Raw genomic sequence first — 57,671 nt, forward strand, 5'->3', positions numbered from 1 at the left:
CCCCCCCCCCCCCCCCCCCCCCCCCCCCCCCCCCCCCCCCCCCCCCCCCCCCCCCCCCCCCCCCCCCGCCCCCCCCCCCCCCCCCCCCCCCCCCGCCCCCCCCCCCCCCCCCCCCCCCCCCCCCCCCCCCCCCCCCCCCCCCCCCCCCCCCCCCCCCCCCCCCCCTGGGCCGAAGGCTCGGGAGGGCGCCCGCCTACAGCTCGCCGTCCACCCAGCGGTCGATGATGTGCCGGGCGATGGAGACAGCCGGCGGCAGCGCCCGGGGGCCGGCGCCCGAGCGCAGCTCGTCGCGGGTGAACCAGCGCGCCTCCTCGATCTCGGTCGGGTCCAGCCGCAGCGTCGGGTCGCCCTCGACGCGGGCGGTGTAGCCGAGCATCAGCGACTGCGGGAACGGCCACGGCTGGCTGCCCACGTAGCGGATGTCGGTGACCTGCAGCCCGACCTCCTCGGCGACCTCCCGGGCGACGGCGGCCTCCGCCGACTCCCCCGGCTCGACGAAGCCGGCGAGGATGGAGAACCGTCCCGGCGGCCACACCGCCTGGCGGCCCAGCACGCACCGGTCGCCGCCGTCGTGGACGAGCATGATCACGGCCGGGTCGGTGCGGGGGAACAGCTCGGCGCCGGTCTGCGGGTCCCGCTGCACCCAGCCGCCCCGCTCGATCGTCGTCCGCGCGCCGGACAGGGGGCTGTACCGGTTGCGGTCGTGCCACTCGACCATGGCGATCGCCTCGGCGAGCAGCCCGGCGTCCAGGTCGTCGAGGTCCGCGCCGAGGTCACGCAGGCCGGCCCAGGTGTCGACCGGACGGTCGCCCACCATGAGCCGCCGGTCCCCGCGGACGGCGGCGTAGGGCACGCCGTCGGCCTCGCCGAGGTAGACCGCGCCCTCGGGCAGCCCGGTGCGCTCCTCCCACAGCAGCCGCGGGCCGCCCTCGGCCTCCTCGACCGGCACGGTCCGCCGCTCGTCGACGGTGAGCACCCGCACCGGGCGACCGCCGGTCGGGTCGGGCAGCATGCGCGCCAGGTGGCTGCGGTCGTGCGCGGAGCGGGACAGCACCGGCACCGCGCCGGCCGGCGAGGGGCTGCTCTCCGGCCAGGCGACGCCGTCACCGGACGGCGGCGGGTTGTCCGCCAGGCTGCTGCCGCCGTTCGGCACGCTCATGCCGGCTCCGCCGCGGGGACGACCTCGACCGGTCCGAACGCGTGCAGCTCGTCGGCGACCTGCCCGGCGTCGCCGACGACGACGGCGGTGAGTCCGGCCGGCCGCAGGACGCGGCGGGCCGCCTCCTGCACCTCCTCGACGGTGACCCGGGCCAGCGCCTGCTGGTGCTCGGCCAGCCACTGCGGCGGCAGACCGGAGCCGGCGAGCGCGGACAGCGTGCTGGCCAGCCCCGCGTGCGTCGCCGTCGACAGCGCCATGCTGCCGAGCACGTAGCGGCGGGCGGCGTCCAGCTCCTCCTCGCCGACCGGCGCGAGCGCCATGCGGCCCAGCTCGTACCAGGTCTCGAGGAACGCGGGCCCGGTCACCTCCGTGGCGACGTCGGCCTCGACCAGGAACGAGGACGCGGCGGCGAGGTGGTCGACGGAGCTGCGCGGGCTGTAGCTGTAGCCGCGCCGCTCGCGGATGTTCTCCACCAGCCGGGAGGAGAAATAGCCGCCGTAGACCATGTTGGCCAGCCGGACGGCGGGCAGGTCGGGGTCGGTGCGGCTGGGCGCGGGACCGCCGAGACGCAGGTTGGACTGCACGGCGCCGGGCCGGTCGACCACCTGCAGCGGCCCGGGGGGCAGCTGGGGCACCGGCGGGGCGGCGACCGCCGTCCCCTCGCCGGTCCAGCCGGCCAGCGCGGTGCCGACCGCGTCGACGGCGGCTCCCGGGTCGAGGTCGCCGACCAGGACCAGGGTGCTGCCGGCGGGCAGCACCCGCTCGCGGTGCAGCTTGCGCAGCGCCTGGCTGCGGACCGCGTTGACCAGCTCGGTGGCGGGCAGCTGCTCGGCGTAGGGGTGCGCGCCGTAGCGGCGGGCGGCCAGCGCGGTGCGCGCGATGATGCCCGGCTGGGAGCGGGCGATGGAGATCCGCTCGGCGACCCGGGCCCGCTCGGCCTCCACCCGGTCGGCCGGGTAGGTGGCGTCGGTGAGCACCTCGGCCAGCACGCCGAGCACGGGGGCGAGCCCCTCGGCGAGCAGCGTGGTGGCGAACAGCAGCCGGTCGGGGTCGGTGGAGACCGACAGCTCACCGCCGTGGGCCTGCACGGCCTCGGCGATGCCGGTGGCGTCGTGCGTGCCGGTGCCCAGCAGGACGGCGCCGGAGAGCACCGAGGCGCGGGCGGTGTGCTGCGCGGCGGCGCGCGCGGTCGCCGCGGCGAAGGGCACCCGAAGGCGCAGCTCGACGAGCGGGACCCCGGGCCGCGGGACGACGACCAGCCGGAGACCGTTGGGCAGCGTCTCCTCGGTGACGGCCAGCTCGGGCTGCGGCCGGGGCTCGCCCAGCGGCGGGATCAGCACGGGAGCACTCACGAGTCCTCCTCGTCGGCGATCGTCGGCCGCGTTCGTGACACTGCTCTGTCCATGGATGGGCTCGCGAGCTCGCTCATCGACGTCCTCCCGTGGCGCGCAGCTCGAGGACCGCGACGGTGCCGGGGTCCAGGCCCCCGGCGGCGGTCTGCACCTGGTCGGAGGTGACGGCGGCCAGCCGGGCGGCGAGCTCGCCGGCCAGCTCGGCGCGGCCGTGGACCAGCTCGGCGTTGGCGAAGGCCAGCGTGCGGCCGAGCACCGAGTCGGCCTGGCGCAGCAGCTGGGCCTCGGTGCGCGCCTGCACCCGCGCCAGCTCGTCGGCCCCGACGCCGTCGGAGGCGATCCGGCCGACCTCCTCGTGCACCGCGGTGATGACCTTCTCCACCGGGACCGACGCGGGGTGGTGCACCTGCGTGGTCAGCAGCGTGGCGTCGCGGACGTCAAAAGGGTCGCCGAACAGGCCCACGTAGCTGCTCTGCGCCACGGCGAGCTGGTCGTCGTGCACCAGCCGGCGCTCCAGCCGCGAGGCGTCGCCCTCGCTGAGCAGTTCCGCGAGCAGCACCGTGCCGAGGTAGGTGTCGAGGTCGGCGACCGGGTCCGGGACGCGCCAGCCGAGGGCGACCGCGGGCGCGGGGGCCAGCCGGTCCTCGACCACGCCGGAGCGCACGCTGGTCGGCGACGGCTCGCCGGTCGGCGGCGTCGGCGGGACGTCGCGGGCGGCGATGGGGCCGAACCAGCGGCGCACCAGCTCCTCGGTCTCCGCGACGTCGAGGTCACCGCCCAGGCACAGGACGGCATTGCCCGGCGCGTAGTAGCGGTGGAAGAAGTCCGCGGCGTCGTCGACCGTCGAGGACTCCAGGTCGACGAAGGAGCCGTAGCCGTCGTGGGTGTTGGCGAAGCTCTCGAACGCGATCTGCGGCAGCTGCAGCCAGGGGAAGGCCCCGTACGGGCGGTTGAGCACGTTGACCCGGATCTCCTCCTTGACCACGTCGATCTGGTTGCGGAGGTTCTCCTCGGTGATGGCCGGCGCCGCCATGCGGTCGGCCTCGAGGAACAGGGCGCGCTCGAGGGCCTCGGCGGGCAGGGCCTCGTAGTAGTTGGTGTAGTCCTGGTGGGTGGAGCCGTTGAAGGTGCCGCCCGCGGCCTGGACCAGGCGGGCGTGCTCCATCTTCGGGACGTTGGCCGAGCCCTGGAACATCAGGTGCTCGAAGAGGTGGGCGAATCCGGTGCGGCCCTGCGGCTCGTTGCGCATCCCGACGTCGTAGGAGACGGTCACGGCGACGACCGGGACGCTGCGGTCGGGCGCCAGCACGACGCGCAGCCCGTTCTCGAGTCGGAAGCGCTCCACCGGGTGCCGGAGGGTGAGGTCGGCCCCAGCTGCAGTCACGCGACCGACCCTAACCGCGCCGAGGAGACGCCGCCCCGGGCGGCAGGGGCCCGCGACCGCCGGCACCGGCACCCGGTTCCCCGCCGAGTGGGCAGTTGCGGTCGCCGACATGCGTGGACACGCCGCCCCGACCGACCGCAACTGCCCACTCGACGACGGGGACGGCCCCACGGCAGCCGGGGACGGCAGGCAGCCGCGGTGGACCGGTCGCGGGGCCCGGAGGGTCCCCGACCGGGACACGGGCAGCAGCGGCTCAGCTGGGGTCCGGGACGGCACGTGGACGCGGTGTCGGCCGCTAGGCCGACAGTGTCACAGCACGTCGACGCCCTCGATGACCCGGTCGATCACCCCGTACAGCTCCGCGTGGGTGTTGGGGACGGAGAGGTAGAGCAGCGCGGGGGACGGCGTCCCGACGTCGATGAGCAGCAGCGCCGCCCGCTCCCCCGAGGCCTCGAACCCGTCGACGTCCCAGGACAGGTCGAACTCGAACAGGTGCGCCGGGGCGCCGTCGACGGTGCGGGCCTCGTCTCGCAGCACCTCCCGCTCGTTGGGGCTCGGGTAGTAGTTGCGGCGCACGCTGTCGGCGACCTGGGCGAGGGTCGGCTGCAGGGTGCCGGGGCCGGCGTAGCCGAACAGCGGCGACAGCGGCCCGGAGGTGCACTGGGCGATGAACGGCCCGCCGTCCGGGGTCACCTCCTGGGTGATGAGGTACTGCCCGGCCACGGACGTCGTCTCGCGGACCTCCTGCAGGTCGTACTCCACCCAGCCCGGCCCCAGGTAGGGGTAGGCGATGCCGGCGGCCTCGTCGACGATGCGGACCGTGCCGGGCGGGAAGGTCGGGCCGGTCGGAACGGGCGGTGCGGCGTCGTCCTGGCCAGAGTCGAGGCCGCTCGGCCGGCCGACGAGGAAGCCGATGAGCACGACGAGCACCAGTCCGAGCACCGACAGCCCGACCACCCACGCGGTGCGCCGCGGCGGCCGTCCGGAGCCCGGCGGCGGGGTCTGCTCGGGCGCCGCGGTCGGGGAGGCAGCCGGTGCCTGCACGGCCACACCGGGGCCGGCGGGGGTGGTGACGTCGGACCAGCCGGCGCCGTTCCACCACCGGGCCACCCCGGGAGCGCCGTCCGGGTCGGGGTACCACCCCGGCGGCGCGCTGGACTCCCCACTCACGGCGTCACCCTAGGACCGCCACCCGGGAGTTCCGGTCACCGACGGTCCGCGGCGTCGTCCCACCACGAGACGAGCTCGCGCAGCCCGTCCTCCCCGCCGCCGCGCACCTCGGCGACGGCGAGCGTGCCGGTGTCCGCCCAGGTCCAGCGCAGCTGCGCGTCACCCTGGGCGTCGAGGGAGCAGGCGAGCCGGCCCACCGTCCGGTCGTCGGATTCGCGCAGGAACAGCCAGCCCTCCGGGTCGTCGCCGTTCCCGCACTCGTACTCGCTGTCGAGCTCGCCCAGCCCCTCCGACTCGACGTGCGCGGCGAGGGCGCTGGCCGCGCCGTCCCCGGCGTAGAGCGTGTAGGTCGCCGCCGGGGCCTCGTCGTCGTCGAGGTCCCCGGCCGGGCAGTCCAGCCGTCCGAGCACCGCCCCGTCCCCCGCGGCGGCCGTGCAGTCGGCGGGGTCGACCTCCTCGGGCAGGCTCACGGCGAGCAGTCGCTCGGCGACCCCGGACACGTTCCCCGCGGCCGTGTCCGCCCGTCGGTCGGCCGCGACGAACAGCCCGGCGAGCACCAGCGCCGCGACCGTCGCGGCCGCGGCGAGCAGCCACGGCAGCCAGCCGAGCCGGGGCCGGCCCGCCGGGGCCGGGTCCGGGCCGACCGGGGTCGGTGCCCCCGCGACGGCGACCGGCACCACCCGGGTGGCCGAGCGGGTGCCGCCGGCCGGGAGAGGCCCGACGGCGGTCGCGGCGTCGTCCGGGGACGGCACCGGGACGCCGCTGCCGGTCAGTGCCGCGCGCGCCGCCCCGCCCAGGTCGCCGGCGCGCTGCCAGCGCCGGTCGGGGTCCTTCGCCAGGCCGCGCAGGACGGCGTCGTCGAGCGCGGCGGGCAGTCCGGGGCGCAGGGACGACGGCGCCGGCGGGAGCTCGTGCAGGTGGGCGGCCATCACCCGCGCCGGGTCGCCCCCGGGGAACGGGCGCCGTCCGGTGAGCAGCTCGAACAGCAGGCAGGCCAGCGAGTAGACGTCGGCGCGGGCGTCCGGCGGCGTCGGGCCGAAGCGCTCCGGCGCCATGTACTCGGCGCTGCCGACCGCGCTGCCGACCGCGGTCAGCGCCGGTCCCGGGCCGTCGTCGGCACCGCGGGCCACGCCGAAGTCGGCCAGGTAGGCGAAGTCCTCCCCGGCGGCGGAGGTGGCAAGGTCCCGCCCGTCGGCGCGGGCGACGAGCAGCACGTTCGACGGCTTGACGTCCCGGTGGACCAGGCCGCCGGCGTGGGCGGCGTCCAGCGCCCGGGCGACCTGGCCGGCCAGGTCGACGGCGCGGGCGGGGTCCAGCGGGCCGGTGCGCCGCAGCAGCGAGTCGAGGTCCTCGCCGTCGACCAGGCGCATGTCGAGGAAGAGCTGGCCGTCGATCTCCCCGTACCGGTGGATCGGGATGACGTGCGGCTCGGTGAGCCGGGCGGCGATGCGGGCCTCGCGGCGGAAGCGGTCGCGGTAGCCCTCGTCCTGCGCCCACTGCGGGTGCAGCACCTTGAGCGCGACGTCCCGCTCGTGCTCGGCGTCGTGCGCCCGCAGCACCTGCCCCATGCCGCCGCAGCCGAGCACGCCCAGGATCCGGTAGGGGCCGAAGTGCGCGCCGTCCTGCTGCCCGGTCACCGCGGGCGCAGCGGCACGGTCGCGAGTTCCCGCCAGAGGTGGGCGACGGCCTCGGCGCCGCGGTGGAGCATCGGCAGCAGCACCCGCTCGTCGGGCGAGTGGATGCGGTCGGTGGGCAGCCCGGCGCCGAGGAAGAGCAGCGGTGCGCCGAGGACGTCGACCAGGTCGGCCTCCGGTCCGCTGCCGCCCTCCCGGGTGAACAGGACGTCGGCGGGGTCGCGGTCGAAGGCCTGGCCGATCGCGGCGAGCAGGGCGGCCATCGCGGGGGAGTCCAGGTCGCTGGCGCACGGCGAGACGCCGCCGGCCGGGACGTGCACGTCGGCCTGGATGCCCGCGGGCAGGTTCGCCGCGACCCAGCCGCGGACCTGCTCGGCCAGGTCGGCGGGGCGCTGGTCGGCGACCAGCCGGAAGGTGATCTTGGCGTGCGCCTCGGCCGGGATGATCGTCTTGTGGCCGGGGCCGGTGTAGCCGCCCCACATGCCGTTGACCTCGGCGGTCGGGCGGGCCCCGATCCGCTCCAGGGTGGTGAAGCCCTCCTCCCCCGTCGCCAGGCGGGAGGCGGCGGGCCCGGTCAGCCAGGCCTGCTCGTCGAAGGGCACGCGGGCCATGAGGTCGCGCTCGCGGTCGGTGAGCGGCCGCACCCGGTCGTAGAACCCGGGCAGGGTGACCCGCCCGTGGGCGTCGTGCAGGCTCGCCAGCAGCGTCGCCATCGCGTGCAGCGGGTTGGGGACGCCGCCGCCGAAGGAGCCGGAGTGCAGGTCGACGGCGGGCCCGCGCAGGGTGATCTCGGCGTCGGCCAGCCCGCGCATGGCCACCACGGCGCTGGGGACGTCGGGGGCGGCCATCCCCGTGTCGCTGACCACGACGACGTCGCAGCGCAGCCGGTCGGCCCGCTCGCGCAGCAGCGCGGCGAAGTGGGGGGAGCCGGACTCCTCCTCGCCCTCGACCACGACCTTCACGGTGACCGCGGGGGTGTCGCGACCGGCGGCGGCCAGGTGCGCGCGCATGCCGAGCAGGTGCATGGCGACGTTGCCCTTGTCGTCGATCGCGCCGCGGGCGTGCAGCTCCGGGCCGTCGGGACCCTCGACGCGGGTCGGCTCGAACGGCGGGTGCGTCCACAGCTCCAGCGGGTCGACCGGCTGGACGTCGTGGTGGCCGTAGACGAGGGCCACCGGAGCGCCGTCGTCCGCCGAGGGCCACTCGGCGTAGACGGCGGGGGCGCCGGCGGTCTCCCACACCTCCACGACGGGGAAGCCGGTGCGGCGCAGCGCGGCGGCCAGCCACTCGGCGCTGGCGGCGACGTCCCGCGCGTGGGCCGGATCGGCGGAGATCGACGGGATGCGCAACCACGCGTCGAGATCGGCGTGCAGGTCGCCTGCGTGCGCGCGGACGAAGTCGCGTTCCGGGCTGCTCACGACTCCCGACGGTAGCGTCGCGGCCATGTCGGGACAGCTCCTGCGCGTGGACGTCGGCGACCTCACGTTCGACGTCCGCGGCGACGGGCCGGACGACGGACGGCCGGTCCTGCTGCTGCACGGCTTCCCGGAGACCTCGGCGTCGTGGGCGGCGGTCACCCCGCAGCTGACCGCGGCGGGGCTGCGCACCTACGCCGTCGACCAGCTCGGCTACTCCGCCGGCGCGCGGCCGGCCGAGGTCGAGGCCTACGCGCTGACCAACCTGGCGCAGGTCACCGCCGACCTGATGACGGCGATGGACGTGCCGACGGCCGACGTCGTCGGGCACGACTGGGGCGCCAACGTGGCCTGGGCGCTGGCCGCCTGGCACGAGGACCGGGTGCGCTCGCTGACCGCGGTCTCGGTGCCGCACCCGGCGGCGTTCACCGCCGCGTGGCGCGCGGACCCGGAGCAGCAGGAGCGCTCGGCCTACATCCGGCTGTTCTGGCAGCAGGGCAAGGCCGAGGAGGTCCTGCTGGCCGACGACGCCCGGCGGCTGCGGCGGATGTTCGGGGACGCCGTCCCCGCCGAGTCCGTCGACGAGTACGTGGCCGTGCTGTCGGCGCCGGGCGCGCTGACCGCCGCGCTCAACTGGTACCGGGCGATGAGCTCGGCCACCCCGGTCGACGACGTGACCGTGCCGACCACCTACGTGTGGAGCGACGGCGACGTCGCCATCGGACGGCGGGCCGCGGAGGGCTGCGCCGAGCACGTCGCCGGCGACTACCGGTTCGTCGAGCTGACCGGGGTCTCGCACTGGGTCCCCGAGCAGGCCCCGGAGCCGCTGGCCGTCGCGGTCCTGGACCGCATCGCCTCGACCTGAGGCCCACGGCGGCTCCCGTGGCGGCCCCGGCCCCATCGCCGGCTCGTCCCCCGCTGTGCGGGTGCGATCACGCCGGCAGTCCACGCACCCAGCCGGCAGGGCGCTGTCAGTCCTCCTGCGGCTCGGGCGGCAGGTCGTCGTCGGCGCCCTGGCCCGTGACCAGGGCGAGCAGGCCGGCCTCGTCGAGCAGGTCGACCGGGCGCACCGTGACGCCGGCGGCGACGTGGTGGAACCCGGCGCTGACCCGCTCGACCGGGACGCCGGTCAGCCGCGACCAGCCGAGCCGGTAGGCGGCCAGCTGCACCGCCGCGGCGGCGAGCTCCACGCCCGACGGCGGCGGGCCGGTCTTCCAGTCGAGGACCTCGAAGCCGCCGGTGCCGTCGTCGAAGACCGCGTCGATGCGCCCCCGCAGGGTCAGCGGGCCCAGGGGCGTCTCGAAGGGCACCTCGACCTCGACCGGCTGCCGGTCGGCCCAGGGGCCGGCGAGGAACGCCTCCTGCAGCGCGGCCAGCGCGCCGTCGGGTGCGGCGGACTCGTCGCCGGAGCCGGGCAGCTCGTCCAGGTCGAGCAGCCGGGCGGCGCCGAAGCGCTCCTCGAGCCAGGCGTGGAAGGCGGTGCCGCGGCGGGCCAGCGGTGCGGGCGCGGCGGGCATCGGCCGGCGCAGCCGCCGGGCCAGCTCCGCCGGGTCGCGGCGCAGGGTGACCAGCTCGGACACCGACAGGTGGCTGGGCAGCGGCACCTCGACGGTCGGGCGGGCGGTGCGGCGCCGCTCGCGCAGCAGCAGGTCGGCGTCGCGCACCCACCGCTCCACCTCCGGGTCACCGGTGCCGAGCGCGGCGTCGGCGTCCAGCGGGTGCGGAGCGGCGCCGGCCACCAGCTCGGCGGCGGCGGTGAGCGCCCGGCGGCGCGGCGGGGAGAGCGGGTCGACCGGCCAGACGCCGACCGGCCACTCCTCCAGCGCCGGGTTGGGAGCGCCCTCCTCCGGCCGCTCGGCCCACGCGACCACGACGCCGGCGCCGGCGGTGCACGCGCGGCGCACGGTGTCGAGCAGCAGCGAGGGGCCGTTCGGCTTCACGCCCTCGCGCCACCAGCTGCCCGAGCACACCAGCAGGTGCTTGGCGCGGGTGACCGCGACGTAGCCGAGCCGGATCTCCTCGGCCTCGCCGAAGCGCTTCCACTCCTCGACGTAGTCCTCGAGCGCGGCGCGCACCGCGGCCTGGTCGCCGGAGCCGGGCACCGGCAGGCGCAGCTGCGGCAGCTCCTCGCGGTCGGTGGTGCGCAGGTCGACCGGGACCGCGCCGGGGTCCCTGACCCACGAGTCGCTGGTGTCGGTGCGAGCCGGGAACTGGTCGGCCGTCATGCCGGGCACGGCGACGACGTCCCACTCCAGGCCCTTGGCCGAGTGGCCGGTGAGCAGCTGGATCGACTCGGGGTCGACCGCGACCTCGCCGGGCTCGAGTCCGCGCTCGCGCTCCTCGGCGTCGCGCAGGTAGCCGAGGAAGGCCGGCAGCGAGGGCAGCTCGGCCAGCTCGGTGAACTCCGCGGCGACCGCGTGCAGCGCGTCGAGGTGCGCCCGCGCCGCGCCGGGGCTGACACCGGGCGCGCTGGCCAGCTCGGTCTCCAGCCCCAGCACCCGCGCGACGTCGTCGACCAGGTCGGGCAGCGGCTCCCCCAGCCGGCCGCGCAGGTGCGCCAGCTCCGCGGCCAGCCGGCGCAGCCGCCGGTACGCGGCCGGCGAGTAGGCCGCGGGGTCGCCGAGGTCGTCGAGCGCCTCGACGAGGCTGCCGCGCTCCGACGGGCGGGCGGCGGGGTCGTCGTCGTCCTCGCGGGCCGGACGGCGGGCGTGCACCAGCGCGCGGGCGCGGGCCTCGAGCGCGGCGAGGTCGCGGGGGCCGATCCTCCAGCGGGCGCCGGTGAGCAGCCGGCCCATGGCGTCGCCGGCCGTGGGGTCGACGAGCACGGTCAGCGTGGCGACGACGTCGGAGACCTCGGGCACCTCGAGCAGCCCGCCCAGGCCGACGACCGTGACCGGCAGGCCGCGGGCGCGCAGGGCGGCGGCGATGCCGGGCAGTTGCCTGCGGGTGCGCACCAGCACCGCCGTCGTCGGGGGGCGGCCGTCGGGACGCGGCGGCAGCGCCGGGTCCTCGCCGCGCCAGCAGGCGGCCAGCCGGTCGGCCAGCGCCTCGGTCTCCTCGGCCACGGTGGTGTACAGACCGGCGGTGACCAGCCCGTGCCCGGCGGTGGGCGCCGGCGCGAGGTCGGGCAGCGGCACCTCGGGCGCCGGCAGCAGGCCGGCGACGTCGTTGGCGACGGCGAGCACCGCGCCGTCGTTGCGCCAGCTGGTGGCCAGGGTGAGCCGCTGCGCCTCCTTCCCGCGGACGCCGGGGAAGGTGCGGTCGAAGCGCTCGATCGTGCCCGCGGACGCACCGCGCCAGCCGTAGATCGACTGCCGCGGGTCGCCGACGGCGAGCACCGCGTGCCCGGTGGTGCGGCCGAACAGCGCCTCCAGCATCCGCAGCTGGCCGACGCTGGTGTCCTGGTACTCGTCGAGCAGCACGATCCGCCAGCGGGCCCGCTCGCGGCGGCCGACCTCGGGCGCGGAGACGGCGACCCGCGCGGCCAGCGCCACCTGGTCGGAGTGGTCGATCGCCCCGGCGGCCCGCTTGCGCGCCTCGAACGCCTCCACCAGCGGCAGCAGCGCCACGCGGGCGCGCTGGCGGGCCAGCATCTCCAGCACCGGCTTGTACGGGCCGCGCTTGCCCTTCGCGTCGGGGTAGCCGGTGATCCGCCGCTCCAGGTGCGCGGTCCACGCGCGCAGCCGGTCGGCGGGGATGTCGTGCTCGCCGAGCTCGCCGGCGAGCGCCAGCACGTCCTCGACGGTGGTCAGCGGGCTCAGCTGGACGTCGTCCATGTCGCCGGTCCACCCGGAGACGACGGAGGACGCCTGCCCCCAGCACATGGCCGGACCGAGCACGCCGGCGCCGGGCTCGACGCCGATCCGCAGTCCGTGCTCGCTGACCAGCGACGCGGCGTAGCCGTGGTAGGTCGAGACCGTCGGCATCGCGACGGCCAGCCGCTCCCTCAGCTCCGGGTCGGTCCCCGGGTGCCGGGACAGCGCACCCAGCCGGATCCGGATGCGCTCGTTCAGCTCGCTGGCCGCCTTGCGGGTGAAGGTCAGCCCGAGGACCGCGTCGGGGGCGACCAGCTCGTTGGCCACCAGCCAGCAGACGCGGGCGGCCATGGTCTCGGTCTTGCCCGAGCCGGCCCCGGCGACGACCACCAGCGGCCGGTCGGCCGGCGCTGACACCACCCGCGCCTGCTCGTCGGACGGCGCGTACGCCAGCCCGCAGCGGGCGGCGACCTCGGCCGGGGTGAGCAGCCGCTTCTCCCGAACCGGCTCGGGCGGCGCGCCGAACAGGGCGTCGTCGAACGCGAGTTGTTCAAGGACCCCGTTCCGCCCTCCGCTCGCAGGCTCGCGAGGGGACCCGGAACGGGGCCTCGTACCTCGAGGTGTCACGCGGTGACCTGCCGGCCGCGCTCGTGCAGCGGGCAGCTGCGCCGGGCCGGGCACCGGGAGCAGTGGCTGCCGGTGCGCACCTCGAAGGTGGCCGCCCCCATGCCGTCGCCGACCTGCGCCACGAGCTCCCCGGCCCAGGTCTCCCCCACCGGGACGCCGGCCGGCAGCGGGTCCTGCGCCTGCTCCTTGGCCCGGGCCCCGGAGCCGACCTGCAACAGCGCGGCGCCGCCGGGGGCGTCGCCGTGCTCGCCGAACGCACCGGCGGCGACGGCCACCTGGTAGGCGGCCAGCTGCCCGTGGGTGTCGATGTCGCGCGCGGCGCTGCGGCCGGTCTTGAGGTCGACCACGACCAGCCGGCCGTCCCCGTCGCGCTCGAGCCGGTCGACCTGGCCGCGGATGCGGGCCCGGCCCACGGTGACGTCGAAGTCGGCCTCGGCGGCCAGCAGCTCGCGGCGGTTGGCCGCGTGCCAGCCGAGGAAGCGCTCCAGCATGTCGCGCGCGGCGGTCCGCTGCCGCTGGTCGGCCCAGCCGGGACCGAGGTCGAGCTGGTCGAGCTCCTCGGTCAGCGCCACCCGCGCCTCGGCGGCGGGCAGCCCCTCGGCGACCTTCTGGGCCACGGCGTGCACCGCGGACCCGACGGTGCGGGTGGCGTCCGGCGAGGCCTCGGCCCCGACCGCGCCGAGCACCCACTTCAGCGGGCAGCGCTGGAAGGTCTCGATCGCCGACGGGCGCACCCGCACCGCCTCGCCGTCGGGCACCAGCGGGGCGTCGTCGGACAGCGGCGCCAGGCCCCACCAGTCGGCCGGGGAGGCGCCCGGGACGCCCTCGTCGGCCAGCCGGCGCAGCACCGCGGCGGCAGCCGACCGGCGCGCCGGCTCGGTCTGCGGATCGCTGACCGCCCGACGCAGGTCGGCGACCAGGGCGGGCAGCGTGAGCGAGCGCGGCAGGGGCGTCAGCGGCCGGCCGTCGTCGGGCGGGGGGACGACGAGGTCGAGGAACCGGGACGCGGAGGCGCCGGCGTCGGGACCGTCCAGGGCACCCTCGACGGCGGTGACCACCAGCCGCCGGCGGGCGCGGGTGCAGGCGACGTAGAACAGCCGCCGCTCCTCGGCCAGCATCTGCACGCGCCGGTCGATGTTCGTGCCGTCGATGCCGGCCACCCGCTCGACCAGCAGCTCGGTGCCCAGCAGCGTGCCCCGGTCGCGGAGGTCGGGCCAGATGCCCTCCTGCACGCCGGCCACGCAGACGACGTCCCACTCCAGGCCCTTGGACGCGTGCGCGGTGACCAGCCGGACGGCGTCGGCCGCCGACCCCCGGCCGGCGCCGGCCACCCCGGGCAGCTCCTGGGCCGACAGGTGCTCGACGAACGCCCCGGCCGTGGCCGAGGGCAGCCGGTCGACGAAGCCCGCGGCGGCGTCGAACAGCGCGACGACGGCGTCGAGGTCGCGGTCGGCGACCGCCCCGGCCGACCCGCCCGCGGCGCTGGCCCGAGCCCACCGGCCGGCCAGGCCGCTGCGCTGCCACATCGCCCAGAGCACGTCCTCGGCGGAGCCGTCGCGGGCCAGCGCGACCCGACCGGCGGCCAGCACGTCGGCGACCCGGCGCGCCGGACGGGCGACGGGCTCGGGCAGCTCCTCGAGCAGCGCCTGGTCGGTGAGCGCGGTGGCCAGCGGCGCGCCCCGCTCGTCGGCGTCGACCCCGCGCTGGGCCTGCGCGATCCGCACCGCCCGGCGCAGCCGGCGGAGGTCCAGCACGGTCGCGCCGCCCAGCGGCGAGGTCAGCAGCGCCTCGGCGCCGGGCTCGTCGAGGGCGAGCGTGCCCGACTCGGCACCCGACCTCGGGAGCAGCGCGCCGAGCGCGGCCAGCAGCGGCGCGACGGCCGGCTGCGCGGCCAGCGGCAGGTCGTCGGTGCCGACCTCGACCGGGACGCCGGCCGAGGTCAGCGCCCGCCGCAGCGGCCCGATGGCCAGCGCGGTGCGGACGACGACGGCCATCTCCGACCACGGGACGCCGTCGACCAGGTGCGCGCGGCGCAGGGTGTCGGCGACGTAGGCGGCCTCGACCGCCGCCGAGCCGAAGACGTGCACCTCGGCGGCGCCCTCCTCGGCGCCCTCGACCGCGGCCAGCCGGCGGTGCTCCCAGGGGCCGGGCAGCGCCTCGGCGACCCGCCGGCCGACCGCCAGCAGCGCCGGGCCCGAGCGCCGGCAGACACCCAGCGACAGCCGTGGTGCGGGCCGGCCGGTGACGGTGCGGAACCGCTCCGGGAACTCGACGATGCCGCGCGGCTCGGCGCCGCGGAAGGCGTAGACGGCCTGGTCGGGGTCGCCGACGACGACCAGGTCGCCTCCGCCGCCGGCGAGCAGCTGCAACAGCTCGACCTGTGCCGGATCGGTGTCCTGGTACTCGTCGACGAACAGCCAGCGGGCCCGCTCGCGCTCGGCGCGCAGCAGCGCCGGGTCGTCCTCGAGCTCGGCGATCGCGGCACGGACCAGCTCGGCGGGGTCGTAGCCGGACGCGTCGCCGCCGCCGGCGGTGGAGAAGGCGGTGACCGCCTCGTACTGCTCCTGGAAGGCCGCGGCGTGCAGCCACGCCTCGGCGCCGGTCTCGCGGCCCCACGCGGTCAGCACCTCGGGGCCCACGCCCCGCTCGGTGGCCCGCAGCAGCAGGTCGCGCAGCTCGCCGCGGAACCCGGCGCTGGTCACCGCCGGCAGCAGCGACTCCGGCCAGCGCACCGCGCCCTCCCCGGCGAGGTCACCGCGCAGCAGCTCGGCGACGACGGCGTCCTGCTCGGCGGCTGTGAGCAGCCGGGGGGGTGCCTCCCCGCGCAGCAGCGCCGCCCGCCGCAGCACGCCGTAGGCGTAGGAGTGGAAGGTGCGGGCCAGCGGCTCCCGGATGGTGCGCGCCACCCGCGCGGTGACGCGGTCGCGCAGCTCGGCGGCGGCCCGGCGGCTGAAGGTCAGGACGAGGATCTGCTCGGGGTCGACGCCGCGGTCGATCCGCGCGGCGACCGCCTCGACGATCGTCGTCGTCTTGCCGGTCCCGGGGCCGGCGAGGACGAGCAACGGCCCGCCCGGGTGGTCGACGACGGCCTGCTGGGTGGGGTCGAGCCGGGGTCGGCGCACCGGCGCAGGCCCCGGCTGCACGAGGCGGTAGACCGGCGTCGACTCGTCCCCCCGCAGTGCCACACCTCGATGACACCACGAGCGACCGACATCGCCCGGGAGCTCCGCGTCACGTCCGCCGGCGGCAGGCCGCGACCTGTGCACACAGCGCGGCCGCCGACCGGTCGCCGAGCGCGCCGTGTGCACGCAGCGCGGGCCACGCTCAGGGCCAGCCGACGGCACCCAGGTCGACCCGACCCGAGCGCACCGGCACGCCCTCGGCGGCGAGCAGGGCGAGCTGTTCGACGCGGACCGGCTCGGCGACCGACCCGTCGGCGCGGACCACCCGGTGCCAGGGCACCGCTCCCCCACCCTGCGACAGCGCCCGGGCGACCCGCCGCGGCCCGACGCCGACCAGCCGGCCGATCGCCCCGTAGGTGCTCACCCGCCCGGCCGGGATCCGCTCGACGACGTCGAAGACCGCCTCGTCGACGTCGAGCGGGGAGGAGCCCGGGGACGGCGGTCCGCCGGGCGCCCCCTGGCTCACTGCACGTAGTCGCTGTGCTGGGTCCACCAGGCGTACAGCGTCGCGAGGTCGGCCTGACTGCTGCCCGGCGCCGCGACGAAGCCCTCGACCAGCGCCGCGTCGTCGGTCCAGATGATGACCACCGCGTTGTTCTCCGTGTCGATGTAGCAGCCGACGAGGCCGGCGTTGCGGTTCCCGCTGTTCCACGAGGTGACGCCGGTCGCCGACGCGCAGTCCTGGCCCGCGGGCAGATCCCCGAGGCCGGCGTCCGAGACGTCCTCGGTGAACACCGCGTCCATGGTCGCCTTGTCCGGGTAGAGGTAGAACTCCGCCACCTGCGGGCCCGGCTGGGTCGTGCTGGCGCCACAGGTGGCGTGCGCGGTGTCGCCGTCCCCCTCGAGCGGTGCGTCCCGGCAGTCGGTGAAGTCGACCGGCAGGGTGGCGAGGAAGCCGTCGGCCGGGGCGGGAGCGCTCGACGTCGTCCGGCTCGGCGAGGGCGAGGACGGCGACGGCGACGGCGTGGCGGACTGGCTCGTCGACGTGCCGGCGCGGGTGCCCGTCGCGGCGGGCGTCGGGTCGTCGTCCCCGCTGAGGAAGAGGAAGGTGGCGACGACGGCGAGGACGAGCACGGCCGCGGCGACCAGCCCGATCACCAGGCCGCGCCGGCTCGACCCCTGGCCGGGACCGCCGGCGCCACCCTGCGGTCCGTAGGGACCCTGCTGCCCGTAACCGCCCGGCTGACCGTAGGCCCCCGGCTGGCCCGGCGGGCCGTAGCCGCCCGGCTGACCCGGCTGGCCGTAGCCAGCTGGCTGCCCGTAGCCACCCGGCTGCCCGTAGCCGCCCGGTTGTCCGTAGCCGCCGGGCTGCCCCTGGGCCCCTGGCGGACCCGGCTGGGGGTAGGGCCGGGTCTGGTCGTCCCGACCGGGTGACCCGTACTGACCGGGCGGGTTCCAGGGACCGGGCTGCCCCGGCTGCCCGCCCCAGCCGCCCTGCGCGGGCGGCCGGTCCGGTGGGCCCGGGTCTCCCGGCCTGCCGTAGGGGTCCTGTCCCGAGGGTGGCTGGCTCATCCGGGCACCTCCTGCCGATCTTGAGCAGCGGCAGCTTAGAGGCGGGAGGACTGGTTGGTCCGCGTCCTCCGCGCGGCCGTCGCGCTCAGCCCCGGCGGCCGTACATCCCCAGCAGGCGAGCCTGGGGCGAGGCGGTCCGCGGCACGTCCAGCGGCGGGGCGAACAGGCCCGGCACGCCGTCGGCGGGGAGCCGGTCGGCGACGACCAGGGCTGCCGTCACCAGCGCCGGGTCCAGCTCGGTGTCGCCGTCCGTGGCGCGGGCGAGGTCCCAGGAGTGCACGGTGAGGTCGGCGGTCAGCTCCTCGATGTACTCGGCTGCCGAGGTGGGGCCGCGCTGCAGGTGGACGGTGTGCAGCAGCGCCCGGTCCTGCGCGAAGGCGGCCAGCGCGCCGTCCGCGGCGGACTCCCAGCCGGTGAGCGGGTCGTCGCCGAGCAGGTCCGGGGTGTCCTCCGGGAACCGGCCCTCGACGTGGGGCTCCCCGGCCAGCAGGGGCGGCGTCCAGAGCGCCTCGGAGACCAGGTGGGCGACGAGGTCGGCGACGGTCCACCCGGGCAGCGCCTCGTCGTCCCACTGGTCCCGCTTCACCGCGTCGACGCGGTCGGTGAAGGCGGCCTGTGCGCGCTGGAAGAGCGCCAGCAGTTCGGCGGGGGCGAAGTCGGCCATGCAGTCAGTAGACAGCGGTACGGCCCGGTCCGCCCCGTGCGGGGGCGAACCGGGCCGGTGCACCGTCGTCGTACTGGGCGAGGCCCCGTCGGGGGGCCTCCGGCCCCCCGCTCCTCGGCCTCAGTAGGTCGGCAGCGTCTTGTCGATCCGCGTGGCCCAGGCCGTCACGCCGCCCTGCACGTGGACGGCGTCGGAGAAGCCCGCGTTCTTGACCGCGGCGAGCACCTCGGCCGAGCGGACGCCGGTCTTGCAATGCAGCACGATCGGCTTGTCCTGCGGCAGCTGCGCCAGCGCACGGCCGGACAGGATCTCGTCCTTGGGGATGAGCCTCGCGCCCGGGATGGACACGATCTCGTACTCGTTGGGCTCCCGGACGTCGATCAGCTCGAAGTCCTTGCCGGCGTCCATCATGTCCTTGAGCTCGTCGACGGTGATCGTCGAGCCCGCGGCGGCCTGCTGCGCCTCGTCGGAGACGACGCCGCAGAAGGTCTCGTAGTCGATGAGCCCGGTGATCGGCTCGGCCTCCGGGTCCTTGCGCACCTTGATGGTGCGGAAGGTCATCTCCAGGGCGTCGTAGACCATCAGCCGGCCCAGCAGCGTCTCGCCGATGCCGGTGATGAGCTTGACCGCCTCGGTGGCCTGGATCGCGCCGATGGTGGCGCACAGGACGCCGAGCACGCCGCCTTCCGCGCAGGAGGGGACCATGCCGGGCGGCGGCGGCACCGGGTAGAGATCGCGGTAGTTCGGGCCGTGGTCGTTCCAGAAGACCGAGACCTGACCGTCGAACCGGTAGATCGAGCCCCAGACGTACGGCTTGCCCAGCAGGACGCAGGCGTCGTTGACCAGGTAGCGCGTGGCGAAGTTGTCGGTGCCATCGACGATGAGGTCGTACTGGCCGAAGATCTCCATCACGTTGTCGCTGTCCAGCCGCGTCTCGTGCAGGCGGACGTCGACCAGCGGGTTGATCTCCTTGATGGAGTCCCGCGCGCTCTCGGCCTTGGACCGGCCCACGTCGGAGGCGCCGTGGATGATCTGGCGCTGCAGGTTCGACTCGTCGACGACGTCGAACTCGACGATGCCGAGGGTGCCGACGCCGGCCGCGGCCAGGTACATCAGGACGGGCGAGCCGAGGCCGCCGGCGCCGACGGCGAGCACCTTGGCGTTCTTCAGCCGCTTCTGACCGTCCATCCCGACGTCGGGGATGATCAGGTGCCGGCTGTACCGGCGGACCTCGTCGATCGACAGATCGGCGGCGGGCTCCACCAGGGGTGGCAGGGACACGAGTGCGCTCCTCAGTACTCGACAGCGGCCCAGCGCAGGCCGGCGTTCGTCGGGTCAACAGCGTGGCACGCCCGGCTGATTCCCTAGCCACGCAGGTCCCGCCGGGCGTAGCCGGCGAGGCCGACCACGGCCAGCAGGACGGCGACGACCAGCATGCCGATCGCACCGGCGACGTCCACCGGCTCGGCCGGCACCGCGGCCAGGTGCGCGAACGGCGAGACGTCGCGCACCCACGACGGCCAGCGGAAGCTGTCGGCGAGGACCAGCAGCAGGTAGCCGCCGGCGGCGGGCAGCACGCCGATGGCCAGCACGGCCGACGGCAGCCACCCGAGGGCGAACAGGGCCGCGCCGAGGCAGAGCAGCGCCACCGGGACGACGGCCACTGCCCCGCCCAGCGCCTCCCCGAGGCCGAGGCCGGCACCGACCCAGGCCGCCCCCGCCCCAGTGGCGGCCCCGGCGGCGGCGGCGACCACGACGGTCCCGACGGCGACCACCCCCGCCTCCCAGGCCGCCCAGCGCACCCTGCCCACCGGCCGGGAGTACAGCAGCGTCAGCCGGCCGGCCGCCTCGTCCGCCGCGACGGCCGCGACCCGCCCCGCGGCGTAGGCGCCCAGCGGCACGGCGAGCAGCGAGAACAGCGACGCGGCGTAGCCCTGCACGGAGGTCAGCCGGGCGAACCCGGCCGCGGCCGCCAGCTGGGCGAACACCGGGTTGTCCCGCAGGAAGTCGAGCATCGCCGTGGCCAGCAGCCCGATGAGCAGGAAGTAGGCGGCCACGCCCAGCGACCAGGTCCCGGTGGGCCGCCGGGAGCGGTGCACCGCCAGTCCGGGCAGCGACCGCAGCAGCCGGCTCGGCGCCCGGCCGCGGTCCCGGCCGCGCCAGCGCCCGCTCCCGACGTCCCGTCCCGCGGCCAGTGCCCGGGCGACGACGGCCAGGACCGCGACCTGGACGGCCAGCACGAGCAGCGGCGCCCACCGGTTCCCCGCGTACGGCGCGACCAGCGTCATCGACCCGAACGGGCCGGCCCACTGCAGCCAGGACAGCGCCGGGACACCGTCACCCACCATGCGGGCGAGCAGGCCGGCGAGGAGCAGCCCGACCGCGAGCGCCGAGGCGGCCCGCCGCTCGGGGAGCAGCTGCCCGGCCAGGACCCCGAGGGCGCCGCCGACCATCGCCGTCCCGCCCACGACCGCCCCGAAGAGGACGGCGCCGACCGGCGCGGTGCCGACCAGCAGCATGCCCAGGGCCACCGCCGCGCCGACGAGGGCGGCGGCGCCGAGCAGCACGGCCAGCGTCCGCTCGACGAGCGAGCCCAGCCGGACCCGCCCGGCGAGCAGCAGCTCGGACCGTCCCGCCTCCTCCTCGCCGCGGGTGACGCGGGTCCCGGCCAGGGCCGCCCAGACCCCGGCCAGGACGGCGAGCACCGTGCCGGTCCGCCAGACGGTGAACCCGCCGGGGTCGTCGAGGGCCACCGGCGGGCCGAAGAGCGTGCGGATCGCGGGGTTCTCCGCCAGCGCGGCCAGCGAGTCGGCGCCGATCGCGCCGCTGAACGTCCGCTCGTACTCCGTCGCGACGAAGGCGGCCAGCCCGCCGGACAGCAGCGCGACGACGACCGCGCCCCGCCGCACCTGGCGCACCAGCGCCCGGGTGACCGCGGCCCCGGGACGCGCGGGTGCGGGCAGTCGCGCGGTGGCCGGCGCCTGGCGCGGCGGGGTCCGGGTCGTCACGCCGCGTCCTGTCCGTAGTAGTCGAGGAAGATCTCCTCGAGCGAGGGCTCCCGGACGTCGAGCCGGGTCACCTCCGCGCCCGCGAGCGCCCGGAGCACCGCCCCGGGAGGCCCGGTCAGCGCCAGGGTCACCTGCCGCGGCGAGGCCCAGCGGACGTCGGCGACGCCGGGCAGGCCGGCGAGGTCGGCCAGTTCCGGCGCGGGCCGGGCCAGGTCGACGGTGACCTCCGCACGGCGCAGCCGGCGCAGCTCGACCAGGCCGGCGACCTCGACCAGCCGGCCGGCACGCAGGATCCCGACCCGGCTGCAGACGGCCTCGACCTCCGCCAGCTGGTGGGAGCTGAGGAAGACGGTCTGACCCCGCCCGGCGGCCTCGCCGATGCACCGGCGGAACTCGCGCTCCATCAGCGGGTCCAGGCCGCTGGTCGGCTCGTCGAGGACCAGCAGCGGCGCCCGGGTGGCGAAGGCGGCCACGAGGGCGACCTTCTGGCGGTTGCCGGTGGAGTACGCGCGGGCACGCTTGCCCGGGTCGAGGCCGAACCGCTCGACCAGCTCCGCGCGATAGGCGAGGTCGGTTCCGGGGCCCACGCCGGCGAGCAGGTCGAGGCACTCCTGCCCGGTGAGGTTCGGCCACAGGGCGACGTCGGCGGGGACGTGCGCGAGGTCGCGGTGGGCCCGCTCGACGTCTCCGACCGGGGTGCCGAACACCCAGGCCCGACCGGCGGTGGGCCGCAGCAGGGCGAGCAGCATCCGGATCGTCGTCGACTTGCCGGCGCCGTTGGGACCGAGGAAGCCGAAGACCTCGCCGGCCGGGACCTCGAGGGTGAGGTCGTCGACGGCGTGCGTGGCGCCGAAGTGCTTGGTCAGGTGCTCCGCGCGCAGAGCGGGGGCGGCTGCGGGATCGGCCATGCCGGTGCTCCGATCGACGTCGAGGACTCGACTGCCGACCAGACTTCCCGGCGCACCAGTGCTGAGGATAGGTCCGAGGGACCTCTGGGGACAGGCACTCCGACCCGGCCTACGGGTACGGCCAGGCGTTCTTCGCGCAGCCCTCGAGCCCGAGCGTCTGCTGCTGCATGACCGGCGCGGGCTGGCCGGGTCCGGGGCACTCCTGGTGCCCGTTGCCGAGGGCGTGGCCGACCTCGTGGTTGACCACGTAGTGGCGGTAGGTGGGGATGTCGCCCTCGTAGTCCGGGACGGCGGTCGCCCAGCGGGCCAGGTTGATGACGGCGCGGTCGCCGTACCGGCAGGACGTGTACCCGCCGGTGCCCACGCCGGGGCAGTACCGCTCCATGTTGCCGGGACTGATGAGGGTCACCTTGAACTCGTACTGGCCGGCCGCGGCCTCCTCCTGGCCGACCCGCTGGAACGACATCCGCCCGCCGTTGCCCCACGACCGGGGGTCGCCGAGCGTCTGCTCGACCGCGGCGGCGAACCCCGCGCCGTCCACCTCGATGCCGTCCTCGACCTCGACGACGAAGCGCTGCAGCGGCCCGGTGCCGTAGACCGGGGACGTCCCCGGGACGACGGTCACGCTCCCGGCGCCCTGCTGGACGAAGCCCGGGGCGCCGACGGCCGTCTCGGGCGCCTCCGTGGGTGCGGCGTCGACCTCGGCCGGAGCCGTGGGCGTCGCCGACGGCTGGGCCACGGTCTCGGCCGTGCTGGGCGCCGCGTCCGCGGCCGACGGCGCCGGTGACGCGGTGGCCGACTCGCCGGTGCCGACGCCGCTGACCGCGAGGTCCACCAACGTGACCGCGGTCGCCAGCGCGAGCAGCGGGATCGCGTAGGCCCGCCACCCCCACCGGGTGACGAAGCGGCGGAAGCGGCCACCTCCGCCGCCGGTGGACCGCGACCGGGTGCGGCCGGTGACGACGACGCGGGTGCCGCCGGTGCGCGGCTCGACGGGGCCCTGGGTGGGCGCGCGGTCGGCAGCGGGCGGACGACGGACCCGGGGGCGCTCGGCGTGGGTCGGGGACCCGTCCCGGGTGACCACCGGGTTGGTGTCGGGAAAGCGCGGCGGCTGGTGCGGGTCGGCGCGGCGGGCTGCGGGCGGGGGCACGCGCGGCAGGCCGCGGACGGGCTCCTCGGCGCGCGCCGGACGTCCAGGCGGGCCGGGGTCCGGCGCCGGTCGCGTGCGCCCGTTCGGCCCGCGGCCTGGGAAGGCGTCCGCGGGACTCACCCCGCCAGACTCTCACGGCCCGGCGGCCGGGGTGCAGACCGTGCGGGAACGGCGTGTGGGCCGGGAGGGGGCGCGCCGGGTCAGGAGGCCCGCGCCCGGGCGCCGTCGTCGGCAGCCGGCTCGTCGGCCGCGGCGTCCTCGGCCAGCGCCAGCACCGCCCGCGCCGTCGGCTCGGCGGCCTCCAGCATGGCGACGTGGCCGACCCCTTCGAGGACCAGCAGCCGGGCGTCGGGGACGGTGCCGGCCAACCGGGGCGCCAGCGCCGGGTCGACCAACCGGTCGCGGTCGCCCCAGACCACCAGCGTCTGCGGGCGCAGGGCCCGGGCCAGCCGCCAGGCGTTGCCGGGCCCGACCCGCAGGTAGGACGTGATCAGCCCCCGCATGCTGCGGGTCAGCGCCTGGGTCGCCCACGGCTGCCCGGCCCGCTCGCGCATCTCCTGCAGCGCCTGGTCCAGCCGGGCCCTCGGCACCCGGCGCGGGTCGCCGAAGCACATCCGCACCATGCCGCGGACCTGCTGCTCGGGCGTCACGCCGGACAGCCGCCGCTCGGCCAGCGCCGGGATCCCGGGCAGCAGGAGCAGCAGCAGCGTGCGGCTGAAGGCGCCGGGCACGCGGTAGACCGGCATCGCCGGTGAGACCAGGGTCAGGGTGGCGACCAGGTCGGGGCGGCTGGCGGCGACGAACAGCGAGACCAGGCCGCCGAGGGAGTTGCCCAGGAGGTGCACCGGCCGTCCGGCTGCCTCGCCGGGCTCGGCGGCGATCCGCTCCAGGACGTCGATGACCGCGCTCACGTGCCCGCGCACCGAGTACGAGGTGCGCGCCGGCGGCCGCGACCGGCCGAAGCCGGGGAGGTCCAGCGCCCAGCCGTCGAACCGGACGGCGAGCAGCGCGGCGAGGTCGGTCCAGTTGGTCGACGCGCCCCCCAGCCCGTGCACGTAGAGCGCCCGCTCCCGCGGCGCCCCGGCCCGGGCGCCGTCCACCGGGCCGGTCCACGGCGTCCGCCGGACGAACACCTCTCCCCCGCGGACGGCGACCTGCTCGCCGGGCCACGGCGGCGGGAGGGTGTCGGTCCGGGGCAGCGGGGCGGTCGACAGCCGGGCCGGTCGGACCGGCTGTCCGCCCGCCACGGTGGGGGCATCGGGACCGTCGGGCACTCGTCCGACGGTAGGTCAGCGCGGACGACGACGCGCGGTCGGGTGACCGGTCGGTAACATCCGTCCGCCATGCACGTACCCCGGTCAGCACCCGCGTCCGTCCGCCGCTCGTCCCGCCTGCCCCGGGGCGCCCGCCGGGCGCAGCTGTTGCAGGCCGCGCAGGAGGTGTTCGTCGCCCAGGGCTTCCACGCCGCGGCGATGGACGAGATCGCCGACCGGGCCGGGGTGAGCAAGCCGGTGCTGTACCAGCACTTCCCGGGCAAGCGGGAGCTGTACCTCGCGCTGCTCGAGCAGCAGGTCACCGCGCTCACCGACCGGGTGCGCGAGGCGATGGAGGGCACCGACGACAACCGCACCCGCGTCAACGGGGCCGTCGGCGCCTACTTCGACTTCATCAACGCCGAGGGCGCCGCGTTCCGGCTGGTCTTCGAGTCCGACCTGAACAACGACGAGGACGTCCGCGAGCTGGCCGACCGGGGTCACCGGGCCTGCGTGGAGGCGATCGGCGAGGTCATCGCCGCCGACACCGGCCTGGACCGGGAGCGGGCGCTGCTGCTGGCCTCCGGCCTGACCGGGCTGTCCGAGACGAGCGCCCGCTGGTGGCTGCCGCGCAAGGGCACCGTGTCCCGCGACGAGGCGGTGTCGCTGCTGACCGCGCTGGCCTGGCGCGGCATCTCCGGGTTCCCCCGGGTCGAGGGCGGCGAGGGCGCGGCGCGTTGAGGAGAGGGCCCCGCTGCCCCCCACCACTCGCGAGCTCGCGGCGGGACCCTGCAGCGGGGCCTCGTTCGCTGACGGCGCACCTGCGCCGCAGGTCGGCGCATCGAGCCCTGCACTAGCGTGGGGATCAGCCGCGCAACTCGAGGAGGCATCCCCCGTGGAAGTCAAGATCGGTGTCCAACACTCCCCCCGGGAGCTGGTCATCGACAGCCCCAAGACCCCCGACGAGATCGCTGCCGAGGTGGCGAAGGCCATGTCCGGGGCGACCAAGGACGGCCTGCTGACGCTGGTCGACGACCGTGGCCGCCGGGTGCTCGTCCCCGTCGACCGCATCGCCTACGTGGAGATCGCGCAGGCCGACCAGCGGCGCGTGGGCTTCATCGCCGGCTCCTGAGGGCCATCCGCACGTCCCGACGGGCGCCTCCGCTGCGGCGGGGGCGCCCCGTCGTCGTGGGTGGGCCAGGGTGGACCGGTCGCGGGGCCCGGAGGGTCCCCGACCGGGACACTGGCAGCGCTCGAGGGCGGCCGGGGACGGCACCTGGCAGCGGTGTCGGCCGGTAGGCCGACGATGTCATCGCGTCAGGGGTTCAGGCCGAGGGCCTTCATCCGCTGCGTGTGCGCGGTGGTGATGCGCTCGACCAGCCGCCCGATCCCGGACAGGTCGCCGGTGCCCTCGAGGATGAGCTCGGCGAGCTCGTCGCGCTCGGCGATGACCGCCTGCGCCTGCCGCATCGCCTCGCCCACGAGCCGCCGTCCCCACAGGGCCAGCCGGCCGGAGAGCGTGCGGTTGGTCGTGATGGCCGCCCGCACCTCCCGGACGGCGAAGTCGGCGTGCCCGGTGTCGGCGAGCACCTCGAGGATGAGTCCGCGATCGGGGTCGGGCAGGAACCCGGCGATCTCCCGGTAGAACTCCGAGGCCAGGCCGTCCCCGACGTAGGCCTTGACCAGCCCCTCCAGCCAGGTGCGCGGCCGGGTGCTCTCGTGGAAGGCGTCGAGCGCGGGGACGAACGGGCTCATCGCCGCGGTCGGGTCGGCGCCGAGCTCGGTGAGGCGCGCGGTCAGCCGGCAGTGGTGGTCGATCTCCGCCGCCGCCATCTGCGCCAGCGCGGCCCGGCCCTCGAGCGTGGGCGCCAGCCGCGCGTCCTCGGCCAGCCGGTCGAAGGCGGTCAGCTCGGCGTAGGACAGCACGCCCAGCAGGTCGACGACGGCCCGCTGGTCGACGGTGTCCACTGGCAGCTCCCGGGGTCGGCAGAACGGTCCGCGCCTGCCCTGGACGGGTGGCTCGAGGGGGCCCGGGCATCGCGGCGGAGGGAGGCTAACCGGTGCGCACGCTAGACTGGGAATCGGCGAGCCCTCGGGTTCGCTGTGTATCTGCGCGCTGACGACCGCTGGAGACGACGCCCCGAGGGGTTTCCTCCCGGACCGACACCGAGGTGCGGCCCGGTTTCTGCTGGCCGCGTCGGCGCTGGAACTGATCCCGCGACACCCGACCGGGACCGGTGCGACAGCGGCGCGATCGCGCCCCGGAGCCGGCCCCCCAGCAGACCAGAGGCGAGAACACTGACCTCCACCGAGAACACCCCCACCACCCCGGACGTCGACCACGCTGAGACCGGCGCCCCCGCCCCCGAGCAGCTCGAGCAGGCCGTCGAGGAGCTCGGCGGCGCCCCCGTCTCCGAGGACGCCCCGCTGTTCAGCGACTTCGACGTCCACCCCGACGTCGTCGCGGCGCTGGCCGAGGTCGGCATCACCCGGACCTTCGCCATCCAGGAGCTCACCCTCCCCCTGGCGCTGGCCGGCAACGACCTCATCGGCCAGGCCCGCACGGGCACCGGAAAGACCCTCGGCTTCGGCGTCCCGCTGCTGCAGCGCGTCGTCCCGCCGGCTGAGGGTGGCGACGGCGTCCCGCAGGCGCTGGTCGTCGTCCCCACCCGCGAGCTGTGCGTCCAGGTCGCCCGCGACCTGGGCGCCGCCGGCGCCAAGCGCGGCGTCCGCGTGCAGGCCATCTACGGCGGCCGGGCCTTCGAGCCGCAGGTCGCCGCGCTGCAGGCCGGCGTCGAGGTCGTCGTCGGCACCCCCGGCCGGCTGCTGGACCTGGCCCAGCAGGGTCACCTGATCCTGGGCAAGGTCCGCGTGCTGGTCCTCGACGAGGCCGACGAGATGCTCGACCTGGGCTTCCTGCCCGACATCGAGCGGATCCTCGCGATGGTCCCGGAGAAGCGGCAGACCATGCTGTTCTCCGCGACGATGCCCGGCCCGATCGTGACGCTGTCCCGGTCGTTCATGACCCAGCCGACGCACATCCGGGCGCACGGCAACGACGAGGGCTCGACGGTCCCGCAGACCACCCAGTTCATCTACCGGGCGCACAACCTCGACAAGCCCGAGCTGCTCGCGCGTGTGCTGCAGGCCCGCGGCCGCGGCCTGGCGATGGTGTTCTGCCGCACCAAGCGCACCGCCCAGAAGGTGGCCGACGAGCTGGTCGAGCGCGGGTTCGCCGCGGCCGCCGTGCACGGCGACCTGGGTCAGGGCGCCCGCGAGCAGGCGCTGCGGGCCTTCCGCAGCGGCAAGGTCGACGTCCTGGTCGCCACCGACGTCGCCGCCCGCGGCATCGACGTCACCGGCGTCAGCCACGTCGTGAACTACCAGTGCCCCGAGGACGAGAAGACCTACGTGCACCGGATCGGCCGCACCGGCCGCGCCGGCAGCACCGGTGTCGCGGTCACGCTGGTCGACTGGGACGACATCCCCCGCTGGCAGCTGATCAACAAGGCGCTGGAGCTGGACTTCACCGATCCGCCGGAGACCTACTCCACCTCGCCGTGGGTCTACGCCGACCTTGACGTGCCCGAGGGCGCGAGCGGCCGGCTCCCGCGGTCGCAGCGCACCCGTGAGGGTCTGGACGCCGAGACCGTCGAGGACCTCGGCGAGACGGGCAAGCGCACCCGTGCCGGGGGCGGCCGCGGCCCGGCCCGCGAGGACGAGGAGAAGCCCGAAGGCCCCCGCAAGAGCCGCCCGCGTCGCCGTACCCGGGGTGGCGGGGCCGCGGCGGCCGGCGCTGCGGCCGCGGATTCCTCGGCGGAGGCGCAATCCGGCGAGGCCGCCGCGACCGGGGAGTCCCCGGCCCGGAAGCGCCGCCGGCGTCGTCGCGGCGGCTCCGGCCAGAGCTCGGCCGAGCCGGCCGCCTGAGTCCTCCGCGCGTGCCGGTCCCGTCGCTGCGCCGCCCGCCGCTGCGGGTGTGGGTGTGGACGGCGGCCGTCCTCGCGCTGGTGGTCGTCGCGACCCTGCTGTGGCGGGGCTCGGACGCGGCCGCCACCCACAGCACCACCGCAGCACCGGCCGACGTCCCCAGCGGGACGCCGGCCGGTGCCGTCTCCGCCGCCTGGACCGCCCCGACGACCGCCAGCAGCGGCGCCGCCCGGGCGACCGTGGACGGCGGCCGCGTCGTCGTCAGTGACGAGCACGGGGTGCGGGCCCTCGAGGTCGGCTCCGGCACGGAGGCCTGGCGCTACACCCGCGCCAACGCCCGGCTCTGCGACTGGACCCTCGTCGGTGGCCGCGTCGTCGCCGTGTTCGGCACCGAGGACCGCTGCGACGAGGCGGTCGCCCTCTCCGTCGACACCGGCGTGCGCGCCTGGACCCGCAACCTCGACCTGCGCCCGGACGCGGTGCTCACCGGCACCGACGGCATCGTGCTGGCCACCAGCCCCACCGGCGTGCTCGCCCTCGACCCGGTCGGCGACGGCATCCGCTGGCGGGCCGACCCGGAGGAGGGCTGCACGTTCGCCGACGGCGACGTCGGCGGGGCGGGCGCCGCCGTCCTGGAGGACTGCGGAGGGACGACGCAGGTGCGCCTCCTCGACGGCTACGACGGCACTCCGCTGTGGACGCGCGACGTGCCCGGCGGGACGACGCTGGCCGGGGTCGAGCAGGCGGTGGTGGCCGCCGCGGACGACGGCGTGCAGGTGCTCGCCGGTGCCGACGGCGCCCCGCTCGGCGCGCCCGTCGCGGAGTCCGCGGACGAGGTGCGCACCACCGGCGTCGGCACCAGCGCGCTCGTGTGGGCGGGCGGCACGCTGACCGTGGTGGACCAGGGCACCGGCGCGGTCTCCTGGCGCACACCCGCGACCGGCCTGCCCGCCAGCGCGGTCGACCGCGCGCTGCTCCCCGCGGGGACGTCGGTCCCGGTGCCCGAGGGCGACGCCGTCGTCCTGCGCGACCTCGCGACCGGCGACGAGGTGCAGCGCGTGGACACCCCCGGGCTGCGCGCGGGCGGGCTGGTCACCGTGGCCGGCCCGGTCGTCGTCCACCAGCTGCCCGACCGCGTCCTCGCCTTCCGTTGAAAGAGGACCTCCCTGCCCCCCACCACCCGCAGGCTCGCGGCGGGTCCCTGCAGGGAGGCCGCCGCCAATGTTCACTGGTGACCATGGTGATGCCCGCCGGTCCCGACGACAGCGCTCCCCTCTCCATCGCACCCGACGACCTTCGCCAGCTGGCCGACCACGACGCGCGGCACCGCACGTTCGACGGCGGCGCGGGTCCCCTGGCGGCGCTGGACACGGGCGGCGACGGGGCGCGCGGCACCGTCCTGCTGGTCCCGGGCTTCACCGGCAGCAAGGAGGACTTCGCGCCGCTGCTGCGTCCCCTGTGCGCCGCCGGGTACCGCGTCGTCGCCGTCGACCAGCGGGGCCAGTTCCAGTCCCCCGGGCCCGACGACCCGGCCCGGTACTCGGTCGCCGAGCTCGCCGGCGACCTGCTGGCCGTCGCCCGGCAGCTGCGTGCCGGCGGCGTCGCCACGCTGCACCTGGTCGGGCACTCCTTCGGTGGCCTGGTCAGCCGGGCCGCCGTCCTGGCCGAGCCGGCGGCGTTCCGCACGCTCACCCTGCTCGGCTCCGGTCCCTCCCGGCTGGTCGGGCCCCGCGTGGAGCTGCTCGAGCACCTCACCCCGCTGCTCGACGCCGGCGGCGTGCCGCTGGTGCACGAGACGCTCGAGCAGCTGGCCATGACCGACCCGAGGGCGCAGCTGGTGCCCGCCCCGACGCGCGAGTTCCTGGCCCGGCGGTTCCTCGCCACCAGCGGCGCGAGCCTGCGCGGGATGGCCGACGCGATGACCAGCGAGCCGGACCGGGTCGCGGAGCTCGCGGCCACCGGCGTCCCGGTGCTGGTCGCGCACGGCGTGGCGGACGACGCGTGGACGCCGGCAGCGCAGGAGGACATGGCCCGCCGGCTGGGCGCCCGGCACGAGGTCATCCCGGGCGCCATCCACTCCCCCGCGATCGAGAACCCGCCCCGCACGTGTGCGGTCCTGCTCGACTTCTGGGCCTCCGTGCCGGCCACGGCCGGGGTGCTGCGGTGAGCCGGCTGCCGTCGTCCCGCGACTTCACCGCCGAGGAGGACCTGCTCGGCTTCTTCGGCCCCGACAGCATCAGCTGGCGGATCCACAGCGACCCGGCGTTCTCCGTCGGCGGCATCCGGGCGCTGCTGCTGCAGGCCCTGCACCCGGTGGCGATGGACGGCGTCGCCCGCTTCTCCACCGCCTTCACCGACGATCCCTGGCCGCGGCTGACCCGCACCGCCGAGTACGTCGCCACGCTGACCTTCGGCACCCGCCGCGAGGCGCTGCGGTCGGTGCGCCGGGTGCGCGGCATGCACCGGGGCAAGTCGGCGGTCGAGGAGACCACCGGGCGTCGCTACACCGTCGACGACGCCGACCTGCTGCTCTGGGTGCACTGCTGCGAGGTCGACTCGCTGCTGTCGGTCGCCCGCCGGGCCGGGGTGCCGCTGACCGACGCCGAGGCCGACCGGTACGTCGCCGAGCAGGTGACCGCCGCGGTCCTCATCGGCTGCGCGGCCGGCGACGTGCCCGCCAGCGCCACCGAGCTCGACGCCTACCTGGAGCGCACGCGGCCCCAGCTGGCGGTGACCCCGGCCGCGCGGACCGCCTCGCGGTTCGTGCTCCTGCCCCCGATGCCCGGCTGGGTGCAGCTGCTCACCCCGGCCCGGCCCGCGTGGAGCACGCTGGCGGCGCTGGGCGCGGCCACGCTGCCCCAGTGGGCCCGCCGGCTGTACGGGCTGCCGGGCTACGGCCTCACCGACACCGCCGCCACCGGCGCGGTGCGTGCGTTCCGCCGGGCGGCGCTCGCGGTACCGGCGCAGGTGCGGGAGTCGCCGATCGTGCGGTCGGCCCGGGAGCGGGTGGCGGAGGGGACCCCGCTGAGCGCCTAGGAGACGACCTCCTCCTCGGCGAGGAAGCTCCAGGTCTCCCGCGGCGGGGTGGCCGCCCGCCCGACCGCGCAGCTGGGCCGGAAGTCGCACCAGCCGCACTGCCGGCCGGGGACCGCGGGGAAGGCGACGTCCGGGTCCTCCCCGCCGTCGACGGCCGCGGTGGCCGCGGCGATGTCGGCGGCCACGTCCTCCGCCCGCCGGACGTGGTTGGCCAGCGACCGGTCGGTGTGCTCGAAGGAGGCCACCGTGCCCGACGGCAGGTGGTGCAGCTCGACCCGGCTGCACGGCCGGCGCAGCGTGCGGCGCACGCCGAGGACGTAGGCGGCCAGCGCGGGTGAGCCGCGGGCCTCGTCGTCGGTGGAGACCGAGCGGCCGGTCTTGTAGTCCACGACCACCAGCTCGTCGCCGCGCTGGTCGATCCGGTCGACCCGGCCGGACAGCGCGAGCCGCTCGGTGGTGGCGGCCACCTGCCGCTCGGTGCCGACCGGCTCGTCGGCGGGGTCGAGCCCGGGGACGTAGTCGGTCAGCCAGCCCGCGGCTCGCGCGCGCCACCGCTCGGACTGCTCGGCGTCGCGGAAGCCGGCAGTCGACCAGACCCCGTACAGCAGCTGACGCGCCGCGGCCGGGGTGCGCTTCGGCAGCGGCAGCTCCCACCACGAGCGCAGCGCGGCGTGCACCGCCGAGCCGACGCTGTTGTGCGCCCAGGCCGGCCCCTTGGCCGGGGTGGGCCGGTCGACGTAGGCGTGCCGGTAGCGGCGCGGGCAGTCGCTGAAGGCGGCCAGCTTGCTCGGCGTGGCCGGGAACAGCCGCCGCGGCATCCCCGGCATCTCCAGCTGCGCGCCCCCCATGCCGGCCACGCTAACCGGCGGCGCCGACCGGCCCGGCGAAGGGCGCCGCCCCGGTGCCGGCGGCCAGCAGCGCCTCGTACTGGTCCGGCGCGGTGGTGCAGGCCGCGATCGGCGTCGTCTTGTTGCTGCCGTGGTAGTCGCTCGAGCCGGTGACCAGCAGCCCGAGCTCGCCGGCCAGGCCCCGCATGTGGGCGCGCTCCTCCGGGTCGTGGTCGGGGTGGTCGACCTCCAGGCCGAGCAGGCCGGCCTCGGCCATCACCGCGACCGCCTCGTCGCCGACCACCCGGCCGCGGCGGGTGGCCAGGCCGTGGGCGAACACCGGCACCCCGCCGGCCGCGCGCACCAGCGCGATGCCGTCGAGCACGTCGGTGTCGGCCTTGGCCACGTAGTACGGGCTGCGGTGGTGCAGCAGCGTGGCGAAGGCGTGGTCGACCGACTCGACGACGCCGGCCTCGACCAGCGCGCGGGCCACGTGCGGCCGGCCCACCACCCCGCCGTCGGCCCGGGTGACGATCTCGCTCCACACGACCGGGTGCCCGGCGTCGGCGAGGGCGGTGACGATCCGCTCGCCGCGGCTGAGCCGCTCGTCGCGGAGCCGCGCCCGCTCCGCCGCCAGCGCCGGGTGCTCCGGGTCGAAGAGGTAGGCCAGCAGGTGCACGCTGATCGGCGGCGCCCCGGCGGGGAACCAGCGGCAGGACAGCTCCATGCCCGGGACGACGGTCAGCCCGTCCGGGCGCGCCCGCTCCGCCTCGGCCCACCCCGCGGTGGTGTCGTGGTCGGTCAGCGCGACGACGTCCAGCCCCGCGGCCCGGGCGGCAGTGAGCAGCTCGGCAGGGCTGTCGGTGCCGTCGGACACCGACGTGTGGGTGTGCAGGTCGATCCGCATCAGCGTCCAGACTGCCGCACCCGCCAGCTGGCGGCCCTGGCGGCACGGGGACGCCCCGGCGGCGGCGGGGGGATCGGCTCGGTGTCCCGCCGTGCGCGGGTGGGTGCGTCCGCCCCGGGGCGCGCCGGGGCCGGGGGCCGGCCGGCCTTCCGCGGCGACGGTTCGGCCTCGCCCTCGTCGTCCCCGCTGTCGGCGCCGTGGCTGCCGAACAGCAGGTCGCTCACGTCGCGGTAGAGCACGTCGGCCCGCGGCAGGTAGGTGATCTCCGAGAGCGCCTGCTGCTGGCCGGCGGACTCGAAGCGGAACGTGCCGTAGCCCAGCAGCTGGCCGAGCAGCGTCTCCTTGTAGGTGAGGTCGGTGATCCGGCGCAGCGGCAGCAGGGCCACGGTCCGGACGACGATCCCGGTGGTCAGCAGCACCCGGCGGTTGGTGACGATGAAGTGCCGCATCCACCACTCGCCGACCCGCAGCGCGAGGTAGCCCAGCGCGCCCAGGAACGCCAGGAACCCGACGGTGGTGGGGAGCCGGTTGTCCGGGTCGAGCACGAGCAGCCAGCCGCCGACGGCGAGCACCGGCAGGGCCTTCGCAGCCGGCGTGATGAGCACCGCCCAGTGCCGCCGGGTGGCGATGACGGGCGGCTTCTCGTGCGGGAGCAGGTACTTGTCGGCGTCCTTGCTCCACCGCGGCCGGCGGCCGTCGGGCTCGGGTGTCCCCGGACCTCCCACGCCGGCCTAGGCGAGGGACTCGAAGAACGAGGCCAGCGAGGACGCCGCGTCGCCCAGCGCCTGGCCGGCGGTCCGGACGAGGTCGGCCGAGTTCTCCGGCGCCGAGATGACGTAGAAGACGACGAAGGCGAGTGCCAGCCAGGTGAGGACCTTCTTCACCGTCACCTCCGCGGTGGGTGTCGGGCGGGCGCGCGGACGGGGCCGCCCGCACGACGAGCCCCATGGGTAACACACGCCGCAGGGCTCCCTGCCGGGGACACGCCGCCGGGGACACGGGTCGGCCCGGTGCGGTCGGTCACCGTCCGGGCAGGAGGTGCTCGCTGGGCGGGCCGAGCGGCAGGTCGGGGTAGAGACGCTCGCGCAGGTCGAGCAGCTGCAGCTCCTCGGCGAGCAGCCAGGCGGCCGACATCGGCCACATGACCAGCCACAGCCAGACGCCGTAGGCCTCCCCCACGAAGGCGGCGCGGTCGTCGGAGGTGGGCACCGCCCACAGCGGCGCCCGCTGCCCGGCAGCCTCGACGGCCACGGACGACGGACCGGAGATGACGTCGCCGGGGTCGAGCCCGGGCAGGCCGGCGTACCCGCAGCCGACACCGGTGCCGGGCTCCTCGGCGACGAGGACCAGTTCGGCCGAGCCGCCGAGCGGGGCCGGCCCGGCGCAGTCGACGACGATCGCCCGTGCGCCGGGCTCCCCGCCCCACGCCAGGCCGGTGACCGTCCACCCCGGCGGCATCGGGTCGGGAACCCACGCCGGCACCCGGGCGTCGGCGGTCACCGCGGCGATGGCGTCGTGGGCCACCAGGAGCGTGTGGTGCAGCGGCGTCACCGCGCCGTGCACGGGACACCAGGCCTGGGCCGAGTTCCCGGGACGGACGACCACGCGTTGGCCGCAGCGGGGACAGACCGTGGTGGCAGTCATCGGGCATCACCGTCCTGTGACCTGACGTGTTCGTCAAGCGCTGGCCCCTGGGGGCGTGGGTACCGTTCGCGCGTGTCGCCCGCCGCCGATGCCGACCTGCCGGTGGTCGCCTGCGTCGGTGCGGTGGTGCTGGACGCCCGCGGCCGGCTGCTGCTGGTGCGGCGGGGCCACGAGCCCTCGCGCGGGCTGTGGTCGGTGCCGGGCGGGCGGGTCGAGGCCGGAGAGTCGGTGGCGGCGGCGGTCGAGCGCGAGGTCCGCGAGGAGACCGGCCTGGCGGTGCGGGCCGGCGCCGAGGTGGGCCGGGTGCGGATCCCCGGCCCGGGTGTCGTCTACGACGTCGTGGACCTGACCTGCACGCTGCTCGATCCGTCGGCCACGCCGGCCGCCGGGGACGACGCGGACGCCGTCACCTTCGCCGACGCGGCCGACCTCGAGCGGCTGACCTGCACGCCGCGGCTGCTGGAGACGCTGCGCGGCTGGGGCGTGCTGCCGTCCTGACCCCGGTGCGGCCGCACGCCCGCCGGTCAGCCGCGGGGCGTCGGCTCCGGGCGTCCGGGCTGCTCGCCGCCGCGGGCCTCGCCGTAGGAGCGCTTGGGCACCATCACCTTGCGCCGGAAGGTGCAGACCACCGTGCCGTCCTGCTTGTAGCCGATCGTCTCGACGTACACGACGCCGCGGTCGTCCTTGGACGTCGACGGCGTCTTGTCCAGCACCGTCGTCTCGCCGTAGAGGGTGTCGCCGTGGAAGGTCGGCGCCACGTGCCGCAGCGACTCGATCTCCAGGTTGGCGATGGCCTTGCCCGACACGTCCGGGACGCTCATGCCGAGCAGCAGCGAGTAGATGTAGTTGCCGACGACGACGTTCCTGCCGAAGTCGGTGGTCTCCGCCGCGTAGTGGGTGTCCAGGTGCAGCGGGTGGTGGTTCATGGTGATCAGGCAGAACAGGTGGTCGTCGTACTCGGTGACGGTCTTGCCCGGCCAGTGCTTGTAGACCGCACCGACCTCGAACTCCTCGTAGTACCGACCGAACTGCACCTGCTGCCTCCCGGTGTCGACGCTGACAGCGGGCACCGGAGGAGTCGCAGGCACGGGCCCACCGCGCCCGGGGGGCCAGGTGCCCACCACGCGTCGGTGACCCATCTGGACGGCCGCCGATCCTACGATGCGCCCGTGGTACCGGCTCCCCCCGTTCCGGACCCCGGGGAGCCCGGTGTCCTGACGCTCTCCCCCACCGGCCGGCGGGTGCGGCTCGCCGCGACCGCCGTGGTGCTCGCCCTGCTGCTCGGCGGCACGGTGTGGGGCAACGACTCCGAGTTCCCGTTCGGCCCCTTCCGGATGTACTCGACCCGCGCCGACCCCGACCGGCCGGTGGTGTCCACCAGGGTGGTCGGCGTGACCGCCGACGGCGACGAGGTACGGCTGTCCGGCGGCGAGGTGGGCCTGCGTCGGGCGGAGTTCGAGGGTCAGCTGCCCCGGCTCGTCGACCGGCCGGAGCTGCTCGGGCTGCTGGCCGGCTCCTACGCCGCCGCGCACCCCGACGCCGAGCCGCTGGTGGCGGTGCGGGTCGTGCAGCGGCGGTACGCCCTCGACGACGGCCGGACCACCGGTGAGGTCACCGAGAGCGTGCTGGTCGACCACGCCGTCGCGACCGGCCAGGAGGGCACCCCGTGAGCGCCGCACCCCCCGCCCGTGCGACCGCCGCCGTGCCGTCGTCCGTCGGCCGCCGCGGGTGGTCGGGCTGGTGGTTCCGGCCCGTCCCGCTGGCCCGCGTCGCCGTGTTCCGCACCCTCGCCTACCTGTTCGTGCCGGTCGACGTCTTCCTGACCACGGCCTGGGTGCGGGCACACGCGCACGTCCCGACCGAGTGGTACGCGCCGCTGACCATCGGCCAGGTGCTGCCGCTGCCCGCGCCCACCCCGGCAGTGGTGTTCGTCGTCCAGTGGGCGCTCGTCGTGGCCGCGCTGGCGGCGGCGACCGGCCGGGCGCCCCGCCTGCTCGGCACCGCGGTGTTCCTCCTCTACGTGGAGTGGATGGTCATCGCGATGAGCTACGGGAAGGTGGACCACGACCGGATCGCCTACCTCGTCGCCCTCGCGGTGCTGCCGACGATCGGGCGCGTGCGGTGGCGCGACACGCGCTCCTCGGAGGCGGCCGGGTGGGCCATGGCCGCGGTCTTCGTCACCGTGATGCTCACCTACTTCCTCGCCGCCTGGGCGAAGATGCGCTTCGGGGGCTGGGACTGGGCCACGGGTTCGACGCTGGCCCGGGCGATCGTGCGGCGGGGCACGGTGTTCTCGGACTGGACCCTCGAGGTGCCCGGACTGCTCGTGGGCGCACAGTGGGCGATGCTCGCGCTGGAGTTCGCCGCACCCCTGATGCTGCTGGTCTGGTCGGCCCGCGCGCGGGTGGCGTTGGTGGTCTTCCTGATCGGCTTCCACCTGGCCGTCTACGCCAGCGTGGCCATCATCTTCCTGCCGCACTGCGTCGCGATCCTGTCGATCCTGCCGTGGGAACGCCTCCCCGACGCCACCCGCCGGCTGCGCTCCCGGGCCGGCGGTGGGCGCCCGGCCGAGGTCTCCCCGGCCGGGGCCGCACCCCCGGGCTGAGCCGGCGTCAGATCAGCGCGCCGATGCGGGCCGCCATGTCCGCCTCGTGCTGCTGGTAGGACGCCGCCACGCTGCTGAGCAGGCCGCCCATCCCGGTGAGGGCGTCGCTAACCCCCTGGGCACTGAGCCGCCACTGCTCGTAGAGCTCGGTGAACCGGACCGCCGCCTGGCTGTCGGTCCATCCTTCGAGCACCGAGACGTCGACGGTGCTGGACAGGGCGGCGTGGCGGGCGGTGGTGTCGGCGGCCTCGGCGCGGCACTGGCCGGCCAGCGACTGCAGGGTGGCGATCTCGACCTTCACGGGTCCTCCTCGTGCTCCGGGTACCTCCCGGTCGGGGCGGAACCGTAGGGAACCGGCCTCCGCACCCCCCTCCGGTCGTCCACATCCCCGCCCCCGTCCACAGATCGGTGGCGCCAGCCCCGGCGGGTACCCCGCGACGGCCAGGGTCGGGTCCGTGCCCGCCCGCTCCCCCGTCACCCGGTGCTGGACCCTCGTGACGCCCACCGGCGCCCTGGACGTGGCGGTCACCGCCTGCGACGACGACCGGCTCGGCACCGTCCTGCCGGCGCTGGGCGTGGCCCTGCGGCTGCCGTCCGTGGAGCTGTGGTCCGGGAGCGCCCGGCTGGACGTCGCCCTGCCGCTGACCGACCCGGCGCTGCTGCACGGGGCGCTGCTGGGCCTCGGCCGGCCCGGCCCGCGTCCGGGCACCGTGGGGTCCTCCGCGCTCGAACTGCACGTCGTGGGCGGTCCCGACGCCGGCACGGTGCTGTCCCTCGACCGCGGCCGGCACGTGGTCGGCCGCGGCGGCGAGGCCACCGTCGGGCTGACCGATCCCGCCGTCTCGCGCCGGCACGTGCTCGTGGAGGTCGGCGCCGGCGACCTGACGGTCCGCGACCTCGGCTCCCGGAACGGCAGCGAGCTGGACGGTGACCGCCTCGACGAGGAGGCACGCCCGTGGCCTGCGGGCGCGCCGCTCCGGCTGGGGTCCACCACGCTGCGGACCGCCGGGCCGGGGAGCGTCCGGGCCACCCCGCGTCCCGCGGCGGGCGGCCGGCTGGCCCTGCGGCCCCACCCGCGCCTGCACCCGGCACGCGAGGAGGTCGAGGTCGCCCTCCCGGCCGCGCCCGTCCCCGCACCGCCCCGACGGCTGGCCCGGGTGGCCGTGGCGCTGCCCGCGGTGGGCGGCGTGGCCCTGGCCTGGGCGCTGGACGCGCCACAGTTCCTCTTCTTCGCCCTGCTGAGCCCGGTGGTGGCGGTCGGCACGTGGCTGTCCGACCGGTGGTCGGGCCGCCGTGGCACCCGCCGCGCGCGGGCGGCCCACGCAGCAGAGCTCGCCCAGGCGCTGGACCGGCTGGCGGGCGCCCTCCGCACGGAGGAGCGGGCCGCCGACACGGCGCACCCGGACCTGGCCGCCCTGACGACGGCAGCGCGACGGCGGTCCACCTCCCTCTGGCAGCGGCGCCGCGGGGACAGCGACGCGCTGGCCGTGCGGGTCGGTACCGGGCACGGGGAGTCCCGCGTGGTCCGGGTGGAGCCCGACGGCTCCCGGCGCCGCGAGCCGTCGGAGCGACTGCCCGTCGTGGTGGAGCTGACCGCCACCGGTGGACTGGGCGTCACAGGCCCGCGCGCGCCGGCGGTGGGCGTCCTCACCGCCGTCCTCGGCCAGCTGGCGGCGCTGCACGCGCCCGGCGAGGTGGAACTGGCCCTGCTCACCACGCCGGACCGGCTGGGCGACTGGGCGTGGCTGCGCTGGCTCCCGCACCTCCGTCCGGAGGCGACGCGCGTCCGCCCGACTCCCCCGGCCGACGCCGCCGAGGAGGAGGAACTCCGGTGGCTCGCCACCCTGCTGTCCCGGCGGGCGGGCACCGAGGACGGAACGCCCGCCCGGGTCGTCGTGCTGGTCGACCGGCCGGTCGGCCCGCGGCTGCTCGCCGCGCTGCACCGGGCCCGCTCCGCCGGCGTCGTGGCCCTCGCCTGCGGACCCTCGGCGGCGGACCTCCCCGGGCTCGGCGACGCCGTGCTCCAGCTGGGCGGGGAGACCGGAGAACGGGCGACCCTCCTCCGCGCGGGCGCCGGCGAGCGGCCGGTCGCGGCGGTCGACCGCCTGCCGCGCCCCGTGGCCGACCGGCTCGCGCGCGACCTGGCCGCGCTGACCGTGGCCAGCTCCGACACCGCCCTCCCGCGCCGGGTCCGGCTGCTCGACCTCGCAGCCGCCGGGGTGGGCGCCGCCTCCGACGGTGCGCCGTCCGTCGGGTGGTCACGGGCCCGGGACGCCCTCGTCGCCACCCTGGGCCGCACCGCGACGGGGCGCCTGTCGGTCGACCTGTGCCGGCACGGGCCGCACGCCCTGGTCGCCGGGACGACGGGCTCCGGCAAGTCCGAGCTGCTGCAGACCCTCATCGCCGGCCTGGCCCTGGCCCATCCGCCGGATCGGTGCACGTTCCTGCTCGTCGACTACAAGGGTGGCGCGGCGTTCGCCGACGCAGCGGCGCTCCCGCACACCGTCGGCCTGCTGACCGACCTCGACGGCGCGGCCACCGCCCGCGCGCTCCGGTCGCTCACCGCCGAGCTCACCCGCCGCGAGACCCTCCTCGCCGCCCACGGCGCACCGGACCTGACCGCGCTGCCCGACGAGGTCGAGCTCGCCCGCCTGGTGATCGTCGTCGACGAGTTCGCGGGGCTGGCCGAGGAGCTGCCCGACTTCCTGTCCGGGCTCGTGGGCATCGCCCAGCGGGGCCGATCGCTGGGCGTGCACCTGGTGCTGGCCACCCAGCGCCCAGGCGGCGTGGTCTCCCCGGAGATCCGGGCCAACTGCACCCTGCGGATCTGCCTGCGGACCACCGACGAGGCGGAGTCCCGGGACGTCCTCGGCTCCGCGCAGGCCGCCGTCCTGCCGGTGGACACCCCTGGCCGCGGGTACCTCCGGGCGGGCGGCGCAGCCGTGCTCTTCCAGGCGGCGCGGGTCAGCGGCGGGTCCCGCGCCCTCCGGGACGACGCGCCGGAGGTGGCGCCCTGGCGCTGGCCGGCCCCGGCCGGTCCCGCACCGGAGGAGGTGGCCGTCGGGCCCAGCGACCTCGCCCGGCTCACCGCGGAGCTCGTGCGCCGGGCCGCCGCGACGGGCCTGCCCCGGCCGCACCGCCCGTGGTGTCCCGCCCTCCCCACCCGGCTGCCCGCCGAGGAGCTGCAGCGCCGTGCCGGGGAGGGTCCGGCAGGAAGGCTGCGGCTCGGCCTGCTGGACCGTCCGGACGCCCAGGCGCAGGAGCTCCTCGAGCTGGACCTGGACGCGGCGGGCGGCTGGCTCGCCGTGGGCGGGCCCCGCAGCGGCCGGACGACGTTCCTGCGGACGGCGCTCGCCGAGGGGGTCACCGCGCTCGGCCCGGAGCGGCTGCACGTCCACGTGCTCGACCACGGTGGTGGCGCACTCGCCGCCGAGGTGGCGGGCCTCCCGCACACCGGCACCGCGGTCGGTGCGGACGACGCGCTGAGGACGGTGCGGCTGCTGGACCGGCTCGCACAGGAGGTGGTCGCGCGCCGCGCCGCTCCGCCGGGCGGCCCGCGACCGCACCTGCTGCTGCTGGTGGACGGGGTGGAGTCGGTCATGGCGCAGCTGGACGAGTGTGATCCGGGACGGGGGTCGGCGGCGCTGCTCCGCCTGGTCCGGGACGGCGGGGCCGCCGGGGTGACGAGCCTGCTCACCGCCGACCGGGCCGCGCCGGGTGGCCGGCTGGCCAACGCGGTCGGCACCCGGCTGGTCCTGCCGCTGCCGGACCGGGCCGACTACGCCGTCGCCGGCATCGCGGCCCGGGAGGTGCCCGGGCGCCGGCCGCCGGGGCGTGCGCTGGTCGGCGAGGAGGCCGCCGAGTGCCAGCTGGCCCTGCCCCGCGGCCTGCCTCCGACCTGGCCGGACGCCCTCCCCAGCGCCGAGCGGCCGCTGTCGGTCCCCGAGCTCCCGGCCGCTCCCCTGCTGCCGCTGCCGGGGCCGCCCGGCTCGGGACACCCGCTGCTGCTCCCGGTCGGGCCGGGCGGCGACGACGGCGGGCTGCTCACCGTCGACCTGGCCCGGACCGGCGGCCTGCTCGTCGCCGGACCCCCCGGCAGCGGCCGGACGACGGCGCTGGACTCCTGGGCCGGTCACCTCGCCGCCGCGGGCGTCCCGGTCCTGCACGTGGTCGGGGGTGCCGGGGCGTCGGCGCCCGGGGCCGCGCCGAACCGGTTCCGCCTGGAGGGCACGGACCTCGCCGGCTGGCAGGAGTGGCTCGCCGGGCTGGAGAGCACCCCGGGCGCGGTGGTCGTCGACGACCACGCCGTGCTGGCCGCCTCCGCGGTGCTCGGCGCGCTCACCGCGGTCGAGGGCGTCCCCGATGTCGTCCTGCTCGTGGCCGGGACGGCCGCCGAACTGTCGGGCGCCTTCCGGGGGCCGGTGCCCGCCCTGCGGCGGCGCCGGACCGGGCTGCTGCTCTCCCCGGGTCCCGGGGACGCCGACCTGCTCGGCATCCGGCTCCCGCGAACGCCGGTACCCGCACGCCCCGGCTCGGGCTGGCTGGTGGTGGCGGGAGCCGCGCAGCGCGTCCAGGTGGCCCGCCGGCACCAGCCGGTGGCGGCGTGACCGGCCGGACGACGGCGTCACATCAGCTCGAGCAGCGTCCCGATCTCCTGGGTGGCGTACCAGGCGAGCTCGTGCCCCTCGGCCTGGTCCACGACGAACTGCGCATCCTCGCTGCCGAGGTCGGCCTCGAGGACGACGCCGACCGCTGCCCGGACGTCGTCCTCGGCCTCGGCGTCGTCGACGTGCGCACTGGCCACGTCGGCCAGGGCGACGGCGCAGGCGACCCGGACGGCGCCGCGGTCGGCGTCGGGGTCCTCGATGTCGCTGACCGCGGCGTCGGGGACGTCGGCGGCCAGCACGACCCGGCGGCGGGCCGCTGCGGGGTCGATGTCGACGAGCCGGAGGCTGGCCCGCGCGGCCGCCAGGAGGGCGGCGTACTCCAGCTCCTCCTCGTCGGCCCCGGCGTCACTGAGGGTGTAGAACTCCCGCAGACCCGGGGTGACCGCGAAGGCGGTGAGCGGGCCGGGGAGCCGCCCGTCGTCCACGAGGGTCCGCAGCACGCTCGTCGTGGCGGGCAGGTAGACACGCACCGGGCTGGCTCCTTCGTGCTGGGGGACCGCCCGACGGTATCCCGGCGTCCGGGCCGCCCTGCCAGCCCGGGCTCAGCCGGCGGTCTCGACCAGGGCGGCGAGCTCCTGCTCGATGAGGTCGGCGAGCACGTCGACGTCCCCGACGCCGTCGCGGTCGGCGTTCAGGCCGAAGAAGACGCACCGGTCGTAGCTGGTGATGCCCACCGACAGCCCCTGCCCCGGGGGCAGGGGCACCACGGGGAAGACCTCCAGCATCCGGGCGCCCGTCGCGTACAGGGGTACCTGCGGCCCCGGCACGTTGGTGATCACCAGGTTGGCCATCCGGCGGGACAGTCCGCGGGCCGCGCGGGCGCCGAGGGCGTGCAGCGTCGGCGGCGCGAACCCGGTGAGCGCGATGAGCGTGTCCGCGCCGACCGACCGGCTGTGCTGGCTCACCCCGCGCATCGCGAAGCTCAGCCGCGCCAGCCGGACCCGCGGGTTCGGCTCGCCGACCGGGAGGTCCACGAGGTAGCTCGCCACCCGGTTGCCCGGGGCCGCCTCCTCCTCGCCCTGCACGGACACCGGCACCAGCGCCCGCACCGAGGTCGAGCCGAGGACCGCCTGGCCCCGCGACAGCAGCCAGTCGCGCAGCGCCCCGGTCACCACGGTCAGCAGCACGTCGTTGACGGTTCCGCCGTGCGCCTTGCGCACCCGCTTCACGTCGTCGAGCTCGACCCGCGCCACCGCCACCCTGCGCTGGCTGCCGCTGGTCGCGTTCAGGGGGCTGTGCGGCGCCGGGAACAGCGCCGACCGCGCCGCCCGGACGGCTCCACCGGCCGCGCCGGCCAGTCGCGCGCCGGTGTCCCGGACATCGGTGACGGCGTGCCGCGCGGTCTCCACGACCGCCGAGGGGCGCTGCACGTACTCCCCCACCGCCTCGCCGACCAAGTGCAGGGCGCCGGGCAGCGGGCGGGGACGCCACTGCGCCGGCTCGGGGACGTACGTGTCGGGCGAGTCGTCGAGCAGGACCTGGCCGATGTCGACCGTGCCCAGCCCGTCCACCAGTGCCGGGTGCGTCTTCGTGATCACCGCGACCCGGCCCTCGGACAGGCCCTCCACGAGGTAGAGCTCCCAGAGCGGGCGACCGCGGTCCAGCGGTCGCGCGGCCACCCGGCTGACGAGGTCCAGCAGCTGGGCCTGCGTGCCCGGGCGGGGCACCGCGGAACGTCGCACGTGGTACTCGACGTCGAAGTCCGGGTCGTCGGCCCACACCGGGTTGGCCAGGTGGCCGGGCACCTCGAGGACCCGCTGCCGGTACCGCGGCACCAGCGGCAGCCGGGCCTCGACCAGCGAGGCGAGCGCGTCCAGGCCGCCCTCGGGCGGCTCGAGCACCAGCACGCCGGCCACGTGCAGCGGGTTGTCGGGCTTCTCCAGGTAGAGGAACGACGCGTCCAGGGTGGTCAGGCGCTCCACCTCAGGTCTCCTCCCGGTCGGGGTCCTCACGCTACGACGGGGCGCCACCCGGCGGACAGCCCCGCGGAGGGTGGCCTTCCTCGCCTCAGCCGGCGCGGCGGCGCAGTCGCGGGCGTCCTCGACCGGAGGCGGGCACCGGCACGCCGGTGAGCGCGGCGGCCATGGACCGCAGGCCGTCCCGCAGCGGGGACGACGGCGCCACCTCGGCCAGCGTGCGCCCCTCGGCCAGCGCTGCGTCGGTGGCACGGCGGTCGGCGGGGAGGAAGAAGCCCACCTCCCGGCCGGCGAAGCGCTCGAGGGCGTCGCCGATCTCGCGGCGGGGGTCCCCCGGCACCGGTCCCCGCCGCACCTGGTTGACGACCACGACCGGCTCAACGTCGGGGAGCACGTCCCGCAGCTCGCCGAGGGCCCGGATGCCGCGCTGCAGCGCCACGGGGTCCGCGCCGCTCACGCAGAGCACGGTGTCCGCGGCCTCGAGGACGGTGAGCGTCACGCCGTTGCGCCGCGGCGCCGCGGTGTCGAAGGAGAGCTCCTCGTCCTCCTCGATGCTGAAGGCGCAGTCCACCACGGTGAGCTCGGCGCTGCGGCGGAGCTCGTCGAGGACGGCGGCCACCGCGTGCGGCCGCAGCTCGGGCCAGCGGTCGGCGCGGGCCAGCCCGGTGAGGACACCCAGCCGCGGGCGCACGGCCCAGGCCAGGCGGCCGAGCGCCGCCTCGTCCAGGGTCCCGGCGGCCGCCTGCCGCGCCGCGCCGGCCAGCCCGGGTGACTCGTCGAGGAGGCCGAGCACCTGCGCCACCACGCCGCCGTAGACGTCGGCGTCGACCAGCAGCGTCGGCACGTCCAGGCGGGCGGCCTCGTCGGCCAGCCCCACGGCCACCGTGGTGCGGCCCGGCGCGCCGGTCGGCCCCCAGACCGCGACCACGCGGCCCCCGCCGGGCGACCGTTCCGGCGCCGGCTCCGGAAGCCCGTGGGCGGGCAGGGCGGCCCGCGGGTCGGCGATGTCCCGGCCCGCGGGCGGACCTCCCGCCACCGCCTCGCGCAGCGCGGAGGCGATCGTCTCCGGCTCGGCGTCGGCGGGCAGCACCCGTCCGATCCCGAGGGCGCGCAGCCGGTCGGCGGCCCGCTCGTCGCCGGGGTCGACCAGCCCGACGACGGCCACCCCGGCCGCCGCGAGCCGGGCGACGGCGTCCCCGTCGAGGCGACGCAGGTCCGCCGACAGGAGTGCGGCCTGTGCCGTCCCGGTGGCCGCGGCGGCCAGCAGCTCGGAGACGTCCACACACCGGCGGACGACGGTCACCCCGTGGTCGGCCCGGTCGAGGGCCCCCACCAGAGCGGACTCCCACCCGGCGCCGGTGACAGCGGTGAAGACCTGCAGCGCCATCAGGGCGTCCCGGTCCCCGGGACGGTGGACGCCGCCCCCGGCGTGGCCGACGGCGCCGCGGAGCGTGCGCCCGGCGGCGCGGCCGGGGCCGGGGGCGAGGTCGGTGGAGCGGTCGCGGCGGCGGGCGGAGCGGGTGCGGCGGTGGGCGGGGTGGGGAGGGCGGGCACGGCCGCGGTGGGCGCAGCGGCCGGAGGCGGCGCGGCGGACGAGGGGGCGGACTGCACCGCACCCCCGCTGGCGCCGTCGACCGAGTCGTGCACCACGACCACGAGCGGCCGGCCGCCGATCGCCGCCAGCACCACCGGCGCCCGGTCGGCCGGCACCGAGACGACGACCTGCACGGTGGTCGTCGCCGTCGACAGCACGCCCTCCGTCCGCCCCGAGATGGCCTGCACCGGCGCCGCCGCCACGACCAGCGAGACGCTGCCGTCGCCGGCTGCGGTGGCGCCGGCAGCGGGGTCGGCCACGGCGTAGACGTCGACGACCTCCCCGCGGTCCAGGCCCGGTGGCACGTACCCGGCCTGGACGGGCAGGGCCAGCTGCACCAGGTCGGCCGGCTCCTCCAGCGCCGTCCGGGGCAACAGCTCGCCGCCGCGCACGGCGCGGGCGAGGGTGCGGCCCTCGGGCCGGGTGCTCGTCGCGAGGTAGGCGCCGGCGACGTCGTCGAGCCGGACGTCCACGGCCACCAGGTCCCCGGCCGTGAGCACGGTGCCGGCGGCGAGATCGCCCGCAGCCGACCAGACCGGGACGGTGGCGTCGGCGGCCGCGACCACGCGGGCGCCCCCCAGCACCGAGCCGAGCACCAGCAGGACCCCCAGGACCAGCCGGAGGTCCAGCCAGCGCGGAGGCCGGACCCGTCGCGGTGCCGGCCCCGGCACAGTGGCGGTGCCCGGGGCGGTGGGCACGGTGCGCGTGGCGCTCACAGCCAGCGGTCCCTCCCTCAACACGGACGCCGCGGACACCCCGGGTGGGCCACGGTCGGACGGAGATGATGCGGCAGACGCGCCGATGGGTGCAGGCGCTGTCCACACGTTCGGGGTTGTGGACAGCGCGCATGCCACCCGGACGGGGCTGCCAGACTGTCGGGGACCGGACGGAGACCTGATGCCCACACCGCGGTTCCTGACCCTCGACGACGTGGCCGAGATCCTCAACGTCTCGTGGTCGCAGGCCTACGCGCTGGTGCGCCGCAAGGAGCTGATCGCCATCCAGATCGGCGGTCGCGGCCAGTGGCGGGTCGAGAACGAGGAGCTCGAGCGCTTCATCGCGCAGAAGTACGCGGAGGCGCGCGCCGGCACCGTCCCCGCGGAGCCCGCCGTCGAGGAGCAGGCCGAGCAGGACGACGCAGCGAGCAGCCGCGGAGCGCACGGCCGGGGCTGACCCCGCACACCGCCAGGTACTAGTCCAGGCCCGGCGCGAGAGTCCGCACCACCACGACCGCCGGCAGGGCGATCGCCCGCACCCCGCGCACGGCCGCCGCCCGCCGCGGCTGGTCGGCCGCGTGCTCGGCCAGCTCGACGTGGTCCGCGCCGACGCTGTCCACGGTGCCCACGTACACCGCCCCGTCGTCGAGGACGACCTGGACGACGCTGCGGTCGCGGGCCAGTCCGCGCAGCGCCCGTCGCAGGTCCATCCGCGCGCGGACCAGGCCCGGGTCCTCGGCCGCAGCCGTGCCCCGTCCGAGGCCGGCGACCGTCCGCACCGACGGAGTCGCCACGAGCACCTCCCGGCGGGCGTCGTCGGCCAGGAGCAGCCAGTCGGCACCCACCTCGACGAGGACGCCGGTCACGTCACCGGCGCCGCGGCACCGCAGGACCAGCGACCGGCCGAGTGCACCGGCCAGCCGGTCCACGAGCCGGACCGCGCCCGTCTCCACGCGTCGACGCGAGGCGTCCTCCGCCCGCTCGGCCGCGGCCTCCGCCTCGTCGAACTCCGCCCGCAGGTCGGCGAAGAGCCGCTGCCATCGCATGGTTTCCACACTACTGGATGCATGATCTTGCGTTTGGTCGCATTTGGATGGTTTGGTCATGCGGCACATCGACGAGTCGAGGAGGAGACATGTCGATCCGGCGACTGCTCGGGACGGCGGCGGCGATGGCCGCTGCCGCTGCCTGCCTCCGCCTGGTCACCCCTGACCTCGGAGCGGTCCGGGACGCCGGCATCGACCTGCAGCGCGCCGTCGACACCGCCGGCGCGGACACGGTCCTGCTGGCCGGGGTCGCAGCACTCGCCTGGGCCGTGTGGCTGTGGGGCGCCCTCGGTCTGACCCTCACAGCGCTGTCCGCACTGCCGGGCGTCGCGGGCGCCCTGGCGCGGGCACTGGCCCGGTGCGTGCTGCCGGCCGGAGCGCGCCGCGCGGCGGCCCTGGCCCTCGGCGTGGGGCTGGTCACGGGGGGCCCGCTGCTGGCCGGCTGTGCCACGACCTCGGGCACACTCCCCCAGACCATGGCCGTCGCCTCCGCGGAGGGACCCGCCTCCTCCGCGCCGGGCCCGGTCGCGGACTGGCCGGGCACGCCGGCTCCCGACGCGGCACCCGAGGGGCCCACGATCCCGGACTGGCCGGTGCCGGCTGTGGGCGACCACGTCGTCCTGCGTGGTGAGTGCCTGTGGGACATCGCCGCCGGCGACCTCGTGCGGCGGACCGGCGGCACCCCGACCGACGGCGAGGTCGCTGCCGCCGTCGACGCCTGGTGGCAGGCCAACGCCGCCGTCATCGGCCCCGACCCCGATCTCCTGTTGCCAGGCCAGGTGCTGCGCCCGCCTCCGGCGTCCTGACGCCGCCCGCCCCTCCCACCGACGAGCCCCGGAGCCCCCGATGACCGCGCCCGCCGCCCCCGTCCAGCCCGCCGTCGACGCCCCCGCACCCGAGACCGGCCCCCAGCCGCTGCGCGCGGCGACGCTGCGGCTCACCGTCGTCCCGACACCGCAGCCGCCACTGGACCCGCAGCCGGTACTCCGGCTGGTGCTGCCCGGCGCCGCGGTTCCGCGGGTACCGCACCGGCCCGGTCCGCGACCGCGCCCGGAGGACCCGCCCGCGGGGTTCGTCCCGGGCTTCGAGCCGACCTGGTCGACGCGGGCCGACCTCCCCGACCCACGGATCGCCGGCCGTCGGCTGCTGACCCTCACCCTGGAGGCGCTGGCCGGCCGGAGGCCGCTGACCCAGGTGCAGCCGCTCACCGCCCTCGGCGTCTACACCGCCCTCACCAGCGGCCGACGGCCCCGGTGGTGTGCCGGCGGGACCGCTCCGGTGCTCCTGGGTCCGGTGCACGTCTGTGAACCGGTCGACGGGGTGGCCGAGGTCAGCGCGGTGGCCCGCCGCTCGGGCCGGGCGCACGCGGTCGCGGCCCGGCTCGAGGGCATCGACGGCCGGTGGCGGTGCACGGCGCTGCAGATCGGCTGACCGCCCGTCCCGGGTCCTCTCTCAGTTGCGCGAGGGCGCCCCGTGGCAGGACTTGTACTTCCGGCCCGAGCCGCAGGGGCACGGCGCGTTGCGGGCCGGCTCCTTGGTGCCGGTCACGGTCGCGGTCTTGGCCGCCTTGGCCGGCCCGCTCTCCTTGGGCGAGGCGTCCAGGCTCGGTGCCGAGTAGCTGAGCTGGTCGGAACGGTGCGGGTCGTCGAGGCCCTTCACCGTCAGCTGCGGCCCGGTGCCCGAGGACACCGGCTCCTCGACCTCCGGAGTCGCCGGGGCGGCCTCCGGCGCGGCGTGCCGCGCCCGTCGGGCCGAGGAGCTCCGGCGCGCGGCCGGAGCCGGTGCGGGAGCCGCAGCCGGTGCGGGAGCCGCAGCCGGGGCCTCGGGGGACGGCGCAGCGGCGGCCGGGGCGACGCCATCGCCCTCGACGGGAGCGGGGGCAGGAGCCGGCTGCGCGGGCGCCGGGGCGGGGGCCGACGCAGCCGGTGCCGGAGCGGCCGGAGCCGGAGCGGGCGCCGCCGCGGCCTGGGCCGCCCGCGCGGCCGCCGCCTGACGGGCCAGCACCCGCGCCGTCCCCTCCTGGGCGGCGGCCAGCGCCTTCGCCTCGGCCTCGGCCTGCTTGGCCTGCGCCTCGGCGTCCTGCTGGGCCTTGGTCTTGACCTCCAGGTTGAACAGGAAGCCGACCGACTCCTCCTTGATGCCGTCGAGCATCGTCATGAACATGTCGTAGCCCTCGCGCTGGTACTCCACGACCGGGTCGCGGTTGGCCATCGCGCGCAGGTGGATGCCGGCCCGCAGGTAGTCCATCTCGTAGAGGTGCTCACGCCACTTGCGGTCCAGCACGCTGAGCAGCACCCGCCGCTCGAGCTCGCGCATGACCTCGGCGCCGAGGGACGCCTCCCGCTCCTCGTAGGCGCGGTGCACGTCGTCCAGCAGCTCGCGCTTGAGGACGTCGGCGGTGAGCGCCGCCTGGTCGCCGTCGGCGACGCGGTCGATCAGCTCGTCGCGGTCCAGGCCCACCGGGTAGAGCGCCTTCAGACCGGTCCACAGCTGTTCGAGGTCCCAGTCCTCGGCGTAGCCCATCTCGGTGGCGCCGTCGACGTAGGCGCTGATGACGTCGTCGACCATCGTGCGGACCTGCTCGTGCAGGTCCTGTCCGTCGAGCACCTTGCGCCGCTCGGCGTAGATGACGGTGCGCTGGCGGTTGAGCACCTCGTCGTACTTCAGGACGTCCTTGCGGACCTCGAAGTTCTGCTGCTCCACCTGGGTCTGCGCCGACAGGATCGCCCGGCTGACCATCTTCGACTCGATGGGCTGGTCGTCGGGGACCCGCAGCGTCGTCATCATCGACTCGAGCATCGGGCCGTTGAACCGCCGCATGAGGTCGTCGCCCAGTGACAGGTAGAAGCGGGACTCACCCGGGTCGCCCTGCCGGCCCGACCGGCCGCGCAGCTGGTTGTCGATGCGCCGGCTCTCGTGCCGCTCGGTGCCCAGCACGTAGAGGCCGCCGGCCTCGGTGACCTGTTCGTGCTCGGCCCGCACCTGCTCCTTGGCCTTCTCGAGCGCGCTGTCCCAGGCCGCCTCGTAGTCCTCCGGAGTCTCCGCCGGCGACAGGCCGCGGGCGCGCAGCTGCTCGTCGGCGATGAAGTCCGGGCTGCCGCCGAGCTGGATGTCGGTGCCGCGGCCGGCCATGTTGGTGGCCACGGTGACCGCGCCGAGCCGGCCGGCCTGGGCGACGATGTGCGCCTCGCGCGCGTGGTTCTTGGCGTTGAGCACCTCGTGCTTGATGCCGCGCTGCAGCAGCAGCTTGGACAGGACCTCGGACTTCTCGACGCTGGCCGTGCCGACCAGCACCGGCTGGCCGGCCTCGTGCCGTTCGGCGATGTCGTCGATGACGGACTCGAACTTCGCCTTCTCCGTCTTGTAGATGACGTCGGGGCGGTCCTCGCGGACCATCGGCCGGTTCGTCGGGATCGGGACGACGCCCAGCCCGTAGGTCTGCGAGAGCTCGGCCGCCTCGGTCTGGGCGGTGCCGGTCATCCCGGAGAGCTTCTCGTAGAGCCTGAAGTAGTTCTGCAGGGTGATCGTGGCGAGCGTCTGGTTCTCGTCCTTGATCTGCACCCGCTCCTTGGCCTCGATGGCCTGGTGCATGCCCTCGTTGTAGCGCCGGCCGGCCAGCACGCGGCCGGTGAACTCGTCGACGATGAGCACCTCGCCGTTGCTGACGATGTACTGCTGGTCGCGGTGGTAGAGCTCCTTGGCCTTGAGCGCGTTGTTCAGGAAACTGATCAGCGGGGTGTTGGCCGCCTCGTAGAGGTTCTCGATGCCGATCTGGTCCTCGACGAACTCCACGCCCTCCTCGGTGATGGCGACCGTGCGCTTGGCCTCCTCCACCTCGTAGTGGACGTCGCGCTGCATGAGCGGGGCCAGCCGGGCGAACTCGGTGTACCAGCGGTGCATCGCCGGGTCGCCGGCCGGGCCGCTGATGATCAGCGGCGTGCGGGCCTCGTCGATGAGGATCGAGTCGACCTCGTCGACGACGGCGTAGTGGTGCCCGCGCTGCACGAGGTCGGCCTTGCTCCAGGCCATGTTGTCGCGCAGGTAGTCGAAGCCGAACTCGTTGTTCGTGCCGTAGGTGATGTCGCAGGCGTACTGCTCCCGCCGGTGCGCCGGGCGCTCGCCGGAGAGGATGACGCCGACCGACAGGCCGAGGAACCGGTGCACCCGGCCCATCCACTCGGCGTCGCGCTTGGCCAGGTAGTCGTTGACCGTGACCACGTGCACGCCCTGGCCGGAGAGGGCGTTGAGGTAGGCGGGCAGCACGCCGGTCAGCGTCTTGCCCTCACCGGTGCGCATCTCGGCGATGTTGCCCAGGTGCAGCGCGGCACCACCCATGACCTGCACGCGGAAGTGCCGCTGGCCGAGCGTCCGGGTGGCGGCCTCGCGGACGACGGCGAAGGCCTCCGGCAGGAGCTGGTCGAGGGTCTCCCCCTCCTCCAGGCGCTCCTTGAACTCGTCGGTCTTGGCGCGCAGCTCCGCGTCGGTGAGGTCGGCAGTTTCGTCCGCCAGCGACTCGACCGCGTCGGCGATCTTGTTCAGCCGTCGGAGGATCTTGCCCTCACCGGCACGGAGGATCTTCGAGAACACCACCGGTCCAGCGTAGGCGGTGATGACGGTCGGACCAGGCAGCCGACAATGCCCGGGTGGCGCACGACCTCGACGACCTGCCGGCCGGCCTGCTCACCTTCCTCACCGAGCGGCACCTGGCCACGCTGACCACGCTGCGCGCCGACGGGAGCCCGCACGTCGTCCCGGTGGGGGTGACCTACGACGCGGCCACCCGCACCGCCCGGGTCATCACCTCGGGCACGTCGGCCAAGGCGCGGCACGTGCGCGACGGCCGGTCGCGGGTCGCGGTCTGCCAGGTCGACGGCCGCCGCTGGGTCACCCTCGAGGGGACGGCGGTGGTGCGCGACGACCCGCCCGCGGTCGCCGACGCCGAGCAGCGCTACGCCCGGCGCTACCGCACCCCGCGGGAGAACCCGGCGCGGGTGGTCCTGGAGATATCGGTCGACCGGGTGCTCGGCAACGCCTGACCATCGGGCATGGACCTCGACCTCACCGGCGTCGACCTGGCCGCCGAGGTGATCCGCACCGAGCGGCTGGTGCTGCGCCCGTTCCGCCCGGACGACGCAGCACCGGTGTTCCGCGCCTGCCAGGACCCGGAGATCCGGCGGTGGCTCCTCGCCCTCCCCTCGCCGTACACGCCCGCGGACGCGGAGGCGTTCGTCACCGGGGTGGCCGTGGCCGGCCGCGCGGAGGGCCACGCGCTGCACACGGCGATCGAGGCCGACGGCGAGTTCGTGGGCGCCAGCGGCCTGCACCACCTCGGCGACCCGCGGCGGCTCGGGCCCGAGATCGGCTACTGGGTGGCGCCGTGGGCGCGGCGCCGCGGGTACGCGGCCGAGGCCGCCGGGGCGCTGGCCGAGTGGGCGCTGTCGCGCGGTGCGCCCCGCGTGCACCTGCTGACCGACGTCGCCAACGTCCCCTCGCAGCGGGTGGCCGAGCGGGCCGGCTTCAGCCGCGAGGGCGTCGTCCGCTCGTGCCTGGGCTACCGGGACCGCGCCCGAGCCGACGCGGTCCTGTTCGGCCGCGTGCGGGGCGAGTGAGCGGGGCCGGGGCGCGCCGGCTGCGCGCCCCGCCCCGGGCGGTCACGCGCGGGCCGCCGCGGCCTCGGCGGCCTGGCGCTCGACGACGCCGTTCGGAGGCGCGTCGACCAGGCGGATGAGGCCGTAGTCGTAGGCGTGCCGGCGGTAGACGACCGTCGGCTGGCCGGTGTCCGCGCACAGGAAGAGGTAGAAGTCGTGGCCGACCAGCTCCATCTCGTGGAGCGCCTGGTCGACGTGCATCGGTGTGGCCGGGTGGTGCTTCTCCCGCACGATCCGGCCGGGGAGGTGCTCGTCGAGGTCGGTGACGTGCGGCCCCTCCTCGAGCTGCCGGTCGCGGTCGAAGGACTCCAGGACGTCGGTGTCGGGGGCGCTGCCGCCGACCCGCACGCTGGCCGGGGTCCGGCGTCCGTGGTGCACGCGGCGGCGGTCGGCGGCCTTGCGGAGCCGGTGGTCGAGCTTCCCGGCGGCCAGGTCCAGCGCCGCGTAGAAGTCCGGCGCGGCGGCCTCGGCGCGGATGACCGGGCCCTTGCCGCGGAGGGTGATCTCCACGCGCTGGCACTTGCCGGACTGGCGCGGGTTCTTCTCGTGGAAGAGCTCCACGTCGATGCGCAGGATCTTCAGCTTGCCGTCGAAACGGTCGGACTGGCCGACCTTGTCCTCGACGTGCTGTCGGTAGTGCTCGGGGACTTCGACGTTGCGGCCACGGACCACGATCTCCATGAGACCTCCCGGTCGGTCGGGTTGTGATCGAGCCCACGCTAGTCCCCGTTCCCGGGTCCCGACAGTTGACCTCTCAGCCCTCGGGGACGCGCCGTCCGGGCCGCGTGGGGAGTCGCTCCGGAGGGTCGCCGCGGGGTCGCCGCGACGACCGCGGCGAGCACCGGGGACCCCGCTGGGCCGGCGGCCGGCGCGAGCACCGCGGCCGCCTCGGTGAGCGTCGCGCCGCTGGTCACGACGTCGTCGACCACCACGAGCACCGCGCCGGCGGGGAGCTCGGGCGGCCCGGGTCGCAGCGCGAAGGTGCCGGCCAGGTTGGCCCGCCGCTGCGCCGCCGAGAGCCCCGCCGAGTCCGCGGCGCGCCCGCTGCGGCGCAGCAGCCGGGCCTCGGCCGCCGGGACGCCGGCCGCCCGGAGCTCACCGACCGCGCGGGCGGTCAGTTCCCGGACGTGGTCCCGGCCGCGGGCGCGCAGCGCCGCGGCGCCGCTGGGGACCGGGACCAGCCGGACCGGTCCCGGGCGCGCGGACAGCCCCGCGAGCACCCCGGCGACGGCCAGTGCCAGCGCGGCGCCGAGCGGGCCGGCCAGCTCGGCCCGCCCGCGCTCCTTGAACGCGTTGACCGCCGGGCGCACGGGCCCGGCGTAAGCGCCGGCGGCCACCGTCGGCGGGAAGCCCGCCGGGAAGCGGCGCGGCTGGGCCAGGTGCGGGACGGCGAGCAGCGCGGCGCACCGCCGGCAGAGGACGGCGCCCGGGACGCCGCACCCGGCGCACTCGCGCGGCAGCAGCAGGTCGGCCAGCGCCGCGAGCACCCCGCCGTCCACTCCCCCAGCGTCGCGCCCGGTACCCGCCCGGCCCACGGCCGCACGAGATCTGTGGACGGGGAGCATGCCCCGGCGTCTCAGTCCTCCGGCCCCTCGCAGGGTCCCGCCGCGAGCCTGCGAGTTGCGTGGGGCGACGGGGTCCTCTGTCAGCCGGGGTAGAACGGCTCGGTGCCCGGCTGCGGCTGCTGGCCGCGGACCAGGGTCACCCAGGTGCCCCCGGCGACCTGCCACTCCCAGATCGTGCCGCCGGCGCTGACCAGCGGTGGGCGCTCCGGCGCGGCGGCGACCTGGGTGGCCTGGCTCGGCAGGCCCGCGGTGGCCACCGGCGCGAGGTCCCAGCCGTCGACACCGACGACGTAGGGCACGGTCCGGTCCTCACCCGGGTCCCCGGCCAGCACCAGCAGGCTGCCGGAGGTCCGCCACGCCACGTCGACCACCTGGCCCAGCGCCGGCGCGACCTCGCGCCAGTCCCGCAGCGCCACCGGGCCGTCGTCGGAGCGCACCACGGTGCCGACGTGCAGGCTCTGCCGCTGGCCGTTCTCCACGACGACCGCGGCCCGGACCCCGTCGGGTGAGAGCTGCAGCGCCGTGGCCCGGCCCAGGCCCGGCAGCGTGACGGCGTTGACCGCCTGCGGTGGCCCGCCGGCGGGCACCCGCACCACCGTCGCGCCGTCGCGGACCACCCAGAACTCCTGGCGGGTGGGAGCGACGGTCGGCACGGTGAGCGTGCTGCCGGGCAGCACGGGGGCGAGCTCGCCCCCGTAGTCCCCGCTCAGCAGGGTCGCCCCGCCGTCCCGCTGGGTCACCCCCACCATCTGGGTCAGCTCGCCGGTGCTCGGGTCGGTGGCGACCGCGGCGCTGGACAGCCCGTAGGCCCCTCCACCGGCCGGGCCGGGTGCCGGCGCGGGGGCGTCGGTCGCCGTCCAGAGCGCGCCGTCGAGCAGGAAGTGACCGACCGCGTCGACCGGGGCGGCATCGGAGTCGAGCGCGCCCCAGGTGTCGACGGTCTGCACCGCCGGCACGCCGTCGAGGACCAGCGGGTCGCCGTCGACGAGGATCTCCACCGAGCGCACCGACGGCAGCTGGCCGAGGGTCCACACCAGCTGGGCGGACAGGTCGGCCAGCCGGTCCGGCGGCGCGTCGGCGATGCCGGTCAGGTCCACCGTCACCGCCTGGGCGGAGACGGTCACCGTGCTGCCCAGCGCGGCGTCCTCCAGCGCTGGGTCGTCCAGCGCGTTGCGGACTCCGGCGGCCAGCACCGCCGAGGGTCCGGCGAACAACCCCTCGACCAGCACCGTCGGTTGGGCCTCCCCGCTGATCAGGTACCGCGGGTCGGGGACCACGCGCCGCCCGGTCGGGTCGAGGAAGTACAGGTCGCGCCGCTCGTAGAGCCGCTCGAAGTCCGGCTCGAGCATGAGCAGCCCGTCGGGCGGGTCGCTGATCCGCCACTCGCCGTCGACCTGCTCGAGGCGGAACTCCCGCGAGTAGACCTCCTGGCCGCCCACGGTGAACCCGCCGCGCTGGTCGATCGTGCCGACCAGCTCGCCGGTCACGACGACGGTGCCGGCGTCGGTGGTGACGGTGGCGTAGTCGGCGCCGAGCAGGGTGATGCCCGCGTCGTCCGACCAGGAGCCACGGGGCTCGGGGGCCAGGTGCTCGCGCGCCACGGGGTGGCCGCGCACCGTGCTGGCGGCGGCGTCGAGGAAGCCGCGGACGATCTCCTCCGGGGTGGCGCCGGGTTCCGGCGCGAGCGGCTCGATGCCGACCGGGGTCTCCTCGCGCGGTGGCGCCTGGGTGATCTGCGCGACCGGCGTGCTCGTCGGGACGGTGGAGCAGGCGCTCAGCAGCGCCGCGAGCACCGCGCCCAGGACGGTGCCCCGGCGGGTCACGGCTCCTCCGCGGGACGCCGCAGGGCGGCCGGCCGCAGCGGCAGCGGCGAGCTGGTCAGGTCGGCGCCCGCGGCCAGCGGCAGGGTGAGCCGGAACTGGGCGCCGGCGCCGGGCTGCCCCCACACCTGCAGCCAGCCGCCGTGCAGCCGGGCGTCCTCCAGGCTGATCGACAGCCCCAGCCCGCTGCCGCCGACGGTGCGCACCCGCGAGGGGTCGGCGCGCCAGAAGCGGTCGAACACGTGCTGCGCCTCGGCCGAGGTGAGCCCCACGCCGTGGTCGCGGACGGTGACCGCCGCTGCCGTCCGGTTGGCCGCCCAGGTGATCTCCACCGGTTTGCCGCTGCCGTGCTCGATCGCGTTGCCGACGAGGTTGCGCAGGATCCGCTCCACCCGGCGGGCGTCGACCTCGGCGATGACGTCCTGCCCGGGGCCGGACACGCTCAGCCGGCAGCCGTGCCGCTCGGCGAGCGCCGACATCCCCGCCGCCACGCGTCGCACGAGCGCGCCGAGGTCGGTCGGCTCCCAGTCGAGGACGGCGGCGCCCGCGTCGTAGCGGCTGATCTCCAGCAGGTCGGTGAGCAGCACCTCGAAACGGTCCAGCTCGGTGTGCATCAGCTCGGCGGAGCGGGCCACGTGCGGGGGGAAGTCCGCGCGCGACTCGTAGAGCACCTCGGCGGCCATCTGCACGGTGGTCAGCGGCGTGCGCAGCTCGTGCGAGACGTCGGAGGTGAAGCGCTGCTGCAGCTGCGAGAGCGACTCGAGCTGGGTGATCTGCCGCTGCAGGCTGTCGGCCATCGCGTTGAAGCTGGTCGCGAGGCGGGCGAGGTCGTCCTCGCCGCGGACGGCCATCCGCTCCTCGAGCTGCCCCTCCGCCAGCCGCTGCGCGGTGCCCGCCGCCCGGCGCACCGGGTCGACCACCAGGCGGGTCACGAGGACGGCGATCCCGACGACCAGCAGGGTGAGGGCGATGCCGCTGATGACCACCGTGGTGCGGAACAGCGACAGGCTCTCCGCCTCCTGGTCCAGCGGGAAGGCGTAGTACAGCTCGATCCGCTCGGCGCTCCCCGCACCGGTGGGCACCGGGGCGCCGACGAGGTAGGTCGGCCGGGCCTGCCCGCTGCCGTCGGGGACCATCGCGTACTGCGCGTACTGGCCGCCGGAGGCGACCCCGGCCCGCAGCTCGGCGGGGATGGCCGGGTAGATGCCGCGCTGGCTGACCGCGGGCGGCCGCTCGGAGTCCCCGGTCCGGTAGACCATGACGACCTCGAAGTCGCCGGCCGGACCGCTGCGCTCGCGCAACTGGCGGACGGTGCGGTCCAGGGTCGCCCGCACGCTCGCCCCGTCGCCGGCGGCGATGCCGGCCACCTCGTTCTGCGCGTAGATGACGCCGGTCTGCACCTGGTCGATGGCCGCCTGCTCCTTGACCGACAGCAGCTGGTCGCGGATCTGGCTGAACAGCACCAGGCTCACGATGACCACCACCGTGCCGGCCACGAGCATGGTGATCGCGCCGATCCGGACGTGCAGCGACGAGCGCCAGGCGGCCACCGCCCGCGCGGCCAGCCGCTGCGCCAGCAG

Annotated in this window: 50 protein-coding genes (1 of these 50 running past the window's edge); 16 read left to right on the top strand and 34 right to left on the bottom strand. The window is 76.6% G+C overall.

Annotated elements, in window-relative coordinates; all coding sequences use genetic code 11:
* Positions 1–193: 193 nt before the first annotated feature.
* From nudC to ACI78Z_RS16070, 6 genes are all read right to left on the bottom strand, one after another.
* Positions 194–1,159: an NAD(+) diphosphatase gene (gene nudC / locus ACI78Z_RS16045; RefSeq protein ID WP_457037533.1), complete on the bottom strand. Its 966-nt coding sequence runs from the start codon at positions 1,157–1,159 to the stop codon at positions 194–196.
* Positions 1,156–2,511: a M16 family metallopeptidase gene (locus ACI78Z_RS16050; RefSeq protein WP_457037534.1), complete on the bottom strand. Its 1,356-nt coding sequence runs from the start codon at positions 2,509–2,511 to the stop codon at positions 1,156–1,158. Before ACI78Z_RS16050 ends, nudC begins: the two co-directional genes overlap by 4 nt.
* A 73-nt stretch (positions 2,512–2,584) precedes the next feature.
* Positions 2,585–3,895 (bottom strand): M16 family metallopeptidase, encoded by a 1,311-nt coding sequence (locus ACI78Z_RS16055; protein ID WP_457037535.1) that lies wholly within the window; start codon positions 3,893–3,895, stop codon positions 2,585–2,587.
* A gap of 309 nt (positions 3,896–4,204) precedes the next feature.
* Positions 4,205–5,065 carry a DUF2510 domain-containing protein gene (locus tag ACI78Z_RS16060; RefSeq protein ID WP_457037536.1) on the bottom strand — a complete coding sequence of 287 codons (861 nt, stop codon included), beginning with the start codon at positions 5,063–5,065 and terminating at the stop codon, positions 4,205–4,207.
* A 35-nt stretch (positions 5,066–5,100) separates the two neighbouring features.
* Positions 5,101–6,702 (bottom strand): serine/threonine-protein kinase, encoded by a 1,602-nt coding sequence (locus ACI78Z_RS16065; RefSeq protein WP_457037537.1) that lies wholly within the window; start codon positions 6,700–6,702, stop codon positions 5,101–5,103.
* Positions 6,699–8,117 (bottom strand): dipeptidase, encoded by a 1,419-nt coding sequence (locus tag ACI78Z_RS16070; protein ID WP_457037538.1) that lies wholly within the window; start codon positions 8,115–8,117, stop codon positions 6,699–6,701. The genes ACI78Z_RS16065 and ACI78Z_RS16070 overlap by 4 nt, the downstream gene beginning before the upstream one ends.
* Positions 8,118–8,142: 25 nt before the next feature.
* Here ACI78Z_RS16070 and ACI78Z_RS16075 point away from each other — a divergent pair, with 25 nt between their 5' ends.
* Positions 8,143–8,979 (top strand): alpha/beta fold hydrolase, encoded by an 837-nt coding sequence (locus tag ACI78Z_RS16075; protein ID WP_457037539.1) that lies wholly within the window; start codon positions 8,143–8,145, stop codon positions 8,977–8,979.
* 106 nt (positions 8,980–9,085) lie between these two features.
* On the opposite strand, the gene ACI78Z_RS16080 is transcribed toward ACI78Z_RS16075, so the two are convergent.
* The 10 genes from ACI78Z_RS16080 to ACI78Z_RS16125 form a co-directional block, all read right to left on the bottom strand.
* Entirely contained in the window at positions 9,086–12,496 is a 3,411-nt protein-coding gene (locus ACI78Z_RS16080) for a UvrD-helicase domain-containing protein (RefSeq protein ID WP_457037540.1), read from the bottom strand.
* Positions 12,493–15,681 carry an ATP-dependent helicase gene (locus ACI78Z_RS16085; protein WP_457037541.1) on the bottom strand — a complete coding sequence of 1,063 codons (3,189 nt, stop codon included), beginning with the start codon at positions 15,679–15,681 and terminating at the stop codon, positions 12,493–12,495. Before ACI78Z_RS16085 ends, ACI78Z_RS16080 begins: the two co-directional genes overlap by 4 nt.
* A 139-nt stretch (positions 15,682–15,820) precedes the next feature.
* A complete protein-coding gene (locus ACI78Z_RS16090; RefSeq protein ID WP_457037542.1) occupies positions 15,821–16,144 on the bottom strand; it encodes an MGMT family protein in 324 nt (107 codons plus the stop codon).
* Complete coding sequence (locus tag ACI78Z_RS16095; RefSeq protein ID WP_457037543.1) at positions 16,141–17,190, bottom strand: hypothetical protein; 1,050 nt, start codon at positions 17,188–17,190, stop codon at positions 16,141–16,143. The genes ACI78Z_RS16090 and ACI78Z_RS16095 overlap by 4 nt, the downstream gene beginning before the upstream one ends.
* An 85-nt stretch (positions 17,191–17,275) precedes the next feature.
* On the bottom strand, positions 17,276–17,854 hold the full coding sequence (locus ACI78Z_RS16100; RefSeq protein WP_457037544.1) for a TIGR03086 family metal-binding protein: 579 nt from the start codon (positions 17,852–17,854) through the stop codon (positions 17,276–17,278).
* A 120-nt stretch (positions 17,855–17,974) separates the two neighbouring features.
* Entirely contained in the window at positions 17,975–19,135 is a 1,161-nt protein-coding gene (moeZ, locus tag ACI78Z_RS16105; RefSeq protein ID WP_457037545.1) for an adenylyltransferase/sulfurtransferase MoeZ, read from the bottom strand.
* An 83-nt stretch (positions 19,136–19,218) separates the two neighbouring features.
* Positions 19,219–20,862 (bottom strand): hypothetical protein, encoded by a 1,644-nt coding sequence (locus ACI78Z_RS16110; protein ID WP_457037546.1) that lies wholly within the window; start codon positions 20,860–20,862, stop codon positions 19,219–19,221.
* Positions 20,859–21,770, bottom strand: coding sequence for an ABC transporter ATP-binding protein (locus ACI78Z_RS16115; protein ID WP_457037547.1), 912 nt, complete (start codon positions 21,768–21,770; stop codon positions 20,859–20,861). The genes ACI78Z_RS16110 and ACI78Z_RS16115 overlap by 4 nt, the downstream gene beginning before the upstream one ends.
* 109 nt (positions 21,771–21,879) lie before the next feature.
* Positions 21,880–22,920: a DUF3152 domain-containing protein gene (locus tag ACI78Z_RS16120; protein ID WP_457037548.1), complete on the bottom strand. Its 1,041-nt coding sequence runs from the start codon at positions 22,918–22,920 to the stop codon at positions 21,880–21,882.
* 200 nt (positions 22,921–23,120) lie between these two features.
* Entirely contained in the window at positions 23,121–24,194 is a 1,074-nt protein-coding gene (locus tag ACI78Z_RS16125; RefSeq protein WP_457037549.1) for an alpha/beta fold hydrolase, read from the bottom strand.
* A gap of 69 nt (positions 24,195–24,263) precedes the next feature.
* On the opposite strand from ACI78Z_RS16125, the gene ACI78Z_RS16130 reads away from it, so the two are divergent.
* Positions 24,264–24,914: a TetR/AcrR family transcriptional regulator gene (locus ACI78Z_RS16130; RefSeq protein ID WP_457037550.1), complete on the top strand. Its 651-nt coding sequence runs from the start codon at positions 24,264–24,266 to the stop codon at positions 24,912–24,914.
* 154 nt (positions 24,915–25,068) lie between these two features.
* A complete protein-coding gene (locus ACI78Z_RS16135) occupies positions 25,069–25,305 on the top strand; it encodes a DUF3107 domain-containing protein (protein ID WP_457037551.1) in 237 nt (78 codons plus the stop codon).
* A 185-nt stretch (positions 25,306–25,490) separates the two neighbouring features.
* Here ACI78Z_RS16135 and ACI78Z_RS16140 read toward each other — a convergent pair whose 3' ends face one another.
* Positions 25,491–26,141 (bottom strand): ferritin-like fold-containing protein, encoded by a 651-nt coding sequence (locus ACI78Z_RS16140; protein ID WP_457037552.1) that lies wholly within the window; start codon positions 26,139–26,141, stop codon positions 25,491–25,493.
* Positions 26,142–26,276: 135 nt separating this feature from the next.
* Between ACI78Z_RS16140 and ACI78Z_RS16145 the strand changes: the two genes are divergently transcribed.
* The 4 genes from ACI78Z_RS16145 to ACI78Z_RS16160 all read left to right on the top strand — a co-directional run bounded on the left by ACI78Z_RS16145 (position 26,277) and on the right by ACI78Z_RS16160 (position 31,136).
* Positions 26,277–28,100: a DEAD/DEAH box helicase gene (locus tag ACI78Z_RS16145; RefSeq protein WP_457037553.1), complete on the top strand. Its 1,824-nt coding sequence runs from the start codon at positions 26,277–26,279 to the stop codon at positions 28,098–28,100.
* 11 nt (positions 28,101–28,111) lie between these two features.
* A complete protein-coding gene (locus ACI78Z_RS16150) occupies positions 28,112–29,254 on the top strand; it encodes an outer membrane protein assembly factor BamB family protein (protein ID WP_457037554.1) in 1,143 nt (380 codons plus the stop codon).
* Between the two features lie 83 nt (positions 29,255–29,337).
* A complete protein-coding gene (locus ACI78Z_RS16155; protein ID WP_457037583.1) occupies positions 29,338–30,267 on the top strand; it encodes an alpha/beta fold hydrolase in 930 nt (309 codons plus the stop codon).
* Entirely contained in the window at positions 30,264–31,136 is an 873-nt protein-coding gene (locus ACI78Z_RS16160) for an oxygenase MpaB family protein (RefSeq protein ID WP_457037555.1), read from the top strand. The genes ACI78Z_RS16155 and ACI78Z_RS16160 overlap by 4 nt, the downstream gene beginning before the upstream one ends.
* Here ACI78Z_RS16160 and ACI78Z_RS16165 read toward each other — a convergent pair.
* The 5 genes from ACI78Z_RS16165 to ACI78Z_RS16185 all read right to left on the bottom strand — a co-directional run bounded on the left by ACI78Z_RS16165 (position 31,133) and on the right by ACI78Z_RS16185 (position 34,514).
* Complete coding sequence (locus ACI78Z_RS16165) at positions 31,133–31,984, bottom strand: RecB family exonuclease (RefSeq protein WP_457037556.1); 852 nt, start codon at positions 31,982–31,984, stop codon at positions 31,133–31,135. The two genes, ACI78Z_RS16160 and ACI78Z_RS16165, sit on opposite strands and share 4 nt — an antisense overlap.
* A 10-nt stretch (positions 31,985–31,994) precedes the next feature.
* Complete coding sequence (locus ACI78Z_RS16170; RefSeq protein ID WP_457037557.1) at positions 31,995–32,870, bottom strand: PHP domain-containing protein; 876 nt, start codon at positions 32,868–32,870, stop codon at positions 31,995–31,997.
* The gene (locus ACI78Z_RS16175; RefSeq protein ID WP_457037558.1) at positions 32,870–33,595 is read right to left on the bottom strand and encodes a PH domain-containing protein; all 726 of its coding nucleotides are present in this window, start codon (positions 33,593–33,595) and stop codon (positions 32,870–32,872) included. Before ACI78Z_RS16175 ends, ACI78Z_RS16170 begins: the two co-directional genes overlap by 1 nt.
* A gap of 6 nt (positions 33,596–33,601) precedes the next feature.
* A complete protein-coding gene (locus ACI78Z_RS16180) occupies positions 33,602–33,754 on the bottom strand; it encodes a hypothetical protein (RefSeq protein ID WP_457037559.1) in 153 nt (50 codons plus the stop codon).
* 136 nt (positions 33,755–33,890) lie between these two features.
* Positions 33,891–34,514: a DUF6758 family protein gene (locus tag ACI78Z_RS16185; protein WP_457037560.1), complete on the bottom strand. Its 624-nt coding sequence runs from the start codon at positions 34,512–34,514 to the stop codon at positions 33,891–33,893.
* Positions 34,515–34,586: 72 nt separating this feature from the next.
* Here ACI78Z_RS16185 and ACI78Z_RS16190 point away from each other — a divergent pair, with 72 nt between their 5' ends.
* Positions 34,587–35,012, top strand: coding sequence for an NUDIX domain-containing protein (locus ACI78Z_RS16190; protein WP_457037561.1), 426 nt, complete (start codon positions 34,587–34,589; stop codon positions 35,010–35,012).
* Between the two features lie 26 nt (positions 35,013–35,038).
* Here the strand turns inward: ACI78Z_RS16190 and ACI78Z_RS16195 are convergent, their stop codons facing one another.
* Positions 35,039–35,548 carry a MaoC family dehydratase gene (locus ACI78Z_RS16195; RefSeq protein ID WP_457037562.1) on the bottom strand — a complete coding sequence of 170 codons (510 nt, stop codon included), beginning with the start codon at positions 35,546–35,548 and terminating at the stop codon, positions 35,039–35,041.
* A 135-nt stretch (positions 35,549–35,683) separates the two neighbouring features.
* Here ACI78Z_RS16195 and ACI78Z_RS16200 point away from each other — a divergent pair, with 135 nt between their 5' ends.
* Together ACI78Z_RS16200 and ACI78Z_RS16205 are read left to right on the top strand one after the other, a co-directional pair.
* Entirely contained in the window at positions 35,684–36,184 is a 501-nt protein-coding gene (locus tag ACI78Z_RS16200; protein WP_457037563.1) for a hypothetical protein, read from the top strand.
* Positions 36,181–37,119 (top strand): MFS transporter permease, encoded by a 939-nt coding sequence (locus ACI78Z_RS16205; protein ID WP_457037564.1) that lies wholly within the window; start codon positions 36,181–36,183, stop codon positions 37,117–37,119. The genes ACI78Z_RS16200 and ACI78Z_RS16205 overlap by 4 nt, the downstream gene beginning before the upstream one ends.
* A gap of 7 nt (positions 37,120–37,126) precedes the next feature.
* On the opposite strand, the gene ACI78Z_RS16210 is transcribed toward ACI78Z_RS16205, so the two are convergent.
* A complete protein-coding gene (locus ACI78Z_RS16210) occupies positions 37,127–37,420 on the bottom strand; it encodes a WXG100 family type VII secretion target (protein WP_457037565.1) in 294 nt (97 codons plus the stop codon).
* Positions 37,421–37,574: 154 nt separating this feature from the next.
* Here ACI78Z_RS16210 and ACI78Z_RS16215 point away from each other — a divergent pair, with 154 nt between their 5' ends.
* Positions 37,575–41,726, top strand: a complete 4,152-nt coding sequence (locus tag ACI78Z_RS16215) for an FtsK/SpoIIIE domain-containing protein (RefSeq protein ID WP_457037566.1) — start codon at positions 37,575–37,577, stop codon at positions 41,724–41,726.
* 17 nt (positions 41,727–41,743) lie between these two features.
* Here ACI78Z_RS16215 and ACI78Z_RS16220 read toward each other — a convergent pair whose 3' ends face one another.
* From ACI78Z_RS16220 to ACI78Z_RS16235, 4 genes are all read right to left on the bottom strand, one after another.
* Positions 41,744–42,256 carry a DUF6912 family protein gene (locus tag ACI78Z_RS16220; protein ID WP_457037567.1) on the bottom strand — a complete coding sequence of 171 codons (513 nt, stop codon included), beginning with the start codon at positions 42,254–42,256 and terminating at the stop codon, positions 41,744–41,746.
* A gap of 72 nt (positions 42,257–42,328) precedes the next feature.
* A complete protein-coding gene (locus tag ACI78Z_RS16225; protein ID WP_457037568.1) occupies positions 42,329–43,708 on the bottom strand; it encodes a WS/DGAT/MGAT family O-acyltransferase in 1,380 nt (459 codons plus the stop codon).
* Between the two features lie 85 nt (positions 43,709–43,793).
* Complete coding sequence (locus ACI78Z_RS16230; RefSeq protein ID WP_457037569.1) at positions 43,794–45,089, bottom strand: AAA family ATPase; 1,296 nt, start codon at positions 45,087–45,089, stop codon at positions 43,794–43,796.
* Entirely contained in the window at positions 45,089–46,012 is a 924-nt protein-coding gene (locus ACI78Z_RS16235) for an SAF domain-containing protein (protein ID WP_457037570.1), read from the bottom strand. The genes ACI78Z_RS16230 and ACI78Z_RS16235 overlap by 1 nt, the downstream gene beginning before the upstream one ends.
* Positions 46,013–46,193: 181 nt before the next feature.
* Between ACI78Z_RS16235 and ACI78Z_RS16240 the strand changes: the two genes are divergently transcribed.
* Entirely contained in the window at positions 46,194–46,469 is a 276-nt protein-coding gene (locus tag ACI78Z_RS16240) for a helix-turn-helix domain-containing protein (protein WP_457037571.1), read from the top strand.
* A 19-nt stretch (positions 46,470–46,488) separates the two neighbouring features.
* On the opposite strand, the gene ACI78Z_RS16245 is transcribed toward ACI78Z_RS16240, so the two are convergent.
* A complete protein-coding gene (locus tag ACI78Z_RS16245; protein ID WP_457037572.1) occupies positions 46,489–47,058 on the bottom strand; it encodes a hypothetical protein in 570 nt (189 codons plus the stop codon).
* 89 nt (positions 47,059–47,147) lie between these two features.
* On the opposite strand from ACI78Z_RS16245, the gene ACI78Z_RS16250 reads away from it, so the two are divergent.
* The gene (locus tag ACI78Z_RS16250; protein WP_457037573.1) at positions 47,148–47,864 is read left to right on the top strand and encodes a LysM peptidoglycan-binding domain-containing protein; all 717 of its coding nucleotides are present in this window, start codon (positions 47,148–47,150) and stop codon (positions 47,862–47,864) included.
* A 40-nt stretch (positions 47,865–47,904) separates the two neighbouring features.
* Positions 47,905–48,489: an Rv3235 family protein gene (locus tag ACI78Z_RS16255; protein WP_457037574.1), complete on the top strand. Its 585-nt coding sequence runs from the start codon at positions 47,905–47,907 to the stop codon at positions 48,487–48,489.
* A 21-nt stretch (positions 48,490–48,510) separates the two neighbouring features.
* Here ACI78Z_RS16255 and secA read toward each other — a convergent pair whose 3' ends face one another.
* Positions 48,511–51,648 (bottom strand): preprotein translocase subunit SecA, encoded by a 3,138-nt coding sequence (secA, locus tag ACI78Z_RS16260; RefSeq protein WP_457037575.1) that lies wholly within the window; start codon positions 51,646–51,648, stop codon positions 48,511–48,513.
* 53 nt (positions 51,649–51,701) lie between these two features.
* On the opposite strand from secA, the gene ACI78Z_RS16265 reads away from it, so the two are divergent.
* On the top strand, positions 51,702–52,094 hold the full coding sequence (locus ACI78Z_RS16265; RefSeq protein WP_457037576.1) for a pyridoxamine 5'-phosphate oxidase family protein: 393 nt from the start codon (positions 51,702–51,704) through the stop codon (positions 52,092–52,094).
* Between the two features lie 9 nt (positions 52,095–52,103).
* Positions 52,104–52,667 (top strand): GNAT family N-acetyltransferase, encoded by a 564-nt coding sequence (locus tag ACI78Z_RS16270; RefSeq protein ID WP_457037577.1) that lies wholly within the window; start codon positions 52,104–52,106, stop codon positions 52,665–52,667.
* 42 nt (positions 52,668–52,709) lie between these two features.
* Here the strand turns inward: ACI78Z_RS16270 and hpf are convergent, their stop codons facing one another.
* The 4 genes from hpf to mtrB form a co-directional block, all read right to left on the bottom strand.
* Positions 52,710–53,387, bottom strand: a complete 678-nt coding sequence (gene hpf, locus ACI78Z_RS16275; RefSeq protein ID WP_457037578.1) for a ribosome hibernation-promoting factor, HPF/YfiA family — start codon at positions 53,385–53,387, stop codon at positions 52,710–52,712.
* A 38-nt stretch (positions 53,388–53,425) separates the two neighbouring features.
* A complete protein-coding gene (locus tag ACI78Z_RS16280) occupies positions 53,426–54,205 on the bottom strand; it encodes a ComF family protein (protein WP_457037579.1) in 780 nt (259 codons plus the stop codon).
* Positions 54,206–54,351: 146 nt separating this feature from the next.
* Entirely contained in the window at positions 54,352–56,094 is a 1,743-nt protein-coding gene (locus tag ACI78Z_RS16285; protein WP_457037580.1) for an LpqB family beta-propeller domain-containing protein, read from the bottom strand.
* Positions 56,091–57,671, bottom strand: the 3' portion of a protein-coding gene (gene mtrB, locus ACI78Z_RS16290; RefSeq protein WP_457037581.1) for an MtrAB system histidine kinase MtrB. Its footprint extends 156 nt past the window's final position; 1,581 of the gene's 1,737 nt are visible here — the last part of the coding sequence; its start codon lies beyond the right edge, outside the window; its stop codon occupies positions 56,091–56,093. The genes ACI78Z_RS16285 and mtrB overlap by 4 nt, the downstream gene beginning before the upstream one ends.

The sequence above is a fragment of the Geodermatophilus sp. SYSU D01176 genome, from assembly GCF_054050015.1.

Bases quoted from the DNA above. Each gene is read 5' to 3' on its own strand.
- nudC (WP_457037533.1), bottom strand. From the start codon at position 1,159: ATGAGCGTGCCGAACGGCGGCAGCAGCCTGGCGGACAACCCGCCGCCG.
- ACI78Z_RS16075 (WP_457037539.1), top strand. From the start codon at position 8,143: ATGTCGGGACAGCTCCTGCGCGTGGACGTCGGCGACCTCACGTTCGAC.
- ACI78Z_RS16095 (WP_457037543.1), bottom strand. From the start codon at position 17,190: ATGAGCCAGCCACCCTCGGGACAGGACCCCTACGGCAGGCCGGGAGAC.
- ACI78Z_RS16100 (WP_457037544.1), bottom strand. From the start codon at position 17,854: ATGGCCGACTTCGCCCCCGCCGAACTGCTGGCGCTCTTCCAGCGCGCA.
- ACI78Z_RS16115 (WP_457037547.1), bottom strand. From the start codon at position 21,770: ATGGCCGATCCCGCAGCCGCCCCCGCTCTGCGCGCGGAGCACCTGACC.
- ACI78Z_RS16130 (WP_457037550.1), top strand. From the start codon at position 24,264: ATGCACGTACCCCGGTCAGCACCCGCGTCCGTCCGCCGCTCGTCCCGC.
- ACI78Z_RS16155 (WP_457037583.1), top strand. From the start codon at position 29,338: ATGGTGATGCCCGCCGGTCCCGACGACAGCGCTCCCCTCTCCATCGCA.
- ACI78Z_RS16165 (WP_457037556.1), bottom strand. From the start codon at position 31,984: ATGGGGGGCGCGCAGCTGGAGATGCCGGGGATGCCGCGGCGGCTGTTC.
- ACI78Z_RS16170 (WP_457037557.1), bottom strand. From the start codon at position 32,870: ATGCGGATCGACCTGCACACCCACACGTCGGTGTCCGACGGCACCGAC.
- ACI78Z_RS16185 (WP_457037560.1), bottom strand. From the start codon at position 34,514: ATGACTGCCACCACGGTCTGTCCCCGCTGCGGCCAACGCGTGGTCGTC.
- ACI78Z_RS16230 (WP_457037569.1), bottom strand. From the start codon at position 45,089: ATGGCGCTGCAGGTCTTCACCGCTGTCACCGGCGCCGGGTGGGAGTCC.
- ACI78Z_RS16240 (WP_457037571.1), top strand. From the start codon at position 46,194: ATGCCCACACCGCGGTTCCTGACCCTCGACGACGTGGCCGAGATCCTC.
- ACI78Z_RS16245 (WP_457037572.1), bottom strand. From the start codon at position 47,058: ATGCGATGGCAGCGGCTCTTCGCCGACCTGCGGGCGGAGTTCGACGAG.
- ACI78Z_RS16250 (WP_457037573.1), top strand. From the start codon at position 47,148: ATGTCGATCCGGCGACTGCTCGGGACGGCGGCGGCGATGGCCGCTGCC.
- ACI78Z_RS16255 (WP_457037574.1), top strand. From the start codon at position 47,905: ATGACCGCGCCCGCCGCCCCCGTCCAGCCCGCCGTCGACGCCCCCGCA.
- ACI78Z_RS16270 (WP_457037577.1), top strand. From the start codon at position 52,104: ATGGACCTCGACCTCACCGGCGTCGACCTGGCCGCCGAGGTGATCCGC.
- hpf (WP_457037578.1), bottom strand. From the start codon at position 53,387: ATGGAGATCGTGGTCCGTGGCCGCAACGTCGAAGTCCCCGAGCACTAC.